Here is a 57,671-nt window from a genome sequence, read left to right as displayed (position 1 = left end):
TCGTGTTGCTATAGAGGCTCACGGCTGCGGTAGTCAAAAACAGATGGCGGCCATCCCGGAGTGCCCCATAAATGTCGCCTCGCGTCGGAAGCGTAAACCAGTTCACATGCTGAATCAGGGCAACAATCATTCCGATCACGCCCGCGAGCAGCAGGCCGCACGACAACAGGAACGCAGCCAACAACGAGTCATCATGGTTGCGAACAAACAGCAGAATCATCGCCGCGGAACTAAGCTTTGCGAGCCCCGAGATAATCGAGATCGAACGCATCCGCTCAACCCCTTGAAATAGCCAGGTCGGAAAAACCGCGCTGCCGATTACTCCAAGATACGTAACGATATAGATCCCCATATTGGCGCGCATCCGAGGGATGAAAGCGATCATGCCTCCCATCACGAACGCTCCGAAAAAAAGCAGAACGAGTTTGACGGTTGTCAAGGTCCAGAAAATCCGCGACACCTCATCTTTATCGTCACGACTCTGCGCTACAGCTCGGGTACCGGAATAATTAAACCCATAGTCGGTGGCTATCACGAAATACTGTCCGATCGCCTGCGCAAAGGCAATCAAACCATACTGTTCAACTCCCAGGACGCGAACGAGGAACGGCAACATCGCTGCCGGGATCACATAGTTCAACCCCATCATCGCGTAGAGCCAGATAGCGTTCGACTTCAGAACCGATTTATCAGCTGCAGTTGACAGGGGCAGCCTTCCTTTGTGAGTTAGGGAATGTAGATCGATACCAAGACCGACGCGTCGGCCTCGTCGGCGAGATAACTATTGCTGTATTGATGTCGAGTTCCTGAGAGAAGACTGTATCGCTACCCCGTATCTGCGCCAAAGAACCCAAAGGCAACTGCCGAACAAACCAACACTGAATCCCGCCACCATAATAAGAGTCCGCGGTGGTGATGCTCTGTGGTCCGGATAAGACGCCGTATCAAGAACCTGGAGAAGCGGCGAGTCCCGAAGTTCGTCCATATGCGCCACTTCATCTTGCTTCGCAATCATTTCAAATAACGCCTCGTGGTACTTGACCTCGCGCTCTCGCCGAACGTACTCCAATTGAATTTGAGGAACCTTCGATGTTGGAATATCTCCCGGCTCAAGCTTTCCATTACCGTTTTGGAGACGCGCCAATTGTCCTTGCAGGTCCGCAATCACCCCTCGTAGGCGAATCACTTCCGGGTTTTGCTCCGTTGAAGACTGGCGCAAGTCGGAAAGCTCAATTTGCCTTGACGCAATCTGCGCTTTGGTCTTCGCAATGGTCTCAATCTCCAATGCAGCCTGACCACTGGGAGCGATCAGGCCAGATTGCTCTTTCACCTCTTTAAGACTCACCTCAGCTTCCTCGAGATCATTCTTCTCTTTCGCCAGCTGCTGATCGAAGAAGAGGCGCCGCTGCGAGGATTCTGTCAGAGCCAGACGACCGTTTGTCTCTCGCAAGGCGTCGAGATATGCGTTCGCGAGATCTCTCGCGCGCTCTGGACTTTTATCGGTAACAGTCAGCGTAATGATGGTGTCTTTCATCCCAACCAGCACCGCCGTATGGCTACCGAGACGTTTCACGGCATCGCTATCGCGTTTGACTCCATAAACCTCGCGCAGATTGAACTGTCGTACCAGTTCGTCCGCAATCGATCGGCTCTTGAGGATACCGGCATAAAGATCCCCTGAACTCTTTACCGCCCCCAACAAGCCTGCCGGAGCCAGTGCGGACAACTGTCCCGCCAACGCGGAAGAGGCACTGCTCCCATTTGATGGTGGTATGAACTGGGCGATGGATGCATATTGAACGGGGAGTGCAAACGCCGTGACAACCGAGATGAGTAACAGACTCAAAGTACTACGTGCAACCGTCCATCGGGCACGATTCAACGTCGCAAACACATCGGCAAGATTTATTTCAGCATCATGCTGGACTTGCGATTGAGATCGGTCGTCTAGAGGATGCTTATCTTCTGCCGCACGCGCGGCAGACCAGCCTTGCTCATTCATCGATTACCTTCCTGCTGTTTCGTACAGCATCACAACTTTTACTGCGTTGATGGGTCCTACGCAGACATGCAGAACCTCCTCATACATCGCGTCCGAACGTCATCCCTCAAACAGAGAACTGGAATGACCGGAGAGTGAAAAGAGGGCGTTCGGCTGAAAATTCATTCGAGCAGTCTTGCAATTGCACTGCCAATGAACGCGAAAGTTAACCCCGCAGCGAAGATCCAAGCCGGTGTGGAGGGGAATTTGGCAGTAGAAATAGGTCAAGAATCTCAACTCAGTTGACGTCGACGCTCACAATCCGATTGTACTGGCTTCCCAACAGGACTGGAACAAATCTCGACGACATCTCGTCCGCAGAATTGCTATCGCAGAAACGATTGCGATATTCTCTATTCACCCTCATGCAGAATCGCCAACTCGGATTTTTCAGCGGCGTTTTGCTTGGCCCGGCAGCCCTCCACACAGAGAGTTCGCATTTGACGTTTCCATTTACCCCTCTCGACCGCAAAAGAATCCTTGACATAACGAGTTTGCGATACGTCAAGAGAACCGTCAAGACAGACGACAAATCCCAGTTCGCTTCATGCCGATCGGCCCTACTCGAATCTTCAGACGCTTTTGGGCGCTACCGAACGCACGGAAACGATATCCCCATCCATCGTTGGTTTTGCCTCACTACACACAGCAATTAGTTGGACATTGGAAGACAAGTATGATGACGTTTATGAAACGACGCGCAGCGGCGAGCCTTGCTTTCTGCGGCTTTCTCGCATTTTCTCACCCGTCCGGCGCGTTAGCATCGAGCTTCTACCAGACTGGCCAAGGCTCCCTTCAGCAACAGGCCCCTGCCCAGACACAAAGTTCAGATCCGTCGCAAGACAATGGACGCTCATCTCTTGACGACACATCCGGGCCAACCCTCCGTGCTGCACCCGTGCTCAACCCGACCCAGGATCCTGCTGGCACCACCCAACTCCTGCAGGATCAGCTCGCCGACCGGGATAAAAGTCCCCAAGGTCGAACGGCACAGGGGCCCCCCGTCCAGCTCAGCGACTTTCAACGTCTAGTCGCCGCATCTGTCGGTAAAGTTCTTCCAATCTACGGCGCAAACCTTTTCCTCAATGTTCCATCGACATTTGCTCCCGTAAACCGAATTCCGGTGACCCCCGACTACGTAATCGGTCCTGGGGATGAACTCTTAATTCATGCATGGGGCCAGGTCTCACTGGACGGACACTTCACGGTTGACCGTTCCGGTTCTGTCTATATCCCAAGGGTAGGCACAGTACACGTCGCCGGAATTCCATTTGACAAGATCACCGATTTCCTCCGCTCCCAGATGAGCCGCCTCTTCCAGAACTTCGATCTGAACATCAATATGGGCCAGCTTCGCTCGATCCAGATCTTTGTCGTGGGCGAAGCGAAGCGTCCCGGAAGCTATACCGTCAGTTCCCTGAGCACACTCGTAAACGCAATCTTCTCCAGCGGTGGCCCAACCTCCACCGGTAGTATGCGCAACATCCAGGTGAGGAGAGGCAAGGAAACGATCGCAACCTTCGATTTTTATGACCTCTTGCTCAAGGGCGACAAATCGAAAGATATCGCACTTGCTTCGGGTGACGTCGTCTATATCCCCCCAGTCGGTCCTATGGTTGCTTTAGCGGGAAGCTTCGATAAACCGGCCTTATACGAACTCAAAAACGAGTCGACGATCAAGGATGCTATCGCTCTAAGCGGAGGTCTCGCGACGCTAGCGCGACGCCGTCAAATCCGGATCGAACGCGTCCGCCAGCTTGAAGATACTCGTTCAATCGAAGATGTCACTCTGGACGACGCGGGACTCTCCACCCCACTGCTTGACGGAGATATCCTTGAGGTCTCTCCCATCATCGATCGCTTCAAGGACGCAGTCACCCTCCGCGGTAACGTCGCAAATCCGAGAAGGTTTGCGTGGCATCCAGGCATGCACATTCGGGACCTGATCCCCGACAAAGAAGCGCTCTTGACCCGAGAATACTGGCAGCAAAAGAATCAACTCGGATTACCGATCCTCGACCCAAATGAAGACATCCGCCGCTATGCCCCCGACGCTCCCATAGCGCAGGTTAATGGAACGGGGATTGCGCCTTCTCCGACCAACTCAGCGCTTGCTCTGCCAAACGCCTTGGACAGCGATACCAATGTCCACGGTGTGCCTTCCAACGGCATTCCCAACCGCAGAGCGACTGAGGATGCAAGGACATCCGGCCTCACCCGAAGTGCCTCGGTCTCCCTCCACAACAATGCTTCCCCCGAGCCATCCACAAGTTCCCCGTCGGGTTCGGCCCCCACCGCCGCCTCGGTGAGTTCCGCTGTAACCGGTGTAGCGGGGCGATTTCCCGTCAAGAACTCGGTGCTCCTAAGCGCACCCGAAATCGATTGGGCCTACGCTGTCATCGAGCGAACAGACAAGAACGATCTTCGTTCCCACCTTCTTCCGTTCAATCTTGGACGAGCCATTCTCGACGGCGATCCATCACAAAACTTGGAACTCCAACAAGGTGACGTCGTGACAATCTTTTCCAAAGCGGACATTCGTGTACCCCAGGATCAGCAGACGAAACTGGTTCGCCTTGAGGGCGAATTTATGGCATCAGGGATCTACACCGCAGGCCCGGATGAGAATCTACGCCAGCTTGTCGCGAGGGCCGGCGGCATTACGACGAAAGCCTACCTCTATGGCTCAGAGTTTATGCGCGAGTCTGCACGGGTGATCCAGCAGCAACGTCTAAATGAGTATGCCGACGATCTAGAGAGACGAGTCAAACTCGCCGAAGCAAACAGCGCTTCCAACGCGCTCAACCCTCAGGATCAGATCGCCGATATTGCTGCCCTGCAAAAGGCCCGCTCTATTGCAGCAGGCCTACGGGAAGTCAAAGCAAGTGGACGGGTCGTTCTTTCGATTCGTCCCGATAGCAATAGCCTGGATGACATCCCGGAATTACCTCTTGAAGACGGAGATACCTTTGTACTTCCTCAGAGGCCACTCAGCATCGGTGTATACGGCTCCGTGTATACACCCACTCAGTTCCTTTACGACACGCACCGCAGAGCACGTGATTACATCCATCTTGCCGGCGGAAGCACACGGACAGCTGATACAGCAAGAAGTTACATTATCAGAGCCGATGGGTCCGTGGTCAGCCGACAATTCTCCACCGCTCTCTTCACTGGCAACTTTGAATCGACGCACCTCTTCCCGGGAGACACTGTGGTCGTTCCCGAGCAGGTGAACAAACGTCCCCTTCTCCGCAATCTCGTGGATGTTGCAACGATCGTAGGACAGTTCGGTTTGGGAATTGCGGCAATCAACGTATTGAAGTAGAGTTCACAATCTCGAGTCTCTTTGCAATCGAGACTCGCGGTTGTCTCACCTCATGTCCGACGAAGCCGCATCTCGTCTAAGTGCTTAGTCCCGGCGGTTGCTGGGTTGGGTTGAGATTAACTTTGTCTGGGTTCCGTGCTCGGAGCTTACCACGGTTCGCCCCTGTCGGTTCTTCGGAAAGTAGCGGATCGTAGTCTGGAGAACGTAGACGCAGTCGTTCAACGGCAGCAACGTGTGCTTGCGAAACGCAACGATGGTGGCCTCCTGCAACCGTCAGAACAGTCGACATGGGAACGGTAGGGCAAGTTCGGCAATCGGCAGGCCTCCGCTTCTTCCATTTGGCGACCGTCTTCGGGTTGATACCATGCCGTCTAGCCAGGCCCCTCGTGCTCTGTTGACGATGGTGTAGCGCTCCGGTGTAGGCCCTTTCCTATAGGGCCTCTTTCTCACGCTCAGAAAACGATGCAATATCGGATGCCGCACTAAACGCCTAGCGATTCAGATGCAGCTTCGGATTCCACGTGATCTGGAGCCATCCGCTCTCATTGTGGTGAGCAACCGATTCGAGTGTTGGAATGAAATGACGCTCATATTGCGCAAAGACCTGTGCCGACCATTCGGAGTTGATGGCATGAGACGCATTCAGAAATACATCGGTCGTAGTTCCACCCCCCGCGAGAAAGTTTTCGCTCACGACTCTCTGCCTGTAGCCCACCTCAACACGTGACCTGGCAGAAAACCAATATCCGGTTCGCCCCTCGTAGGCGCGCCCATCCCGGCCAACGGCATTGCCAAGCAGAAAGCCTTTGTTCGTGTTCCCGTCGCGATACTGGTTGTTGATGAAAAACCTACCACCGTGACCCTCATCCTGGCTGAGTTCCTCTGAGCTTGCCACCTCAAAACGAAAGTCCATATGGGGAAGATACGGCAGACGTGCCAAATAGATGCCTGGGGCCCAAGCCACACGCCGTGGTGCGTCGAGGGGATTTGGCTCATCGTCAGCGTAGGCATCGGCATAGACCGTAACGACATTCCGAAGCCCAGGGACACGATAACGAAAGTCAAAGCCGCTCTTTCGGTCACCTGGGTCGAGACGATCTCCATAACCGAAATTGGTCCCAGTCGAATCGAAGCTGAATAGATTCCGTTTTAGGCTGCGGAGCGTCATCGGGTGGCCAACACCCCACAAAATCGACCACGAACTGAAGCTCATCTCAACACTGCTGCCGAAGGTCAGATCGATCTTCGCACCGTTGAAGTATGGACGCGCCGGATATTTGTGACCGGACAGTTTCCCAAAGACAAAGTCGTAGCGATACGTTCCAAGCAAGGGGAAAAAGGGGAAAGGGCGTGGGCGACTCGCCGTCAAACGCAGATTATAGGTTGGTTCTGCATTGCTCGAAAAAGACCACGGTCCCATGGTATTCAAACCCCAGAAAATCGCCTGCTTCCCAAAGGAAAGCGTATTGCCCTTGAACGCCATACCCGCATACATTTCAAGGGGGCGCTGACGCAGGTAGGCAGCCATTGCGGGAGTCGGAAGATACGGCGTAGGGACCACAGGAGTTCCGAAGGGGAGGTTGTCCAGATCATTGAGGAACTGTCCCTGTGCCAGAGTCAACGCGGGTGTACCAGGTGTCTGCTGCGCCTCCTGACGGATATAGGCAAAGTATCGCCCCGTAACGGCGCGCACGGAATAACCCGCAATCACGCTTCCTCCCTGACGCAGGGGGCGTCCGAAATCATTCCACCAAGTCTGACCAAAATGAAAACCATCCGTCAACGCTGGACCGGCAATGACACCGTAGCGTGTGTAGGCTGATTCCAGAACGATTCCGTTGCGGTCTTCCGGTTCGGCCAACTCTTTCTGCAGGTCCGACAAAATTCGAAGCCCCTCCTCATTGACGGAGTCGCTCAGGCCGAAGGATCCTACAGCTTCTTCAACCTCTCTGACCTGTCGCAGGCACTCTTGCCGCGTCCAGGGTCTGATGGAAGCATTTTGCGATGGAATAAGCCCCAAAGCGCCAAGACGTTCCAAAGCCGGATAGATCCAACTATCCATCGGAACATTGGGCGATCCGATGCGGTCCCTCGCTGACACATCCCAGGTAGAGTCATCGGGAGAAACCTTTCCGAGTGAACTCCACGTAGGCTTTGTGGCTTGGACCTCGCTGGAAGGAGCAGGTACAACCGTCACCCCGGAAATCGGACTCAGGAAGTCTGTTTCGTGGCCTTTGAAGTTCACACTCATCGTCGAAAACGGCAGGCTGCGGTTCGGCAGCGGCAAGAACTCCCAATCCGCCTTTGATATAGTTTGCCCCTGAAGCGCTGTGCTCTTCGTCGACAACAGAATGCAAAGAGCAAACACCGAAAAAGAAAGCGGGCGAGAGATGACCGATTTCATTCCGAAAAAGCCTTTCTCGGGAGGATTAGGGAAGCGCCTTCTTGTCGGGGCGATGATTTTCCACACTCCGTATTGCGATTGATTTAGGGAAACGGTCCGAATTACGACCGGATCCATATTCCCCCGCTTTCCGCAAAACTCGACTCGCAGCGGATCAATCAACTGCTCTTGCATCTAGGGCCTGGGCACATGCGGGGTACGGCTATGCACCTCAATCTCCATCTGTTTCGCAAGCTCATCCAGTCGGCGATCCTGCCAGTAATGAGGATGCGCAGAGATCATGTCCACCAGCCCCATAGGCAGATCTGCTTCATGAAGCCCAAGCCGGTAGGCGACGTATTTGCTTACGGTACGAAAGAGCGCGAGCGGGATGAAGGCGTATCCATGCTTTCGCAGAAAACTAAGCTCTGACTTGACGAAACGCACCCCCTCGCCCTGTGGAGTACCAAATTGCTCGATAAACCACTTTTCCTGCCCATGATGAACGCCGATATCGAAGTACCGAGAAAACTCCTTGCGTATCGAAAGTCCATGAGAGTGAATAACCTTCGCATCCGCTTGGTAGACGATCTTCCAGTCCGCCAACAGCATCCGTGCCGCGACCGTGCAATCTTCCGAGAGGATGACATTCGGAAATCCACCCACAGCATCGAGCGCTTTGCGTCGATACGCAGCAAAGCTATTTGAAAAGAAGGCCGCCTTCATTCCCATCTCGGCCCGACTCCCCGAAGTGCGCACCTGGGAGACTTCGGTGTAATTAAACAGGCGCGAGTGGCGCTCGATCGGATCGGCAGATTCCCGCGGAAGCTGACGCCCATACACGCCGCCCACATCGGGATCGGCGAACGCGTCCAGCAGCTTTTGAATCGAATCCGCATCGGACGGAAGCGCGTCTTGCGTGAGATAAACAAGAAAGTCTGCCCACGAAGCCATCTTCGCTGCCATCTGGCGAGTCGCCCCGTGACGGAAGCTCTCTGTCGGGATCACCTTCAGTTGAAAACCCGCAGACCGCACAAGAGCAGCAGTACCGTCCGTGGACGATGAATCGATGATAAGAACTTGATCGCTCTCTACCCCTTGCTTCGTCAAGGCCGAGTGAAGGCTATCCCAGTATCGAGCCGCGTTGTAGGTGGGGATGATGATGCAGGTATTGCTTGGGAAGGAGGCGATGAAGGAGGTTTTTTTGTCGGTCATTGTCCCTACAGAGGTCACCATCGCTATTCCCGTCATTTGATTCAAGGTTGGAACCGAGATATTGGATCGAGATAGCTGCTTAAAAATTCATTTAAAACTCTGTGCGTTTTACGTCACAACATGGAAATCATAGAGAAGTAAACAGTTGCGTGGAAAACTTTCTTTATTAGGTCTCTATGACGAGTGTACCCCATTTAGCTCCATTCTTTCCTACGCGTCCGCGAGCGGCCCCCCTTCATATCCGTCCGGTAGAGACCTAAAAAAACAGAGATTCGACCGCATCTACCGGTTGGACGTTGCTCCTTCAGTTTCGTCTAGGAAACCAGAATACGCCTCTTCCTGAAATTCCACATGACCACAGATGCACAGCTTTTGGTGCGATTCCGGCACTTTGGTAATGCCTCGCTAATCTGTATTCCAACCCAATGGGTCAACATACAAATTCCCCCCTGAGGGAATTAGCCAATATATATTGATGCAATCAAAACTGAGAAGCCATGACTCGTTCGTTTCCACGAGATCTTAGAGGAGCACAAATGCGCCGAGCGCCCGAGCTGCTGCTTGAATGCTTTCAAGCCCGAGACAGCATACAAAGGTCCTAGATCTTCCAATCAAGTTCCATCGTTCTCGTAGTGAGCAGAGCTATTGGGACTTCAAGCACTTAGTCGCGATCCGGCTGGTCCTACCACGGATCGGCACCAGCCACCTTCCGCATCGCATCCACCAAGCCTGAAGACCTTCATCCCCAGAATGAGTAATCCTCCAAACCTCCCATGTTTCCTAGTCGATAGTCGCATGCAACCGTTGAGGTTGTTATCCCGAAGAAATTTATCGTTCAAAGGGCAGGGGTTGAAATAGCTCCCGCCAATCTAGACCCTACCGCCCGAATGCGAACCTCCTGTCCTGTCCCCATTCCCACAGCAAGCGCCACCGCCTAACCCCGGTATCAGATTGAACGTTCTCTCCATCGGCAACACTTCAAACAGAGAATCCGACGTAACCGTCAACGCCCGAAGGCCCTACCTCTTTAAGGCGCGTAGTTACCGCCGGCAAAATAGACCGCACCGGAGAAACCCCGGTCCCAGAAGCGGTAGCCCGAATCTCCGCCTCAGCCCCGGTCAAATGGTAGATAATCAGATACTCGCCCTTACCCCCTTGATGCTTCACACTCAGCAGCTCGCCGCGAGCATCGAACGACACCGCAGCAGCCGAATCGGAACGCATCAACAAAGGTCGAAGTTTCGTTGATGCTCAGATACACCCGGCCACACTCAATCTGCGGAGCCGGATTATCAGCGGCCCTTCCCGAAAGACCTGCTGATTTGAGATTTAGATCATCGTGTACTCCGTCACCGCAGCGCGCCACTCCCCACCGCCAGATACGTCCCGATCTCCGGAAAGCTCTTACCCCACACGCCTCATCCCGGGGCAGCCTAACAACCTAGCACAACCCGATCTGGTACCGAGGCGGCTAACTTTGTAGCTTAAATCACATTAGCAATCACAAAAAAAATGATCTTCATGCGCCAACCGAAGTCGAAGGAGCCCGATGCGCTCGACATCGCCGTCGAACTTTTTATCCCCAGCTCCCCCTGCGCACCCTACTCCCCAAACACCATCCTCACCCGCTCCAGATCCTCCTCCGTATCCAGATCCATCTCCCCAGCCGCCAGCTCCAGAGCCGCAGCCCCCCGCAAAAGCTCCCTCGCCCCCACATCCCCGGTCACCCGCAGCAACTCCTCAAAATCTTCCGCCGGAAAATAACCCGGAACCCCATTCCTTCCCCCGTACCGCGAAGCCATCCTCCCCCCAGCCGCCATCAGCCCCAGCAAATGCCCTGCCGTTACCGCCGGCATATCGCACGTCATCACCACCGCCCCATCCAAATCCCTCACCGCCGCAATCCCCATCCGCAGCGACGACCCCATCCCCTCGCCCCAGAGCTCATTCTCCAGCACCACCGCTCCCTCCAGCGCACACGCCTCTTCCACCCGCGCCGCCGAAGCCCCCAGCACCACTACCACCGGATCGCACCCTGCCTCCCGAGCCACCCTCACCGTCCGGTCCAGCAACGTCTCCCCGCCAATCCGCACAAGCTGCTTCGGCTCCCCCAGCCGCGACGAGCTTCCCCCCGCCAGAATCACCGCAGCCTTCATACCGCGCACTGCGAAGACAAATACCGGCTCGCACCACCAAGCTCAATCTGTGCCGCCACATCCCCCGGCGTCAGCCTCCGCGACGCCGGAAGCTTCCCCTGGCACGAAGCCTGCACCTCCGCCACAATCGCCAGCGCAATCGCCTCCGGACCATCCCCGCCCAGGTCCAGCCCGATCGGCGCATGAATCCGCCCACACGTCTCCTCCACCGTCACCCCCACCATCGCCGAAGCCTCCGCCACGAGCAGCGCCGTCCTATGCCTGGCCCCCAGAATCCCCACATACCGCAACCTCGGCACCCGCAACAACGCCGCCAGCGCTGCCCGGTCTTGCTCGTAGCTATGCGTCATCACCACCACCGCATCCCGCTCCTCGAACGGGATCGAAGCCAGATCCTCCACAGCCCGCACCCGCGAGGCCCCCGGAAAACGCTCCGCCCGAGCTAGTTGCGCACGCCCATCCAGCACCTCAACATTCCATCCGAGCAGCGCCCCCATCGCCGCCACCGGCCTCGCGTCGTCCCCTGCCCCAATCAACACCAGCCGCTGCGGAGCCCCAAACCGCTCCTCATACACCCCAGTCATCTCATCATCCGAAATCCCAGCCGACCGAAACAAAACCTCACCCGTCGCATTCACCACAAGCCGCCGCAACCCCAGCCCACCCTCCGGCAACCATGTCTTGACCGTAGCCTCCTTCCCTGCGAGGGCCCCTTCCATTGCCACCAGCAAAGCCTCCGCCTCAGCCGTCTCTACCGGCTCAAACAGCAGATCGACCGTCCCCCCGCACCCCAGACCAAACGGAATCTCCGCTGTATCGTCGAACAGCGTCGAGTACCGCTCGACCGCAGCCCCATGCCGGACAATCCAACTCGCCTTCCGCGTTACCTCAGTCTCCAGACACCCACCACTGATCGTTCCCGCATACTGCCCCCCGGCACCAAGCAGCAAACGTGCCCCTGGTCGCCGATAGCTGGACCCCTCCGCCCGCACCAGCGTAACCAGCACCCGGCCCACCCCGGTCCGCCACAACTCGACAATGCGTCTACGCTCCGGCATATGTCACCACATTACAACCTCACAACAAGCTCTTGTCATGCTGACGCTCAGCAAAGTCGCAATAGAGCGACCTTCCGTAAAAACCGATTACCGCACAAAAAAATACCACTTAACCGGAAACACACGTTGACCGCCCATTGACCATATTTTCCATGCAGAATCCCATGTTTTTACCGTCCAAAATGCTCTGGTGAAACATTGGGCCTTTTCCGTCATCAACCCATAACTCCTTTAGAACGCCACGATACGGACAAAAGCGAAAGTGCACCGAAAACGGTGCACTTTCAGACCACTTTTCTCACTGGAGGTCCGACCAATCAGGCCAACTTCTCTGAGAAAGTATGGATCCCGCACTCCAATTTATTCCCACCCCAGCGCCCGCTGCGAGGGTCCGCCCCAGCCGCCGGAATCGCAGTGCAGGGCTCGCATCCGATGCTCGTATACCCCCGGTCATAGAGCTCCAGCCGGGGAATCCCATGCTCCACCGCATAGGCATCCACCCTGGCCATCGTCCAGTCGGCCAGGATGCTGATCTTCTTCATCGTCTTGCCTGTCGGGGTCGTGTGTTCCTCGACCTTCTTCAGCCCGGCACGCGTCGGAGACTGCTCTCGCCGCAGACCCGTAAACCACCAGTCGAAGGGTTCCAGAGACCGCATCAGCGGCTCCACCTTACGGATCTTGCAGCACTCCGTAGGCTGCACGATGTGCAACTTGCCATACTGTCCTTCGAACTCAGGAACGGTGGTCGCTGGCAAAGCATTGATCAGATTGAGGTTCCACTCCTCCACCATCCGGTCCCGGTAAGCGATCAGCTCCGGAAAGTGATAGCCCGTCTCCAGAAAGATCACCGGAACCCCAGGCAGGGCAACCCGCAGCATATGCAGCACGACCATGTCCTCGGTCTGGAAGCTGGACGTCAAACAAACCGCACCGCCGTCCGCATCGGTGACAATCTGCGCGACAACCTGCTCAGCCGTAAGCCCTTCAAAATCAACTGCATCCACAACGCTCATGCTCATCTCCCTGCATTCCGAAGTCCCGGCCTTAAGCCCTTCACTCAGTGCGATTCACTGCCCGAAACGCCGGATTCGTTCAACCGAAACACCCGGCTCCCGGCGATCTCCACCGCCACTTCTTCAATCTCGGGGTTGAGGAACCGAGCCGTAATCGCAATCACACCAGCCAGTTGCAGCGCCCGCACAACCGCCGGCACAGCCTCGTCCGGAATCGCGTCGTCGTCAATCACAATCGCCCGCTCACCCGAAGAAACGAAACTCGCCTGCATCCTCTGCGCATCCTGCGGACGCCCCGGCAGAAGACAGAGCACCGGCCTTTCCTTATCCGTCGCAAGTGCCTCAATCGGAGCGGCTTCCCCCATCTCAACAGGGCCCAGGATCATCGCCGCGCCAACCGTGGCGTTTGAGATCGCATCGATCAGAATCAGCGCACCGGTGGCCCGGGAATCCGCATAGGCGTCGAAAAACAAAGGCAGGCTCGTCTCAAACTCCACCTCGGCCACCTCATTCATCACCAGCCGCTCTGCCGGCAGATGATCGAGCGTCCCAATATCCACCCTGAAATCAATGGCTTTCACGGTGGCACGCACCGTACGCGTCGTATGTTTGGCAATATACGTCTTGCCCACCACCAGCGCATCCTCGTGCATCCAGACGACCATCGCCTTGAAACGATTGGAGATAGATGGAAGCACTGCGGATTCTGCCGCCGAAACCAGCATCTCGCCGCGGCTCAGATCGATCTCGTCTTCCAGCTCCACCGTCACGCTCTGCGGGAACGCCGCCGCCTCCAGGTCGCCGTCGTATGTCACAATCCGCTTCACCGTGGACGTCTTTCGCGAAGGAAGAGCCATCACGGCCTCGCCCGGTCGCAGCACGCCCCGAGCCACCTGCCCGGCAAACCCACGGAAGTTCAAATCCGGCCGCAGCACAAGTTGCACCGGAAACCGCAGAGGTGCCGCATCTCCGGCTTCTATGCTCAATGTCGTGCTAAGTGGCACATTCTCAAGATATTCCAGTAGAGTAGGACCCGAGTACCAGCGCATATGCGTGCTCGGAGTCACCACGTTATCCCCTTCCAGGGCGCTCACTGGAATCACTTGAACAGAAGGAAGCCCAAGCTTTGCCGCCAACGCCCGGAACTCCGCCTCGATCGCCTGGAACGTCGCATGCGAGTAATCGACGATATCCATCTTGTTCACCGCCGCGACCACATGCGGAATCCCCAGCAAAGACGCGATGTAGGTGTGGCGGCGCGACTGGGGCAGCAGAGTCCCGAGCCTTAGAAACGCCCGCGCATCGATCAGGACAATCGCCACATCCGCCGTCGAGGCGCCCGTAGCCATGTTCCGCGTGTACTGCTCGTGCCCCGGCGTGTCGGCAATGATGAACTTCCGCTTTGCCGTCGAAAAGTACCGGTAGGCAACGTCGATCGTAATCCCCTGCTCCCGCTCCGCCTTCAGGCCGTCGGTAAGCAGCGAAAAATCCACATGTCCGCCCGAAGCCCGGTTCACACGCGAGCTCGCTACCGCCGCCAACTGGTCCTCATACACCGACTTCGTGTCGTGCAGCAGACGACCAATCAGAGTCGACTTCCCGTCGTCCACCGATCCGGCCGTTGTGAATCGGAGCATCTCCTGTCCCAGGTGGGCCTCGAGAAATGCCTCAAAAGGTGGGACTTCCGGCTGCGGAGTAATCGTATGCGATGCCATTTAGAAGTACCCCTCGCGCTTCTTCACTTCCATGCTTCCCTCTTCGTCGTGATCGATCGCCCGGTTCTCCCGCTCGGACCGGCGGAACGTCATCAGCTCCTCGATGATCTTCGGCAGCGTATCCGCCTCCGACCTCATTGCGCCCGTACAAGGCAGACATCCTAGAGAACGCATCCGAACCTTTTCCGTCCGGACCACCTCATTTGGAAACAGCTTCATCCCGTCGTGGACCACCGTCATCTGCCCGCCGCGTGTAATCACCGGCCTATCCTGCGCAAAATAAAGGGGAACGATGGGAATCTTCTCTGCATAGAGGTAGAGCCAGATATCCAGCTCCGTCCAGTTGCTCAGCGGAAACACCCGGATCGACTCCCCCTTGCGCAATCGGGAGTTGTAGAGCGACCACAGCTCCGGTCTCTGGTTCTTCGGATCCCACTGCCCGGCCGCATCGCGAAAGCTGTAAACCCTTTCCTTTGCACGAGATTTCTCCTCATCGCGACGAGCGCCGCCGAACGCAGCATCGTATCCGCCCTCTTCAAGCGCATCGAGCAGAGACCGCGTCTTCAGCAATCCGCAGCAGTTCTGCGTGCCCAGCGTGTAAGGATTCGCGCCGTTCGCGATTGCCTCTTCATTCCGGTGGACCACCAGGTCTGCCCCGATCTCCTTCGCGTAGGCATCGCGGAAAGCGATCATTTCAGGAAACTTGTAGCTCGTATCGATATGCAGCAGAGGAAACGGGATCTTTCCGGGGAAAAAGGCCTTCTGCGCGAGACGAAGCATCACGCTCGAGTCTTTGCCGATCGAATACAACATCACCGGCCGTGCGAACTCCGCCACAGCCTCCCGCATAATCGCAATCGATTCCGCCTCCAGCGCCTGAAGGTGATTGAGCCGGGCCGGCGAAACAACGACCGGCGCATCGAGAACTGCCGTACTGGTTTGGGGCAACCTGGCCTCCATCTGTTCCCCTGGAAAAAGGGGGTCTAGGAATAATCTGATGTTTTGGGGATTCAAAAGGAGCGCTGGAGAGGGTGTTCTCTAAGAGAGTCGACACACGCAACGCGGCGAGACGCAACAACAACAGATCGTGGCCGCCGCGCGCTTCATACCGATAAGTATAACGAATCCGCCCGCTCGCGAGCCCGGCATCTCACGCGCCCATTTTCTGGTAGACTAAACCAGACGGTCAGGTGAGCAGCACGCGCAACGCGCATGCAACGGTGATGTTACCCGGCAGAACTGAGAATTAGTCTTACCCCCGTCATCCTGTCACGTATGGTCGTTCGGGGCGTAGCGCAGTCTGGTAGCGCACCTGCTTCGGGAGCAGGGGGTCGGAGGTTCGAATCCTCTCGCCCCGACCATTTCAAATCAATAGGATTCAAGACTGGAAGAAACCGGAAACGGTTTGTTGCTCAAGAGCCGTCGACTCGATGGCTCGTAGATTGGTCCGACCACGGCGCTACCGGTGCTGTCCCACATCCGCTTCAATCCCCTACTACAAGAATCCTTTCAAGATGAGCTAGATAGCTCATCTTTCCCGCGCGAAATGAAGTGTCCATCGTTAGGGAGCCAGCATCACTGAATGTGGTAATTCCTCTTCGGTTGGGTTACTATCGGGCGCCTGACCATCCATTGTGTCTCGAGACACAAAGCCTCTCTTCCCGCCTAAACGCTTAGCCCGCTAGAAAGCGCGGAAGTCATTCTAGTAACAGCCGCGATTCACGATATCAGCGTTCCCAAGGATGCAACAGGCACCTGGCTCAGATGGAAGCCAGGTACCGCAGGCTTTTGAAGCCGCTCCCGATGCGATCGGTGGACTATCTCATCAAAGGACAAATTGAACCTCGTTCGTTCCTCCGAGCACTCCGCCATGCAGTAGGACGAGAGCTCATTGGGGAGCCCTCTCCGCCGAAGGGAGCGCGCCCTGATCACACTCGATAGTATTGGCGATGCCGTGATCTGTACCGACCTCAAGGGCAAGATCATCTTTCTCAACATGGTGGCAGAAAAGATGACGGGTTGGTCTTCCGAGGAAGCGATCCACCAAACGATGAGCAAGACTTTTATGGTGATCGAGGGGAATACTCATATCTCGAGGGCGGGGTAACTCATGTCTATGGGCCATACGCCCCGGAAGTCTATCCAGGGGCGACATCGCACGTTACACAGTACGAGATCGATCGGGGTAGGTGTCAGAATCGTCTTTGCGCATACAGGCTGCCAAGGAGCCCTGGGCATCGGAGCAGGACTCTTTGGTCGCGGAAGCGTTCCAGAGTTATCTGTGCTTCAGCCGAACGCTGGTGGCTCTGCCAGAGCAATATGCTGGATCCGCCGCAGGTCGTGGCAACAGTTCCACCTCGCTAGCTTCGACCCCTGATGTGTTATAAGGGCGCTATGCGTCTGCATGCGATGCCCATAGAAACCCTACAGCGAAAACGTAAGGGAATCCGCCGTGAACTTCAGACCCAGACAGACCTGCATGAAATCCGCATCGCAGTCCTTGGGGGCTCTACCACCAATGAACTCGTCGATTTCCTTGAGTTGCTTTTGCTCGACTCCGGCTTCAACCCCACGTTCTATCAGTCCGAGTACAACCGCTACTACGAAGACGCGGTTCTGGAACCGGAGCTCGTCGTCACGTTCCGCCCGGACATCATCTATATTCATACGACCGCAGTCAACATTCGTTCATTTCCGCCTCTTTCCTGCACCGAGGTGGAGCTTCGCGACTACGTGTACACGCAAGTGAATCACTTCCGCAGCATCTGGCAATCGCTACAGCAACATGTGGACGCGCAGATTATCCAAAACAACTTCGAGGCACCCGCTACAGCGAGCCTCGGAAACCTGGATGCCGTTCTGCCGGCCGGACACACCCGCTATACGAATGAGGTGAACCTCGAACTCGCCCGGGTTATCGGAAAAGAGCCGCGCGTTATTCTGCAGGACATTCAGTCGATTGCAGCACGTCTCGGACTTGTCCAATGGAGCGAGCTGGACAGGTGGTGGAGCTACAAGCTTGCCACCACGGTAGAAGGCAGCTTTGCCATTGCTGCTTCGCTGGCTTCGATCATCCGGGCTATCTATGGCAAGTCGCGCAAGTGTTTGGTGCTTGATCTAGACAACACGTTGTGGGGAGGCGTTATCGGTGATGACGGTCCAGACAAGATCCAGATCGGCCGCGAGACGCCAGTCGCCGAGGCTTATACAGGGTTTCAGGAGTACTGCCTTTCGCTGCGCAATCGCGGCATCCTTCTTGCCGTCTGCTCGAAGAACAACGAGGAGATTGCCAAGCAAGGCTTCGATCATCCCGACAGCATTTTGAAGCTTGAGCACTTCGCAGCCTTCCGAGCCAACTGGGAGCCGAAGCACGAGAACATTCTCTCAATCGCCAAAGAGCTGAATCTGGGTGTGGATAGCTTTGTCTTCGTGGACGACAATCCTGCCGAGCGTGCGATCGTCGAGGGCAACATCGCCGGAATCGCCGTACCCGATGTTGGCTCCGATGTCTCGAAGTACGCGGGCATTCTCGATGCGGCACGCTACTTTGAAACGACCTCCCTGGCCAAGGACGACCTGCAGCGTGCCAAGCAGTACGAAGAGAATGCACAGCGCGCAAAGACCGAGACCAAATTTGCCAACTACGGGGAGTATCTCGATTCGCTGGAGATGACGGCCGAGATTGAGCTCTTCCAGCCGGTTTATATGGAGCGAATCGTCCAACTGACCAACAAGACAAACCAGTTCAACCTGACCACCCGCCGCTATACGCTTGCGGAGATGGAAGCCGCGATCAGCGATGGACAGATCGGTATTTACGGGAAGCTAACAGATCGGTTCGGCGACAATGGTCTCGTCTCCGTGGTACTGGGCCGGGTCGAAGGCCCCTGTATGCACATCGATCTTTGGTTGATGAGTTGCCGCGTGCTCAAACGAGAGATGGAGATCGCAATGCTTGACGTCCTGGCGGAACAAGCCAGGCAAGCGGGCGTGGAAACCATTCACGCGCAATATCTCCCCACAGCAAAAAATGCCATGGTGGCCGACCATTATGAGAAGCTTGGTTTCACACTTCTCTCTCGTGATGACACGACAGGTGTGTCCACATGGTCTCTCGATATTAGGCAGTACGAAGCACGAACCAGTCACATCAAACTTCCGGAGTTAAGCCTCAAAAATGGATAACCTTTTACAGCAAGTGCAGGAGATCTTCCGCGACGTCTTCGATCAGCCAAATCTAGTCATCACCCGCGAATCCAATGCCTCTACCGTTGAAGATTGGGATTCGCTTGCACACATCAATCTCGTGAATGCCATCCAGAAAGAGTTCAAGATTAAGTTCGCACTTGGAGAGTTGCAGGAACTCAAGAATGTCGGCGACATGATCGACCTGATGCATGTCAAGCTCGCCGCAAAAAAGTAATCCGGCAAAGAAGACAGAGGTCGCTGTCACCCCATGAACAATTGCAGATGGTTTGATCGCGCAGTCTCTGCCGGGAGTAAATGCTGAATGCTCTTCAATTCCTTCCCGTACATCTTCCTGTTCCTTCCGATTGTCGTCGTGCTTACGCTACTCGCGCGCAGGGTCGGTGGGCCCAAGGCGGCTCAGGCCGTCGTGCTCGTTGCCTCGCTCTTTTTCTACACGTGGTGGAAGCCGATCCACCTGCCGTATCTCCTCGGCTCCATCGCAGCTAATTGGCTGATCGCCAAGCATATCGATACCTCTACCGATGAAGACCGGAAACGCTGGCTGCAGTTTGGACTGGTCGCCAATGTTCTTTTCCTCAGCATCTTCAAATACGTCAACTTCTTCCTGAAGAGCTTTCATCAACTTATTCCCCAGCGTTTCCTGCTTCCGGACCTTGACTTCCCGCTGGGCGTCAGCTTCTTCACGATCTCGCAGATCATGTACCTGGTGGACTGCTATGAGACGATCCTTCCGGCCAGCAGTCTCTTCGATCACGCCACCTTCGTATCGTTCTTCCCGTATGTGATCTCAGGTCCGATTGCCAAGGCGAAGCGGATTTTGCATCAGGCACCAAACTTCGGCGGCAGCGGCACCCTGGGCACCGATCTGATGGCACGCGGCATCTATCTTTTTTCGCTGGGCCTCTTCAAGAAGGTCGTCTTCGCCGATGCCTTTGCGCGCGTCTCCGACTACGGGGTCGCGTCAGTCAGCAATCCCTCGACACTGGAGTCGTGGGTCTTCTCCATCGCATACTCCATGCAGGTTTATTTCGATTTCAGCGGATACTCCGACATGGCGATCGGCTCGGCGCTGATGCTTGGGATCGAGATACCCCAGAACTTCAATGCCCCGTTCAAGGCGTTGACGCTCATCAAGTACTGGCAACGCTGGCACATCTCGCTGACCAACTTCATTACCACGTACCTCTATACGCCGATCTTGCAGTCTTTCCCGAAGGCGACCCTATCGGCTGCCGCCGTTGCCACCATTCTTGCGATGAGTATTGCCGGTCTTTGGCACGGCCCAGCATGGACCTACGTCTGGTGGGGTGTGTATCACGGGATTGGCCTAGCGATCAATCAGTATTGGAACAAGAAGAAGATCCTCAAGCTGCCGGCGGCCGTTTCGTGGGTGCTGACCTTCAGCTTCGTCAACGGGTCCTTCGTGCTCTTCCATGCACGCACTGTTTCTGAGGCAGTACGCGGCCTCATCGGCCTCTTCCCTCGTCACAATCTGCTGGGAACCACAAACTTGAAGATGATGACACAACACGCCATCATTATGCATATCCTGGGACCTCCGCTCCTTGTTGGCTTCGTCATCGCCTTCCTCGGCAAGTCTTCCGAAGAGAGAGCACGCGAGTTCAAACCGACCGTCTTTCATTCAGCCACGGCGGTTGTTCTTCTACTCGCGGCCTGGATCTTTCTGAACTCGTCCATCGCAACTCCGTTCGTCTACTTTCAGTTCTAAAGGGAATTCCCATGACTAGTCGCCGCTGGCTCACCCTTACAGCGCTGACCATCGCTGGTATCGTCAGCATCCATCTTCTTGTCGCGTACGAACTCGATGTCTATGGCATCCTGCGCAATCCTGCAGGACGCGAGCTTGCAACCTCGATCATTTATGCGCCAATGACAGACGACCGCGTCTTCAAATACATGGCTAATCGGCGTTACGTATCAGCAAACTTCGACAGCCTTATCATCGGCTCGTCGAGCTCCGAGAACTGGTATCCCGAGTTCATTCATGGCTACCACTTTTATGATGAAGCGGTCATTGGTGGAAAGGCTTCAGAAGAGAAGATCATCACGGATCAACTTCCTCCGGACGCGCACCTCCGCATCGCCATCTGCGCCCTGTCGCCCTACATTGTTGCTGGGCATGAACTTCGCCATGGGCTTGGCGATGTCTCCCGCCGCGAGGCCTACGGTTCCATCAATCTCCTCTCCGAAGAGATTGCCAAAGTGATGACGATCCTTCATCTTCGCCCGAAGATGTACTTTGCGGACGGATCGCATCGATTTCCAGAGAAAAAGCACCTTGATCGAGAAGATCTTGGCCCTTCTTACTACGACATCGATCCCAAAGCCATGGCCGACTACCGCGCTCTTGTGCTGAACCTACAGGCTCATGGAGCGAAGATCATTTACGTCGCGCCGCCGGTGTATCAGCCTCTCTTCGGTGATCTTAGCCCAATCCACCATTCTCTAGAACTGATGTTGGCTGAACTACCGCCAGGCCCAATCATCGATTTCAACAGCGAGCCTGAGTTCGCGGACTTCATCAGAGATCCGAACAACTTTACGGACGATGTTCACGTCAACGACTTCGGCGCTGAAAGAGTCAGCCGCACTCTGGACCAGAGACTGCACATTCTCACAGCTTCCGCTAACGGCGGGTTGCTGCACTAAGCAGGCATCCAACTATGGTCAATTGAGCGCTCGGAAGGATGGGCCTCGTCGCGCATGTGCAGCTTTCCTTCATGTGCGATCCACCGTTATTCCCCTTATTAAGCGAAGCGTCTAAATCAGTGTCCCGAGGTGGACAGGTTGGATCCACTACACCTGACCACTTCCCCCGCTTTAGTTTCCTCCCGTCCCACCTCTTCTATGGACAATCCAAAGGAGTGGTGATAGCTTCTTTGCAGTATCCAAAGGAGCGGGATGGCAGCCGACAAGTCTGAAGTTTTACAGGGAACATTGGATCTGATGATCCTGAAGACGCTGCAGGCCCTGGGCGCTCTGCATGGATTTGGGATTGCACGGCGGATCGAGCAGTTGAGCGAAGACGTGCTGACCCTGAATGAGGGCACGGTCTACACTTCCCTGTTGCGCTTGCAGCAGAAGGGCTGGATCGTGAGCGAGTGGGGCACCTCCGACAACAACAGGCGCGCGCGCTTTTACAGCATTACGAAGCGCGGGATAAAGCAGCTCGCCGTAGAGACCGAGAACTGGGAGCGCATCGCAGCGGTGATTGGGCGGGTGCTTGCGCTTGAAGCGAAGGGGTGAGGACATGACGGATTCCTTGCGAACCTTCTGGTCCAAGGCGACTTCTCTGCTTGGTCAGGGACGCGCCGCGAACCTTTTCGATGAAGAGGTACAGCTTCAACCAATGACACAGGCTGCGCAGTTTACGAATTCGATCTCACAGCACGTGATGTTTGCACGGTTGGCAGGCTGCTTCGGTGTGTTGGCCGTAGCGCTGATCGGTACAGGCCTGTACGGCACGCTGGCGTACAGGGTAAACAGGCGAAGCGCGGAGATCGCTTTGCGGATGGCACTTGGGGCCCAGAGGTCTGAGGTTGTGTGGATGGTGTTGCGCGGGAGTCTTATCTTGACGGGTTACGGCGTGATCATTGGGATTCCCCTAGCGATGGCCGCATGCAGAGGGTTGGAAAGCTCGCTGTATGGGATGAAGCCACTTGATCTCGCTAGCTATATTTTTTCCGTACTCGGAGTAACCGCGGTCGCGATCTTATCAAGCGCAGTGCCGACCGTAAGAGCCGCGACGACGGATCCCTCAAGTGCGTTGCGAGCAGACTGATGCGTCACGATCGACACTGTCTTACCGGGCGACTACTGCGTAACGATCTGTGTCGTGAAGAGTGTCGCATGGTCGGTGACAAGACGCGAGCAGGTGAACAAGATTCGCAAGACGCACCGGATGTTGCCGTATGCGGGTGCGACGTACCCGCATACGGCAACCCCCTCTACTTTGTGGGACCAGGAGTCAATCCGGTTGCATCCAGGCTTGCTCCGGCTGGGATCAGGATCGTGTCAACACTTCTGCTGCCTGACGAACCGGTGTAGATCGAGATGCGGGATGAATCGATGCCCTTGTCCGTCACGAGGTACTCTCTGGTGTGCATCGCTCGCACTGCAGCCGCATCGGCTGAAGTGTCGTGATCGCTGTGTCCAACCAACGCGAGCTTCGCGTCAGCGTTGCGCTGTAGGTTGAGGGCAACATCGTCCAGACACGCCTTCGCCTCGTTGTTGACCCGCGTGGGACGTTTTTGATCCCGCACGAAGTCGACCGAGCACAACCTGCGCGTTGCGATCACGGTCACTGGCGGCGGCGTCTGAATGGTCACCGACGTTGTGGCCGTGGCGCTCTGCCCCTTGTCGTCCATCACGTTACAAGTGATCGTGATGCTTCCGGGATTTGCTCCCGCGGTAACGAGCGTTGCGTTCGCCCCCGTTCCGTGGATGGCGCCCGTAGATGCGGAGTAGCTATATGTGAGGGGACGGTTCTGGGGGCTTTGCGCGGTCGCGATGATTCTGGCCGTATCGCCTGAGTTCAACGAAGATGGGTCAGCCGAGCAACTGATCGTAGGTGGCTGGTATGCCAACACGGTGTAGGGGGCGGAACAGTCCGCAAAGCCACCCTGTCTCGATGTCTGGCTGACATGACCTTGCACGGTATAACTTCCTGCGGAGGTGCTACTGGTATCGATCGTCGCAGTATCGTCGTGGCCTGTCATCTTGCCGCCGTCGGTGCTCCATGTGTAGACGGCGGGGTGCTTCGAGCTCAGGTTGACGGCGACACCGGTTACAACGATGGGCTCGCCAGGGTACACGGATGTGGGGCTGACCGAGCAGCTATAGGTCAAGGGCGGAGGCGTGGGGCTGCCACCCAGACGGAAGACGATACCCGAGGAGATGCGGATATCGTTCTGCGAGGCACTGGCCTGCGTGGTGGGGTTGGGGAAACGTGTCATCAAATATTCAGCCTGCACCGCGCGGAAAGCGACGTGGCGCGTCAGCCCAATGTCGAGGCCAGCGCCCGCGGTCATGGCGAAGGCTGTCTGCGCAGGCAGAGGGACGCAGCCCGTACCGGTGCATCCATCAAGCGTAACGGGACTGGCGTGGATACCGCCGAATAGAACCTGCGCAAAGGGCGTGATGCGTTCATGCTTGCGGTACGACAGGCGCGGACCGAAGAGATAGGTGTAGGCGTTCCCCCCCGACGCCGCAACATGCGGCACCGGAACTCCTGGCCCGGTGAGGTTGAGTTGGCTATCCGCGAATCCACCCACGTCGGCAACCAGGCCAAAGTAGCGGTTCAGGTTGAAGGCTGCGGAGGCGCTTCCTCCGTTCATCCAGACCAGTCTATTGCCCGTGGCGTAGGTTGGAATAGCACGCAGATACGAGTAACCGAGGAACAGCTCGACCTTAGGAGGTCCAGCTTTCTGTTTATTGTCATGCTGTGTGTTTGACTGCGGTTGATCCAACGCCGTCGAGGAGCTCGCAATCGCGGTAGCTGCATGCTCAGCGGCGCAGAGTGACGTTGCGCCGAGGACAAGAGCAACCGATAAGGTACCGCCAAGGTATAAAGCTAGTCTCATTTCAAATCTCCTGGAGTGCGCACGCAATCTGTGGTCATTGCCCGTCGAACCTAGGGGGGCATGCAGCAGTGGACTGGCGTCCGAACAGAGGCAGCCTGGACGGCTGCCTCTGCCTTTGCTTACGGAGCAGGAACATTGATGACCGTGTTCACAACCGTAACCGGTCCGAACAACGCCATTGCTCTGCCGTTGAGGGTCGTGATGGCGACAACGCCTGCCGTCGAAACGGAGACACCTGCCTGAGAGATGATGGTTCCCACCATCGTTCCTCCGCCGAGGATGCCGTTGATCGTTGCTGCCGTGCCCACCTGCCAGAAGACGTTCTTGGCTTGCGCGCCGTTGACCAGGAGTACGTTGCGATTGGAGGACGGCGTTCCGACTGTCAGCGAGGTGCTCATCTGGAAGATCCAGAACGCATTCGGATCGCCATGAGCGTCGAGCGTGAGATCACCCTGCGTCATACTGAAGCTGGCCGCCGCCGACTTATAGATGCCTGGGCTGAGCGTACGATTGCCTAGCTCCCCTGCTTGTCCACCACCACATCCCGGGCAGTTTGAGACGTCGAGCCCTCCAGGCATTCCTGCAAGCGTGTTATACGCGTTCAGTGCATCGAGAGCCGCCTGCGCCGAGATGGCCGAAGTTACCGCTGTGCCTTCGTTGGGGCAGAAGACCGTCGGCGGCGGCGGTGCAGTATCGATCGCTCCGTTGACCAGACCGATGTTGAGCGGAGTCTCCGTGTAGACGCATCCGGGCGTATTGTCATGGAAGCCCGTGACCGTCGTCGAAACGCCGGTCGTACCGAGATTTCCGTTGATTACGGTAAAGATGCCCTGGTTGGTGATGCCCGCTCCGCCATAGGCTCCGAAGAGTGACGACGTACCGAGATTCACAGGCGGAACGATAATGGCTGCACCTGTGGTGAACATCCATGGGTTCGCAACTCCACCAGCGTTGACCAGCGCATTCCCCGCAAGGTCCTTCGCTCCGCTGGTAACTGTCGCGATGTATGTTGTGCCGGATGCGAGATTCGCAGTAGGCGTAAGGGTTGCGATGAAGGTAACGGGGTCGTACGACACGGTTGCCGCGACTGCAACGCCACCCGATGAAACAAGGGTATAGGTCGCCGTCGTGAGCGTGAGAGGATCCATCGCCTCGCTGAACGTCGCGCTCACTGCCATGTTGATGGGCACTCCCGTTGCGTTGTTGATCGGGTTGGTCAGAGTAACGAAGGGTGGAGTTGTGTTGGGTAGCGCACTCGTCGTGAAGGTGAAGACATAGTTTGCCGCGAGTGCATTGCCGGCGAGATCCTTGACACCGGTCGTCACGGTCGCAGTGTAAAGCGTATTGGGTAGGAGATTCACCGTGGGCGTGAAGGTGGCTGTGACACCCACTGCGGCGTACGTGACAGCACCGGGAACCAGCACTCCGCCAGGGCTGGCGAGCGTAAAGGTCGTGGCGTTGATGGTGGTGGCATTGATCGCCTTGCTGAAGGTTGCGGTGACTGCCTGGTTGTAGGGCACAGCCGTCGCGTTGTTCAGTGGGTTGGTAGCGATGACGGTTGGAGGAGTGGTATCGGGCGCCGCTCCGGTCGTGAACGTCCACACGTAGTTGGCAGCAAGGGCAGTGCCTGAGAGATCCTTGACGCCCGTGGTAATCGTCGCGGTGTAGAGCGTGGTCGCGACCAAGGGTGCGGCGGGGGTGAAGGTTGCTACTGAACCAGCGGCCACGTAGGTGACGACGCCAGCCACCGGAACTCCGCCCGCACTCAGCGTGAAGGTGGCGGCAGTCACTGTCGAGGGATCGACAGCTTCGCTGAAAGTTGCACTGATCGCCTGGTTGAGAGGCACACCGGTCGCTGCATTCAGCGGCACCGTCGAGATAACTGCGGGTGGCGTGGGCGCTGGCACGGTGCGGAACATCCACACATAATTCGCTCCGAGTGCAGTGCCGGTCGTATCTTTCGCTCCCGTGGTGATGGTTGCGGTGAGTAGCGTGCCAGCGGGAAGATTCGCATTCGGGGTAAAAGTTGCCGTCAGACCTGCGTAGGTGACGTTGCCTGCGATCGCCCCACTGACGGCCGTCACGGTGAAGGTAGCGTTGGTCAAAGTGGCAGGGCTCATCGCCTTACTGAATGTCACACTGATGGCCTGTGTGATCGGGACTCCCGTGGCACCGGCAACTGGGATGGTAGAGATCACGGTGGGCGGAACTGCGACGGTCGTGAACGACCACACATAGTTGTTGGTGAGTGGATTGCCGGAGGCGTCCTGCGCGCCCGTCGTGATCGTCGCGGTATACGCCGTATTGGAGAGAAGATTGACAGCAGGAGTGAAGGTTGCGACCGTGCCGCTGTAAGCAACCGTACCTGCAACCGGAACGCCACCGGCCGTCAAAGTAAACGTGGCCGCGTTGATGCTCGTTGCCTTCATGGTCTTGCTGAAGGTCGCACTCAACGTCTGCGCGATAGGAACATTCGTTGCACCATTGGCAGGGATCGTGGAGATCACGACCGGAGGCACAATCACCGTGGTAAAGCTCCAAACGTAGTTAGCTGCGAGTCCATAGCCATTGGTGTCCTGCGCGCCGCTTGTGATGGTTGCAACGAACACTGTGCCGGATGCAAGCGCCACGGTGGGCGTGAAGGTAGCGGTTGAGCCGGCGTAGGAGACAGTACCAGGAACGGCTACCCCGCTCGCGGTCACCGTGAAGGTGGAGGCGGAGATCGTGGAGGGATTCATCACTTTGCTGAAGGTCGCGCTCACAACCTGCGCGAGTGGAACGGACGTCGCTCCATTGACGGGCGCGGTCGAGGTCACAACGGGCAGAAAAGCCGTCGTGAAAGTCCATGTGTAGTTAGTTGCGAGCGAATTCGACGGCGAAGCGGTATCGGCAATGGCTGTAGTGAGAGTTCCGGTATAGAGCGTGCCGGGTGCCAGACTTGCAGAAGGGGTAAAGGTCGCGACGTTTCCTGTCGCGGAGTATGAAACTGTTCCTGCGACGGCACTGCCTCCTGCAGTCACAGTAAAGCTCGTCGCGTTTACCGTGGAGGCGGTGAGCGCTTTGCTGAAGACAGCAGTAATGGCTTGATTGAGAAGTACGCCCGTGGCTCCGTTGGCAGGATTTGTGGAAATAACCACTGGTCGAGTCGTGTCGGGTATGACTACCGTTTCCTGTCCGCAGCCAAGCATAAACACCATTAGCAATGAAGCGAGGAAACATGCGATACCCACCCTGCACTTACTCATTTTGCCCCCGTATGAATCTCTAACATGTAGCGTCTTTAGCTGATAACGAAGAGAATTGCTGTGCGAAACAGCACACTTGTCCCTCCGAATCTACGAAGCGCTGACAAGTCACGTCTGAGCTATATAGCTCACTTTTGCTCAAATATTCCCCCAAAGAATGCGCCCTGTTGTATGCTGGCATATCTATTCACGGCATGAAAGAACGACAAAAAGTAATCTTTGCCAGTGCAACATCAGACAACCAAGACCGCGTCTTAGCTGGCGTCACAAATGGACAGATCCTCTCCATCGAAGTCGAATCGCTGTCAAAGAGAGTAAGACGAAGAGGCAATAAATCGCCAGGGCCCGAAGGACCTTTCGATCTTGAAAGGTTTTATGTCACCGTCCCCTAGGTGCAATTCGTCGCAACGAGCTGACAGTAACCTTCTTCGCGGCAGAATGGGCGTAACGCAGCGGAACGAGTGATTGGCTCGCAAACGTTCTCGGCGCTAGCGCGTACGGTGCTGGTGACTGCGAAAGAGGAAGACATCGACATGCGCGTATTCAAGCGGGCCAAGTCGAACATCTCGGAGGATGAAGGCGGCTTGCACTACACAATCGAGCCACTGAACATTCCAACCGGGAAGGGTGAGATGCAAACAGCCCGCGTTGTGTGGGGAGATTCGATCCGTGGCAATGCACATGCGATCTTGTCGAGCATCGAAGGCGACGCCGAAGGTAGAAAGCCACTCAATCGCGTAGAGGAAGCAGCCCAATCCCTGCGTGCGGAGCTGGCCAACGGGCCGGTGCATGCGGGTGTGTGGATAGACCGTGCCAAGCGCGACTGCGGATTGAATGACCGCAGCTTGCAACTCGCTTGCGGGCGGCTGGGAATCGAAGCAATAAAGCCGGGATTCCAGGGCGCATGGGTGTGGAGCTACCTAAACTCCCCATTTTCTAGGGTAGTGCTTTGTAGCTTTCGAAAATCAAGGAAAGGTTCGAACGCTTCGGCAAAAAGATCAAAGCGTAGCTTGTCACGTGCCGTTTTCCACTCTTGGTAAGCGACGACGCCAACCGCCAAAGCGATGACCGGACTTACCAACGGCGTGCGATACGTCGTGAAAATTTGCTGGGATTCACAGAAGAGCAAAACATCATGCCGTTTCCTCAAGCCTCCAAAGACTCCATTAAATATATGTTGCCCTTGGATATATGGGAGTCTATGGACGGAATTGGAGATGTCAAGGTGACCAAAGACAACATGGCAACCAAAGGCAACGTGTAATAGGGGATTAGAGGAGATGTTGTCTTTGCGGAAGTCCATTCAAACCGGGCGTGTGCCGCACGTAAAAAGAGCTTGATTTCCCGCTCGACTCTGACAATACCAGCCGAAACAAACGTGGCATCCGCTCGATTCAGTCATCGGCAGCGCATTCCCAGCAAATCCCGAAAAGCCTTGCCTCTCTATTTAGTTAGGTGCGGTGCGATTAGTGCGGTTTAGGTGCGGTGCGATAAATGCACGGCGCTGATAGCCGCTTGATGGGTAGCACGTCAGCAAATCTGTGAGCGCTTGCGCCATTTATCCAAGCCGATCCGACGCGAGCTGTAACAGCATGACAATGCCCGTTAATTCACTCGTGACAGACAATCTCTACGTCACGCCTGTGTCACGTCATGCGTGATTGCTAAGTATTTGATTTGATTGGTTTTTTTGGTGGGCACAGCAGGATTCGAACCTACGACTTCCACCGTGTGAATCAGCCCATAGACGAATTTTCAACAACCTAGCCCGTGCTTTCCTTGCTTTAGACCCCACCAAACAATGCGTTACAACCGCTAATGGCCCCAAAGTGGACCCACGGTTGGACCCACGTTTATTTTCACGCTGACGACTGCAACCGCAGTACGACCTGCACAGCGTGCCCTCGCGTCGATCCTCGCAGCCACTTTCCCTTGCTCGCGACTAACACTGTGCGTCTCAGGCCATCTGCCCGGAGTCGCTGCTGTTTTGCTTTGGCATCCGAAGAACTTTAGGCTGGCTGGCAACTGCGCCTGGAACCAGGTCTTCCGTACGCCCTTTCCTCCAGTCAGCACGCCCCTTACCGTAAGCGACATGAAACCACTCCGGCTCTGTACAAACCCTGCCAGTCGCTCCTCTAAGGACGAACACGCAGTTCGCATCTATCCAGGGTTGATCCTCTCCGAATGTACTCAGTATCGCGGCAGGGTCGTAATCAATCGTCGCCCATCCACCAGGGACAAGAACTAGCGGAGTCAACTGGCTAGAGATTTGGCGTCTTCCATTCGCCGTTGTGACGATCATCTCGTCGATGTAAAAGGTGTTGTTGCCGAGGTTGAAGCACGCGAAGCACATATCTTGAACCGACTCTTCTTTAACGGCGATTTCTATTACGGCTGTGGGCTTTGCATCTTCGGCGCGTTGCTTTCTTTCAGCGTCCCATTGGCGTTTCTGCCTGCGGCCTTCGATCCATCCAGCAACGACAAGGAACGCCGTCACTAGGACGAGTCCCCATGTCGCGACAGCCAGCGAACGCTCCGAGCTGAACCACTCAGAAATAGAAAATGTGGGAGGAGGCTGATGTGTTTGGGCTGTGGCCGTAGCTGTGGAATTGCCAGCGATAGAGGTAGAGACAATAGCGGTCGAAGTTGTTGCTTTTTGAGCCTGCACTGAATAGTGGGGCACGAATAGGCCCAGCCAAAAGAAACCGAAGAGGAAGGCCGCAAAGCCCATAAATCCTAAAGCGTTGCTCACGGCGTACTTCCAAGCACGGTACGAGTCATGATTCTTCGAATGGCAATACTCTTCGTAGCAATACGTCATCCAGAGAAGAAAGCAGAGGAGAAGAAAACTCGATGCCCCAAAAAGCCCGATAGTCAACGGCGCACCTTGCCTCACTCTATCTGCAAATCCGTTAGCGGGGCTGCTCTGATTCACGAGCAGATTGATTAGAAAGGCGACCGCGCCAGCGGAGAGCGTGACACATAATTTAGCCATGCCTGCGTATCGTTTCCAATGCGGGGTGAAGTCCCCAGCGTCTGTGGCGAACCCCCGGTTGTGTTTTGGATCGAAGTAGTGAAACCAATCACCCTTTTTCCAGGCAGTAAAGATCACCCAACCAGCAGCGGCAATGCCGAAAGGCACAACGACCCAAAGTACATTCCATAGTGATGAACCGAAATTTGCCATAGACACGATCTTTCTCTAAGAACTCAATAGTCGCGGTATTTCATGGCACAGCACAACGCGGCATGATCGACAATCCGGCGATCAATTGTACGCCGTCGAACCGAGGCTTCGTTCAGGATTTATGTCTCCAACATCATGCCGGTTGGCACTCCCAGATAGGTGCTTCGCGCATGATCCAGCAAGGCCGCAAGCCATGTCAGGACGCCGGGTGTATACATCTTGTCTACATCATTTTGCAAGCCGTCTCTCCTGTCATCGCTGTTTCTCATGAAGCTGACCGGGAGGGAGTGGGCATAGGTGGAAAGAAAATCATAGATGACCCATGAATCCGCGTCGGGAGAGAACTTGTTGCCCATCTCACGGAGGCTCAAGAACGCCGCCTTGTACCCCTTCAACAGTTCTTTCTGACGCTTGGCCTCAAGACCAGCGAAAAAAGGGTTATTGCGAAGGAGACCACGCAGTATCTCAGCCTCTCCGGTGAACCCCGCAACGTCCAGGGGCTTATCCATTGCCGTAAAGAGCCGGATTCTGTCGCAACGGTCGTGGAGATTCAAGAGATACATCTTTGCCATCCATTCGTCCGGTCCCGATGTCTCGCAAAAGTATTCGAAAAACATGATTGACTCAAACAGACTCCTCGATAGCAACGCGATTGTTGCAAAGTCCCAGATGTCTTTCTCGTTTTCGAGCTTGGGGCAGATACGCGCGAGGCTGACGCTGATGAAGCAAAGTCGCGCGAATAGCAGACGGGCTGATGGCGCTACCCCCTGGAAAGGCATTTCACGAACCTTCGCGTGCAGTCGAATGGCCTGAAGTACGATCTTACGAAACGTCTCCAGGCCTTTGCTGTATTCGCTGTCAAGTTCCTCATTCGTCATCAACAAGCCGCCGTATTCGATACGCCAAGACCTTGAGCCTTGAGTGCCCGGAGTGCCTCCAGGGCCTCAACCTTATCCCCGTGACTCATCCCGCTGAAAACGATGTCGAACTCATCGTCCGGCAATGTATCCGCATCGCCGAATAGCTCTTGTTCATGCTTGATCGCGGTTTCGTAGCACCCCATCCATATGTCGTCGAATACCTCTTGCCTCATCGTTCGTCCTCCCTTGAGTTAGTTCCGGTGGACGAATAGTAACCCAGCAAAAATTGCTCGGAATAGAAATCTGCAAACCATTGATAAAAAGTCATTTGCGGCACGCCTGGGAGGTCTAGAAATTTGGCAAAGACCAATCGTGGCGTAATGGACAACAGGAGCACACGATCAGGTATGCTATTGCCCATACATGGCAATCGACGAAACAGTGATGCAGCTCAGAACCAAATTGACGACCCTGAGAGATCAAGGTCTCGAATTCCTTACCCATGCTGAGCGTGCTCTAAAGGACGCCTCCATTGCGCCCCCAGAGGTTAGCTTTTTGAGTTGGCAACAATCTCAGATGCCGGACCCTGATTATTGGGCGCTTCTTTCTGAGGGCTACAAACAGAGAGGCTTGCAACTTCGGGGCGAAGCTCGGCAGGTCATGGCCGATATAGCCTCGGTTGCACAGCGGGCCGTGCTCGTTGATAGAGCAGACCTTATAGCACTCGGTCAAAGTTCCAAACGAGCAGCGGCGTCTATGAGGCTCCGTAAATTCAATTCCTGGGGCGTGTACATCCACCACGATGAAGGTAGCTACATCGGGTCAGACCCGCCGGGGCAGTCGGAAACCGATGTCCCAGTAGATGTGTGCCGTAGCGAATTCATCGAAGCCGTGGACGGCACGTTCGAGTTATTGCAAGTGCTCGGTGCCCGCAATGAGACCGCGACGGCTGGTACCGCTACATCAACGAACCTCAAGACGTACCGGCCCGGCACAGCTTTTATCATGATGCGCATCAACCCTCAGCTTCCAGAATTGAAGGACGTCCGTGACACAGTAGTCGATGTGTTCAAGACCTTCGGCATAACCGCTGTTCGGGCCGATGACCTCGAACACTCTGACGGGATAACAGAGCGCATCATCCAGCAGATACAGGATTCTGAACATCTGTTTGCAGACCTGACTCATGAGCGGCCTAGTGTCTACTACGAAATAGGTTATGCGCACGCCATCGGGAAGGCACCGATGCTCTATCGAAAAAAAGACACCTATGTTCACTTCGATCTTGCTTACCGCAACTGCCCTGAGTACGAGAACCTTTCCCAATTGAGAGAGTTGTTGACTAAACGACTCTCGGCGGCAACAGGCAGAAACCCGTCGAAATAAACGCGTCAATAGAAAAAGCAAGCGCATCGAATACGCCGTTGACTGGAATCGACCTGGAGCGTGCTCCCCCCCCATTGTCCAAGCCATAAATAAGCGTAGGTCGAAGGCGCTCGTATGCCTGGGAAGTTCTAGTCATACACCTTTGCAGCCGCAGTACCATCTGGGGCGTTAGAGCCGTAGATGGTACTGCGCAGCTCTGTATCCCGCTTGAAGCAGATAACTGAGAATCAATGTCACCAAGCAAGCTGTCCCAAAACCCAACGACGCTGCTTCGGCGGTCGCGATCTTCAGTTTGTGGTTCCACTCGGCTTTGATGGTGTCGTCAGAGGTTGCGCCGGGAAAGGTGATTGTCTTTCCATTAGGCATCTGTACCGTTTTGAGCAGGTTAGCCTTCGGTCGGACGCTGCCAAGATATCAAATATGTCTTTGAGTGGTGCCGCTATCTTTCCCTGACCGATCCATCTCGGGTCTGGTGGGTCGGTCATCGGAGAGACCGCCTGCTCCAATGTGTCGCCATTCGGTGGTGGTGTCAGTAGCTCCCAGTATTGAATATCGTCACCAGACGGGTGAACAGGCGGGGCTGCCTCGTTTCCGATAGCCCAGCAGCAGAAAAACGCGGGAGTCAAAGCCAAGAAAAGCACTACGACCACCAACCGATGCCACCATCGCTTCTCAAGCTCAAGACGCCTGAACGTCTTCCGCCAAGGAAATAGAACACCGATGATCTTGCGCATAGTCTCTCCAGAAGGTGTGATGTGAAATCCAGCCTATGCCGTCTGGAGCAGGCTTACAACGTAGAATCGCGATATGAAGCACGCCGAAGAGAATGTCTTTGAATACTGGGGATATGAGGTCAAAAAATCCGTTGACCCAAATGCGCAAGATTCTTACGTTCTCGACTATGACGACCGACGGATTGAAGGTCTGTCCGGGTACGACCTGACCGTGTATCTGCTATGCGAAGGCTTGCCTGCGACGGTTCTGAGTCAATGCGAGTTCTATCAAACGTATATCTTCGCCCGGTGCCAGAAGTAGTTAGCCGAAGGTGGCCGGAACGTTGGGCTAGGCCCAAACCCACCATCGCCAATCCCACCCACAACGAATCGCTGAATGTTTCGTAATACTCACAACGACGCCTATCCCCTGAATTTTCCATGACTTCCCCCCGTGCAGACACGAAAAAGCCCCAGCCGGAGCCGGGGCAGATGTGGGGGGAGGTGGGGAAGTAGATCAGGACGCCGCGTAGTTGTAGACGCTAGCGCGACTGATGCCGAACGCTTGGGCGATGGTGGCCTTATCCTCACCGGCAGCCACACGGTTCCGTAACTCCTTCACTTGGGCGGGTTTCAGTATCGCGGCGCGGCCCAAGTGCTTGCCACGTGCCTTCGCCGCTGTGATTCCCTCACGCTGGCGCTGTCGAATCATGTCGCGCTCGAACTCAGCAGCACTCCCCATCACGCCGAGCATCATCTTCGCGATGGGAGTGTCGTCGCCGGTGAACGTCTGGGCCTCCTTCACGAACTCTACAGTCACGCCACGCCCGGTCAGTTCTTTGACGAGCGCCAGCAGATCGGCGAGGGAACGGGCAAGGCGGTCCATTGAGTGGACAACCAGCACATCACCCTTGCGGACATGCCTGAGTGCAGCCTGGAGCTGGGGCCGGTTAGTGCTTGCGCCGGACGCTTTATCCTCGAACCGCTCGTCTAAGTCAACGCCATCTAGCTGCCGTGCCGTGTTCTGGTCCGCGCTGCTCACTCTGATATAGCCAACCCTCTGCCCGCCTTTTGCTGCTGTCATCGTCCTGCCTCCGTACAATAAACTCTAGACCTTTATAGATTGCGTGTCAATAACTGAATAGGACCTTTTTGACAAACGAAAATCAAGCACTTACAGGCACCACGGCATCGTGTCACAAAGTGTACTTTTCTGACGGTCGAAACTCCTCAGAGAACGGTCCATGGGTGTAGGATTCACCCACTATGGCAAACCCTAACTGTCCGCGATGCGAAGGCACATCTTTCAGCTATTCAACGAGCACCCAGGCGGGCGTTGCTCGTCTGCTGATCTACTGCACAAGCTGTGGTGCGGTTGTCGGCGTAGTCACCAAATAGAAGTACGAAATTCTTAGCTGCTGTTGCACGAGCACCTGTGTTTGCTGGGGTAGCTGCTCGTTGGTCCGACGCCTTCCGCGAGGATGGGAAGGTGCGGCTGCCGTGCGCCCCCAACGTCCCTGGGGGCTAGGAGTCCCTGAAGCATGCTTCCCGAGGCCGCCCGGCAGGGAGTCTCCGGCCCCGACGGTCACTTGGCTGAAGCTGACGCGGCCAGCGAATCAAACCTCCCCCACCCCCCGTTCAAAAAGGGGCCATGATTCCCATCCCTCGGTCCGTCCGACACTGGGGCTAGGAGTCCCAACCTCCCGCTACCAGCCCGCTACGGTGTAAGTAAGCGGCCCGCTAACGGCCATTTTTCGTCGTCGCTCATAGATAGTAGAGGACCAACCGATGAGCAGATTGCCGCGCCGTTTCGATGCACCTATGAAGGTGCTCCGCGAACTGGCGAACTCAAGAAGTGAACGCGTAAGACTCCAAGCAGCGATGAGGATGACTGACATTCTCCTAGCCCATCTGGATGCAGAACAGCGGGTGACAATCGCCGTGGAGCGGGCAGCAGCACGGAAAGCTGAGGCAGAAGCCAGCGTGATTCCGCCAATGGCCCCAGCACCGAGTGCTGAGGAACGCGCAAGAGCCTTCCTCGCGTCGGTGAGACCCACCGCAATGAAAGGAACAATACCGAGTGCATAATCCCGAGTTAGATCAACTTCACAGCGTCGTTGAAAACGACGAAGTGCCGATGCAGAAGCGCCGGGACGCCGCCGACCACCTAATCGAAATGGCCGTCGAGGGTGTGCCGGAACCAAGGAACGATGACCAGGAAGTCTTGGCGAGGATGACTCCGTGGTCAGATGGTCCGGTGAAGTCCCTTGTGCTTGGGATCAGCTTCGCGAAGGCCGCATTGGGCGAGAACCTAGCCGACGCGATATCGGAAGTTCAAAAAGTTCACCGCCTCCGCTCTGTCCTCGCGGTCGTAGTCGATGAGTCCGCGCATCGCCTGGAACGGCTGGCGGCTTGCCAGTGGGTCCTAGCGAATTACGGACACATCTCGAAGTGGAGGGCGAATAACTACGGCGCACAGAACTTGCTTGCAGAGGTGTCGTTTCCGACCGCGACGAAATGGACCTACGACGGCAAGCTGCCAGTAGAGCGCCCGCCGCTCGAACTCAAAGACGTGTGGGCACTATAGTTGCTCGACGTGATTGGTACGGCGTCGAGAAGCTGGGAAGTGTTCACCAGGAAGTCTTGCAAGTAGTAGATAATGCTTGACTTATTCAGGAAATCGTGATACGATGTAGTTGTAGCCATGGGATAGGTTGAGCCTGACAAGGTTCCCCGACCCGCCGCCTTCGGGCGGTTTTTGAAGCAAGCTCCATCAGAGCACCCAATCAAAAGAGTATGAGTTGCTGGTGAATGTTTACCAGTAGTTTAGGAGCTTGAGTTGCACCATTTTTAGTGCACAATCTAGGTCTACAAAAGCCTCGTCTTTATTGGGGTTTGCGAACTATCTGACATTGATGCTCGTTTTCTTGCGAAACGCTGACATTGATATTCATGCGAATCTCCAATGGTGACGCGCGTCCGGTGAACTTTCTGACATTGAAAGTTCTATTTCGGTATAAGGGCACACTGCACCGGAAACGGAGATACACAGCTAGAGGCAGATGGTGTATGCCCCTGTGTCCTGACGGTCGTCTCCATTGTGGATGGTAGGCATCTCCCTTGGGTGAATGCTCATGGGTGGCATTGCAATAAGGAAGAAAGAATGATGCACGCATGAAACTCTTTGAACTAGGCATCCCCTACTTGAAGTTGAGCACGGATATCTTGCACTTGCATTCCCGTGCTTCGGTGCTGGAGTTGCTGCGTCTGTATGGCGGCGCATTCGCGCTGAATAGCCTGCAACGCGGAACACCGTACACCCACCGCAGGCGGCGCGAGACACTAGCGGAGTTGGCCCAGAGGGAGCTTGTATCCCTGGATGACAAAGGCACTCCCGAAGCTACCGCCATCCCCGCGAACAAGCTTGCGGAGATTCCGACACACTTACCGTGGGATGAATTGTCGTTGGCCGAGCTGAGAGTCTGCATTGCGTTGTATGCCTCGGCTAAGCACCAGCGAGCACCGTATTTCTCGTGGGAGGGTCGTCGAGATAAGCTGGCGAAAGTGGCGCGAGTCAGCCGTCAAGCAGTGGGGGCAGCCCTCGCAGAACTCGCGAATAAAGGCATCCTCAAAACGAAGTCGCTGAGGGAAGCAGGTTCCCGATGGACTCACGGAACATTGATCCAACTGCTCGACGTAGCGTCAGGTGCATCCCTCAACGATCTCGGCTGGTTCTTCCGCAACCGGGTCAACGAACTGGATGTGCTGACTCGATATCGTCTCGCGCTGAAGCCTCAGCTCGATTATGTCCACGGATTCACCGCAGACAGCGGAATGCGGCTCACTTGCCCGTTATGTCTAAACCCCGACCGAACCTTCAGAGTAACCGCGACCGACACAGCCGATGCCTGGAAATGTTTCGCGTGTTCCCGCTCAGGTGACTCAGCAAAGCTATGTGCTCTCCGGAGCTTTCAGCTTTGGAAGGAGCCGGAGTTCGATCTCACCGCGATTCGGGCTTACATGGGCGCAGGCACTCAGCACGGACTACAGGAGATCACCAATGCTTGTATCGGATAGAGCTACAAAGTTTCAAGCTCTTTGGAAAGCGGTTTCAGATGTCCCGCCGCCGGAGCTGGCACAGTTCATCAGATGGTGTCTCAGATTCGATGACGAGCTTCTTGAGAAAGCGATCATGAAGGCCGCCGCGAAGTTCCACCGTACAGGTACAGATTCGGACCGAGCGTATCGGTATGTAACAAAACTGCTGTTCAACCTGCTTGACGAAGAGATGAGAGCACCTGCTCTCAGAAAGGGAAACATGAACCACGAACAACCCCTCTCCGAGGGGGTGACCTCGCATCTGGAAGCCACCTATGCATCCACACCAAACCACTATCGCGACATAGCCGAAGGGGGTCTCCGCTCAGGGAACGTTACGACCGAGACGACCATCAGCGATGTAAACGCGATCCTCGCTGAGCATAACGCTACGCGGCAGTAGACCAGAATGGGACGGAATGACGGACGAAATCAAGAAAAAGAAGAAATACGACAAAGACCTCAAGCGGGCGCGAGAAAGGTTCCATGCGGAGAAGGTACAAGCCGCGCTGAAGGAAGCGATTCTTGGAGTATCTGGAACAACAGTGTTCGATGTGCAGCGCATCGTTGGACAGCTCTTCGAGCGCCTTCAGGACCATCGCTATCCGAAAGGTGTTGCATACGCCAGGCTGTTCCAAGCTGAGGCTGTTGCCTGGGCATCGCGGCAAGCTCAACTCGTCGTAAAACTGCGTCAGATACTGAGTGGACGTGAACGCGATGTTCTTGACACCATGCTGTTCCTTCGGCTGCCGGAGTTCGCAGGCTGCGTGAATGATGCCGACGCACTCCAGGTGTGGACGCAGGTTATTGCCCGCCGAGAAACTGAGGGCATCGAAGCATTGGCAACTTGGATCAAGGTTCATGCCGCAGCAGTCAGGTCCGGTATCCGGCGCGTACTGGTGGACTGTCGTGACCTGGAAGGCTGCATTGACGATGTGGAAGACCAGTTGTTCTCAGAGATGTGGATGTATGTAGCGGACCATGCGGCAAAGTTTGCAGATACGGAAGGCCTTAGAGCCGAACTCCATTGGAGGGCGTACTGGCGGGCACGCGCCTGGAAGACGGAACGAATCCGGCTTCTAAAGAAGGGCGACGCCCCAAAACCCGCATCAACTGACGGAATCGAAGAAACCGAATCTGAGCTTGCATATTTGCGAGAGCAGGGAAAATGCTCACCACGTCCCATCGTCCTTGGTCCCGGCGATGAGCACGCAAACGACGCGTACAAAGAGGGGCTTGGGGATGAAGGCAAGGTGAGAATGTGGTCAGGGGCCATCGACCTTGAGCAATATCACAATCCGATTGTCATCCGCGACCTGCCCTGGACCTACGCTGATCTTGAACGCGAGTTACGCCGTGCCGGTCCCTTTCGTGCGGACGAGGTTTACGACGCGGAGACCTGTGAACAAACGCTCTTGGCAGCCTAGAAAAATCGTCGCCGCTCTATGTATGTGTGAGGCATCAATCGGGGCACAGAGCGGGAATCACCCGCCGCCCTGATTACGGCCTTCTTATCGGTATCCGACGACCAACGACAGAGCTTCAAAAGGCCGAACGTACACGGTACGTTTCCGTCGTCGTGCCGGGGCAGTTCCATATCATCCACGCTCGCAATGCCACGAATCGACCACATCAGACGGTCGCAGCATCGCGCCCGTTGTGTTCCCTGGGCTGTAGCAGCAAAAATCCAATCAGGAGAGAAGTGGAAGCATTACAACCCAATGACCCGGCGCGTCCTGCGTCCATGTCAAAACGTGACCTGCTTGAGCGTTATGAAAACGCGTGCATGGCAGTCATTTGCGAGTACGTCCGCATAAGAAGCCTCTCGCCGATCATCGCGAGTCAAATCGACCCCGAACCAACCAACCAACCCCAGAAGCTCACCTTCGACCTCGTAGGCTACGCCGTGGACATTGAGAAGGCGACCGAGAAAGCTCTTGAGGGTAGACCGGACCTGCAACGAAATTGGTTTCAACTGGCGTTTGGCGAACCGGTTGTCGCTGCTCCGAAGAAAGAGCTTTTTCTTCGCTGCGGTCGCTTATACATCGCCCGAAATTTAGCACCCTCCCGCTACTGGCTGCGTGATCGCTATGCCCACCGGAGGAAACCATGAGCCTTTACCGCACGCGGAATCAGGGTGTCTGCGCCATCATGCGTTACGTGTATGGACCAGCCGTTCACATCGCGACGTTCATCGAGCAGCCGAAGGGAGCGACCTTCCTCATTGACGATGTGGAAGGAAGATGTGCTGAGATTGCGAGAGCTTACCACCGCGACGACAACGGCCCAGGCTTTCCAATCGAAGACCCGAAGACCCTTCTGGACGAGTTCATTGCGACTCGGCACACGCTTACGGCTGCAATCCAGGACGGGAAACATTGGAGAACTGACTTATGTCCACGACACGCGTAATGCCCGGCCTCATCAATCTTGAGGGTCGCACCGTAGGAACGCTGAAGGTTGGCGACATGGTTGCCCGACATCCACGGCCTCGCTACGAGGTGACGTGTGCGTGCGGCAGTTCGACGACGGAAAGCCACGACCGCCTTATGTCCGGCGCGGCCAAGTGCATGTCGTCCACCCACAACAAACTGACAGAGCAACGTCAACGCCTCAACGAATCCGAGAGCATCGCCGCCCAGCGTCGAGCTGATCTTGAGGCTGCCCAACTTCAGGCGTCAGCCGCACGCATGGATGCTGAAACCGATGGTTGGGAGCGTCCCACAAAGTACGCCCCTACACCATCACCCCGCCCGATGACCGCCCGTGAAGTCATCGCGGCCCGCGAGCGTCGTGAAGCTGAGGAAGCTGCCCAGAGAGAGGCCGAACGTCCACGACGCGAAGCAGAACGCAAAGCCGCTCAAGAGCAGGCCGAGCGAGAAGCAGAGCTACACGAACGTGGCGAGAAACAGAAGGCGTACTGGGCTGACTGGATTCAAGCGGATGCAGACCCTAAGCTCGTGGTCAGCTACGCCATGCGTGCGGCCTCCATGCCGACGAAGGACGCCGAGGCGTTCACGGCAAAGGCAGCCGCGCAGTTCGCGAGTGAGCCTGAATACGCGGCCTATCGAACCTTAGAAAATGCCGATGTCATTCTGGGGTATCTCCGCAGGAACGGCGTGCTCATTGCCGACGTTGAAACGATCCGTGCGGCATTCGTACGCCTTCGTGACCTTGGGTTGTTGAAGCAAAAAACAGCCCTTCAGCCGCCAGCAGAGCGGCCCGAGCCTGTGAACCTCGCCGTCCCACCAGAACGGGCAAACGCCACTACGCCATCAGGCCCGAAGGTCTATCGAGGCCGCGATCAACTCACCGGCGAGATGCGCGACTTCTCAAATTGGGAGGTTGACCGCATGTCTTCCGAAGATTACCGACGGACCTTCTCAATTGCTCCGACGGTCGCTGAGTTATTCACCGCGATGTCCGATACACGATAACCCAATTCGGCGCGGTCTTCCTTCTTCTTCCGCGCCGCTTTGCGGTCCCGCCATGCCGACTGCTCCGGCCTTCTCCTCTACCGGCGGGACCGCATCAAAATTCGATTCTGCCCTTCGTCTGCCGACGAAAGGGGACCGCTGGGCAGAGGCCCGCGAAGCCATCCAAGGCGGTCCCCACTCCTTCAGGAAACTATGACATTCGATACACCCGACGACCAGCAGCCGGTCTCCAGCGTCCCCGACACAGGCGACGATAATACGCAGCCTCAGCAGACTACCCAAGACCAGTCTGTCGCAACTGTTGCGGTGCAGCAGCCTACCCAGCCTCAGCCCGCAAACGAACAGGACAATGCAGCGGTGGTCAGCAATGCCGCCGCTGTGCCTGCGGCCCAAGCGCATCCTGCAATACAAAAGGCGAGCGTTCTTCGCTCTGTTGCCGAAACCCTAGCTGGCGGTCCTCGCTTTACAACGAGCATCGACGCTACAACCGGCGCAACCACGCGCACGAAAGTCCCCCTTTCCAGCCGCGACATCGGCCTCGCGATTGCGATGGAGGCTGTCACGGGTGCTCTCGGCGGTCTCGCCGTCACCGGCCCCGGAGCTACGGGTCGTGCCGCCGCCGCTGGTTATCAGCAGGTATCGCAGGCGCAACAGCAAGCGCAGCAGAAGCAGGAACAACAGGCCCAGCAAGATTTTCAAAACCAGTCCCAGCAGCTCGCCAGACGCGCGTCCATCTACGAAGCCAATTCTCGCGGGATTTTGAATACCAGCGAGGCCGAGGCAAGGGGTGCGGACGCGCTCGATAAGCTCACCGACATTAACAGGGCTTCGGGCGTTCTGGACGTTAGCCCAGACCTCCTAGACAACGGTGGTACGCCGATGACCCAAGCGGAGTTGCTTGATTCATTGAAGACCGGGAAGCTATCGCCGACCGATCAGCTTGGTCCCGTTGCCGGTCGCGTTGAGATCACGAACCCCGACGGCTCGAAACGGTGGGAGGCAACTCATCTCATCATCAAGGACCCCGGCGCTCCGGTCGCACTCACTCAGGACGATTGGAACCGCTACGCAGACGGCGGCGTCCCTGGCTTTCCAAAGGGAACCAAAGTCGGTGGAGGTCTCACGATCCCGCTGCGGATGAAGGTGAACGCGAATGAGCAGCTTGCCTCGCACTATTTGGCAGCTCAGCGTCTTCACGATCTAAGTAACGTGCTCGATGGTACCCAGTACGCATCGAAGGTTCCTCAGTCCATCGACTTCTCGAAGCCCGGTGTGAATACCGCGATGCAGCGCTTTCAGACGTACGTCTCGCATGACGCGGCCAATCTCCAAGACCCCTTCGCTGCACTTCAGGCGATGGGCCAAGCGAAGCGTGATCCGAAGACCGGTCAGATACAGCCGAACCCTGACGCCAAATACGTTGACGCCGTTGCGTCCGTGTTCGGTGGGTGGTCAGTTCTAGAGGCGGCACACGATCAGCTCGCGGCCAACCAGAAGAGTGCCGAGCAGTTCAGCATCATCGACTCCGAGGCGAAGGCCCAGGCCGTCTTAGCCGCGCCCCAGAAATTCTCAAAGGATCAGCTCAGCGCGGCATCCAACTTCGTCCGTATCTCGCAAAGTGAAAGCATAACCAAAGCGACTGCGGAAGCCCGCGCCCATGCCATTGCGACCGGCGCTGACCGAGAGGCAATGATGAAGACCGGCGTCAACCCGATCAGCGGGGAGAAGCTGACGTTACAGAACGCACCTGACTCCATGCTGGTAGACCCGCGTGGGAACGTCGTTCCGCAGAATCAGCAAGCGCTCTACAAACCTACTGCCCAGGAGCGACAGACCGCAGACACGGCCCGTCAGGTGCTCGCGATCAGCTCTGATCTTCAGGCACAGATTGCGAGAAATCCCGGACTCATCGGCCCTCTGTCAGGGAACTCTGCGAAGGCATTCGCACCGTTCGGCATCGGCACCGAGGCGGCCCAGAAGATGCTCGACAATGTGAGCCTTTTACAGTCGGCAGTGACCAAAATGCACACAGGCCGATTCTCAAGCGAGATTCTCAAGAAGTCCGGCAGCCTGATCTTCCCTGGCATGAATAATGACCAATTCGCGGGCGCGATGGATAGCCTGAAGGATGTTGCAGGCCGTTACGCCAATGAAGATCAGCTTACGACCGTGGCGAGCTTCAGACAGCAACAGCAGAACGCGTCGAGTCTCCAGTCTCAGCCTCAGCAAGGAAGCGGGCAACCTGATCGTGTTGTGCCTGTAGGCGCAACGCCTGGACGTGATCCGAAGACCGGCGTTATCCTCGGCTACCGCACGGCAGATGGGAAAGTGGTGAAGTTCTAATGCTCGACACAAATCAACCTGACATGGACCAGCAAGCCGGACAAGGAATGGTCTTCGACTCGTCTCCTGTATCGTCTCCAACCCCGGTATCGTCTGCACCAGCCAAGCCTTCGCCATCACCTAGCGCGGCACCCGACGGCGGCATGGTCTTTGACTCTGCTCCCGTCTCTCAGCCCGAGCAGCATGGTCTTATAAACCGCGCCTATGAAACGTCCGGCCTCAAGGGCATCGTAGACCTCGGAACGCAGTCCGCGAAGTACGCCGTGCAGCGCCCCGTCGACTTGTACCACCAGATGATCGAGACCGCGAAGGCCGGTGACTGGAAGGCAGCTACCAGTCTGGCGACCGACATCATCACCGGTCAGGCCTTCACCGCTGACCATCCTATAGTCCAAGCTGCGAAGGCGATCATCATGCAACCCGTTCACGAGGTCGCTGCCGCATACAAAGCGGATCGTGCAGCCGGGGGTAGCGTGAAAGGACTTGCAAAATCCTACAACGACCTCAAGGACCGCGTGCAGGCCGACGCTGCCAAGGGCAGCGCATCCGGTGTCGTTGGCGATCTTGCCGGGACGCTTGACTCCCATGCTGCCGGGGTCATTCCCCTCATGGGTCCCGCTATTCGTCAGATTGGATCGAACCTGGATGAAGACCTGCACGCGCAGAACTACCGGGCCGTCGCCGGTGACATCCTGGGGCCGCTCCTGACGTTCGGGGTAGGTAAGGCTATCAGTTCGCTTGGCGAAGCCGCTGAGGGCGCTGTAGACACCGCCAAGCCGTCCTCCGCAAAGATCGCGGGAGAGGATGTGCCGGTCGCGTCCAACAATCCGCAACTGCCCACCCAGTCCGTATCATCCCGCTTGGCGTCATCCGTCGCGACTGAGCAGGGCGCGAAGGGTTTCGTGAATGATGTCGTAGCGCCAGCGGCCCGAAAGGCCGCGCAATCGAACTTCGTGCAGTCTGCCTTGGATGCCGTGAAGGAACTTCGGAAAGTCCGTGGGGAGAACCCGCCCCCGGCGACCGCAGGAATACCCTCTTCGCTGACCTCTGTCGATGACATCGCGAGTCTGCTCAAGAAAGAGGCATCCCACACCTATAGCATCCTGGACGACGCAGCCGAGCCAGAGGTATCCGCCTGGGACAAGAAGTACGGGGATGCGGAAAAACAGCCCACCCTTTACGGAGCGGATGATAAGCCGCTCCCGACTCCAGATGTCCCACCACGGCCTAAGCTCTTCACCGAGTTGCAGGACCAGATCACCGACGCGAAGAGCACCCTCAAGAGCCGCGTATCGAGCCAGACGGATAAGGCTACTGCAAAGGCGAACCTGCCGGAGTACCAGCGCGAGATGGATGCCTTCCTCAATAAGCACGCCGATGTCGTGAAGCCTGGAGAACTGGATGCAGCGAACCGCACCTACTCCCAGGGAATTCGTTATCAGTGGCTCGCGAATCGGATACGCCCGATGTTGCAGGGTGCCGGAGACGGCAGTAGCTTCGGCGCGGAAACGGCTTCTATCAACCGTACGGCTCTGAATAAGCTCCCCGCGTACTTCGACAACAAGTTTGGTGCCGGAGCGTTCGCGAAGCTGCTCGGATCTGATGGCCTGAAAAATTACAACGACGTGTTGGGCGCTCTTGCCACCCCAGAGACCGGTAGCGGGCTGGCCGAATGGGTGGGCAAGTTGCCTTTCCATACAGGCGAACTTGCGAAGGCTCCGGTATCTGCCATCGCGGATAAGCTGCTGTTCAATCCGAAGGCAGGGCATACGGCGCTGACGTTGTGGAAACAAGCGGGGAAGAATGTTCAGGCTGCTCCGCTGTCTCCGGCGCTCGAAGAGCCGGAGGAGTAGGGCTTATGCAGATTGTTGTAATTCGCTTTCCCGTATCGAGTACGCTCTGTACCTGCGAAACGACCAAGTGAAGTCATGCCCCGTCTTAGGCTCACCGCCTGGACGGGGGCCTTTTCTCTTTCTACTCAGGAGATACAGACGGTGCGAATGCAAAGACCGTGAACGCCTTGTAGAAACACAGGTTGTAAATCCAGCCTCCTAGAATCTGAGCCATGGCGTACTGAAACACATCAGGCGAATCAGTTGGCTTTACGTTGTACTGAACCTGCCCAAACATCGAGAGGAATCCAGACCAACCCGCCGCCTGAGCTTCCGTCGTGTCGCCCTGGAATGACAGGTTGGGGAGAATGACTTCCCAGTTAGGAATGCGTTCGTTCGTATCGCGGAAGTGCAGAGCCGTGACGCAAGCATTCATTACGGCCTCGATGCGGTCCGTCTGCATGGTGAATGCACCGACAGTCTGACCGTGCAGCGTGACGGGACGTATATCCGCGAAAGTCATATTCAGCAGCTTGGGCGAACGATCAAACGAGCGCAGTGCTTTATCGGCAAAGTGCTGCTGACCTACATCGTTCGTGCCGAACATGGTGGTGATGACGTTTCGCGCATACTCGACATCTTTGGAGTTCGCATTGTTATGCGCCTCACATGAAGGCACAGTGATAAGGTTCAGCCGCTGCCCTTCAGGGAAGAACGAATATGGAGGCGTGTGTTCCTTGGTGGTTGCGGGCTGGTCGCAGGCGTAGCACGTTGCGTTGTTCATATGGGACGACCTCAAGCATTGGAACTAAGATCAATAGCTCAGTTTACTACTTCCGTCGGGGGCAGTCTGCTCCTGACCTCGTTGCTCTCCAGCGATGATGCAAGCCAAGAAGGATGGACTGCACACCGTAAAGCAATCGAGCGGCAAGCCTGTAAGGCCCAGGCGCAATAGGTTGAAACGTGGACAATCCCACAATCGAAGCACCCCTGACAGCCGAGGAATTATCAGGCATCCTTCCCCTCCACCCAGAGACCATCCGAAAATGGGCACGCGAAGGCAAAATCCCCTGTGTACGCCTCAGCGCCCGCCGCGTTGTCTTCCTGCCGTCCAAGATTAGGACTTGGCTGGAATCGCGCAATGGATACACTGATAACGCAGGTCGTACTGCCCCAACCGAACAGGAGAAGGCAGCATGACAAACGCTCTCACATCACTTCCAACCCTCAAGCTCTCCAGAGAGCGATACCAACGCGGCTATTTGACAACCGAATCTAGAAGCAGCGGGCCGGATGTCTGGACGTACCGGTGGCGCGAGCCATCCGGTAATGGGCAGAGCGTCAGGCGTAAGCGCATCATCGGCACCGTGCAGGAGTACAAGACGGAGACGGCGGCGCGTAAGGCTGTTGACGCGCTTCGTTTGGACATCAACGCCGAAGCCGTCAGCACAATTCCAATGACCATCCGCGAAGTTGTTGGGCATTACGTAGAGAAGGAGCTTTGCGACGGACGCGGCAAAACGCCCAGGACACGGGAAACGTACCGTCAGCATCTTGACGACTACATTTTGCCGAGATGGGGAGCCGAGCGCATTGGAGACGTGAAGGCGTTCCGTGTAGAGGCTTGGCTTGAGGGTCTGGACAAAGCAGATGGCACCAAGTCCAAAACGAAGGCTGTCTTCAGTGTCGTCTATCAACACGCATTGCGATACGGGTGGGCTACACGCAATCCGATCCGAGAGGTGAGGCAAAGCGCGAAGCGTCGCGAGACCCCGGATATCCTGACGCCGGAGGAAGTGGGCAGATTGCTCAGCCTGCTCCCTGACTACGCCCGAACAATGGTCGTCGTGGCAGCCGTCACCGGTTTGCGGCGCGGCGAGCTTGTCGGTCTAAGGTGGGAGGATGTTGACTTTGAGAACGGCAAGATTCAAATTCGCCGCTCCTTGGTCGATCAAATAGCAGGGGAGCCGAAGACGGAAACGTCTAAGCGACCCATTCCGCTGGAGCCTGCTCTCGTCCATGCGTTACAGTCCTGGCGTGAGAAAACCCCGTACATCAAACCTGGAGATTGGGTTTTCGCATCGCCGTACGACCTGGGCGCGAAACCCTACTGGCCATCCACGGTGCTGCAAAAAGTGATTCAGCCCGCCGCGCGCGAAGCTGGAATACTAAAGCGTATCGGATGGCATACGTTCAGGAGAACAACCGCAACGTGGTTGCTGGCCAACGGGGAAACCGTCAAGACGGCTCAGGAACTCATGCGTCACGCATCTCCGGCGATGACCTTGGGTGTCTATGCCCAGGCAATCGACAACGACAAACGGGTAGCGCAAGGCCGCATCAGTTCGCTGTTGGGACTGCATTCCGCAAAGGCAGAATTGGCCATTTCAGCTTAGTGGCCCCTTCTGGACCTTCGCTTGGCCCCGAATCGGCTGTTTCTCACCGCTAAGTTGTTGATTTGATGGTGGGCACAGCAGGATTCGAACCTACGACTTCCACCGTGTGAAGGTGGCACTCTACCGCTGAGTTATGCGCCCTATGCTGGACTGGGTCGTCGTCGCAGGAAATCTTTTCGGAGATCCGCCCGACTGTTGTGATCATACCACTTCAAAAGAAGCCGTCCAAAAATCGTGCGTGCAAAACTCTCGATTCCCCTTCCGCGGCATCCTAAGTAGTATCGATCAAGCACGATGCCATCCGCCTCTCACATTCCGCAGTCCGAGAAACCCGACCCGACGATACCGGCCCCCGGTGGCGACGCGTCGCTGAGCGCAGATTCATTCCCGGATTCCAGGAACGGTGGCGAAAATCAAGGGGAAAAGTTATCTCCCGCGCAACCTGACGGCGAAGACCGGGTTACGACAGATATGGGCACGCTTGCGATCCATCCCGGAATGCTTGAAGACGCTCCCGAAGTCGCTGCGCATCACGCGCCGACTGACTTCGCCGCCATGGAAGACTCTGCCATCATGCTCGAGCTCAGTGCGGGCAATATGCAGGCCTTCGACTACCTGCTGCGCAAGTACCGGAAGCCAATCGTGAGCTTCATGTACCGGATGACGCACAATCAGGCGGTTGCCGAGGAGTTGGCGCAGGAGGTCTTCCTGCGGGTCTACCGTTCGCGTGAGACGTACCGCGCGGAGGCTCGTTTCAGCACGTGGCTTTACCGGATTGCGACGAACCTTGGGGTGAACCACGCCCGGGATACGCGCCACGAGCGCTCCGCCTCGACGGTTTACCTCGACGAGCCCGATCCGGAGACCGGTTCGACGCCGGATGTGGCTGATTCCACGCCCACAGTCGAAGCGGACCTGCTGAAGAGCGAGCGGATGCATGCGATTCGCGATTTTGTCATGGGGCTTCCCGAACGCCAAAAGATGGCGGTCCTGATGCATAAGTATGAAGGCATGGACTACCGCCAGATCGGCGACGTGCTGAAGTTGTCGGAGTCTGCCACCAAATCACTTCTCTTCCGCGCGTACCAGACGCTGCGGGAAAAGCTGAAGGGCTTTGTTTAATGAGTTTTGACGAGATACGGACGCGCATTGCGAGCGTCGAACGAGAAAGGAAGCGAAGATGAACTGCAAAACGTTCCAGAACGAACTCCCCGAGCTTCTGCTGAACCCGGCTGCCCCGTCGAACGCGGCCGCGATGGCCCATATGATCACATGCCCTCCCTGCGAAGAGGAGTACACCTCCCTGGCATCCACGATCTCCGCCATGGATTCCTGGACGGCGCCCGAGGTAAGTCCCTATTTTGACCAGAAGATGGCGGTTCTGCTCCGCGAGGAGCAGGCAGAGCCCAAGCTTGGCTTCTTTGCCCGTCTGCGGGACCACCTTCTCTTCAACACCGGTCGTCAGTTTCGTCCCGCGGTGGCGGGTGCGCTGGCTCTGGTGCTAATCCTTGGTGGCGGCAGCTACTCCAGCATGATGAAGATGAACCAGGTGTCCACGCCGCAGGTTTCGGCGACGGTGGAAGATCTTCAGATTCTGGACAAAAATGCCACGACGATCCAGCAGATGGACCAGTTCCTGCAGGATGACGACTCGAGCGATGACAAGGCACCGAGCTAGCCGATAGTTTTTTGCCGTTTCCCCATGCTTTTGTCCTACATATGGGAGGTATACCGTTTACACTGGGCCGGGCGAAAACATATCAGACAGTTTTGAAACCAACTACGTCCCAGTCGCATCTGCCTCTATCCCTGCACCCTATGCAAACCTCTCTCCCAACTCGTCGTTCGTGGCATCGCGAAGCCGGCAGGGGAGTCTCTGCGTTGGCGGTGAAGGGTGCCGCTGTTTGCTTCTTGTTTGGAATAAGTGGTTTAGCGCAGCACGCCCCGATCTTCCGCGCGCCGAAGCAGAATGCTCCGGCACCCCGTCCATCGAATAACTACCAAACCCCTTCGAATCAGGCGCCGCGAAATCAGAATCTGAATAATGGTACGGGCGCGCGCAACAATCCTCACCTGAACGAATGGATGAACCGCCACCGCGATCTTCCTCTGGAGCAGCAGCAGAGGGCGCTCGAATCCGAACCCGGGTTCCGTGAACTCCCTGCACAGACTCAGCAGAGGATGCGCGACCAACTGAGCCAGTTGAACAGCATGAAGCCGGATGAGCGGAGCCGCTTCCTCGAACGCAACGAAGCCATGGAGCGCTTGAGCGTCCCGCAACGCCAGCAGGTTCGCTCGGTCGCGGTCCAGCTCGCGAGTCTTCCTGAGGATCGCCGCAAGGCGGTGCGGAAGGCGTACCGGGATCTGCACACGATGCCGGATGCTCAGAGGCAGCAGTATATGAATTCCGCCGCGTACCGGAGTCAGTTCAACGACCAGGAGCGGGGAACGATCAACAGCCTGATTGCAGTCGAGCCCTTGTTATCGCGGTTCCAAAGCGATCCGCAGCAGCCCTAGAGGGTTAGCGATGCAAAGCTCTTGGCCGGGCCGCTGCTTCGGTTCCGGTTTGACCTGCGGGGCTGGAATCGCCTAACCTTGTCTTTATGAAGATGTACCCAGTTCGCTGTTGTTGCGGCCTCGTCCTGACGGCCCACGCAGACGCGCGTCTTCTCTAGTCTTACCCTTCTCCTCCAGGCGCATCCCCGCCCTTATCTTTTTCCATAGAATCGAGTACGTTCCATGAAGCTGCTTCCTGCTCTTCTTTTGTTTTCTCTGACTTCCCTTGCCCAGACACCTGCCAAGGTCACCGGCGACTGGACCGGTTCGGCGACATCGCATGGCCAACAGGTTCCGATCCATCTGCGGATTACCGGTACGGCAAAGTCCCTGAACGCCGCTCTGATCAATGGTCCGGAGAGCTCGCCGGCGACTGGTGTTTCGGTCGCTGGAAACCATCTGCTGGTCAAGTTCAACTACTACGACAAGACGCTGGATGCGACGATCGCGGATGGCACGCTGACCGGAAGCTATGGGACGAAGACGGTCCGTTATCCGTTGACGATGAGCAAGGCGCCCGTGCAGGTGGTGAAGGGCAGCGTGGCCCCGAAGATCGACGGCGACTGGGAGGTCGCGGTGAAGAGCGCCAAGGGAGAGTCCGCCTGGCAGCTTCGCGTCGCCCAGACAGGGCAAAATGTGAAGGCCGTGATCCAAAGGATCGATGGGGATACGGGTTCGCTCTACGGGACCTGGGACCAGCCGGCGCCCGGCATGGCGGCGCCCTCGCATACCTACCGGGTTTCGCACTTCACCGCAGCGGGACCGGCACTTTACACACTGACGCCGAAGGAGGATGGCACGCTGATCCTGACGAATCTGCTGCGTGCGGACCTGAATCCTCCGGACCAGCAGAACCTTGTGGCGCGGCGGCCGGAGGCGGCGCGTGCGGCCAAGCTGGCCCCGCCGACTGATCCCACGCAGCAGACGACGATGAAAGATCCGACGAAGCGCTTTGTTTTCAGCGCTCCTGACCTGGCGGGGAAGGTCGTTTCCAACACGGACCGGCAGTTCGACGGCAAGGTGGTGATTGTGACGGTGGGCGGATCGTGGTGCCCGAACTGCCACGACGAGGCTCCGTTTCTGGAGAGCCTGTACAAGCAGTTTCACGCGAAGGGTTTGGAGATCGTAAACCTCTCCTTTGAAGAGGACGAAGACCAGTTGAAGGATCCGGTTCGGCTGAGGGCTTTTATTGCCCGCTATCACCTTGATTACACTGTGCTTCTGGCAGGGACGACGGATCAGTTGAACGAGAAGATTCCGGACGCGGAACATCTGAATTCGTGGCCTACGAGCTTTATCCTGGGGCGCGATGGGCGGGTGAAGCAGGTACACGCGGGGTTTGCGGGACCGGCAAATCCGGAGGCGCATGAGGAGTTGGTGAAGGAGATGACGGCTCTGATTGGAGAGTTGCTGGCAGAGCCGGTGCCGACGCAGAATGCTTCTGTTCCGCGGTAAACCCAGGGCGATTGGACGGACCACCCGGGAGATAGACCCTGCAAATTGGTCTGTTTTCCGGGTTCTTCGTGGGTGTCTGTATCTATGGTGATTCAATGAGGTTACGAGCGGTGCAAGTGATTTTTCCCATGTTTCACCAGAACCTTTGCGATGCTGTTTGGGCTGGTAAAACGTGGTAAAAAGCATGGAAAACGCGGCCATTTTCCGGTCCGAGAAAGTGGTCTGTTTTCGTTTCGATTATCGCGCAACCTGGGAGACGCACCGGGCTCCGGCAAGCGCTGAAGCTCCACTCCTCTCCCGACAGCGAAGGACTTCCATGGCAAAGGAAAAGGCCCACACCCCGGATCGAGGTGTGGGCCTTTTGCCGAACAGATTTTGCTTCAGGTGAGGTCATTGGTGTCGAAGGTGGGGAGCTTGCGGCCGAGGGCGGAGACGCTGCGGGGCTCGTCGACGAGGCCTTTGACGACCGCGTTGAGCTCGTCTTCGGTCTCGGCGGTGGCGGCCATGCGGGCGAGGCCTTCGGGAGCTGCGACGCTTTCGAGCAGGACCGTGCAGTGAGCGACGGCTACGTGGTCCTGGTTGAGACCTTCGGGGGTCTTGGCCTTGATGCCGACTTCGCCGGGTTTGACGCCGAGGAGTTCGGCGACGCGCTCGCGGAGTTCACCGGAGATGGGAACGATTTTGGGTTTGGCGAGGACGAGAACCGTATCGATGTTGACGATCTTGTAGCCGGCTACGGCGATCTCCTCCAGGGCTGTTGCGAGGAAGATGCTGGAATCGGCGTTCTTCCAGCGCTGGTCGGAGGGCGGGAAGAAGCTGCCGATGTCGCCGGCGGAGACGGCTCCGAGGAGGGCGTCGGTGATGGCGTGGAGGAGGACGTCGCCGTCGGAGTGTCCGGCGAGACCTTCGGGATGGTCGATCTTGAGGCCGCCGATGACGAGCGGAACGCCGGGCTTGAAGGCGTGGGAGTCGAAGCCATAACCGATACGAAGGCTCATTTGGCACCTGCTGCTAGGTAGAACTCGGCGAGTTCGAGGTCGCCGGGCTGGGTGACCTTGAAGTTGCGGGGGGATCCGGGGACGACGGCGACCTGGACGCCGGCGCGTTCGAGAAGCGAGGCTTCGTCGGTGCCGGCGAACTCGTCGGCTTCGGCTTCGGCGAAGGCACGCTTCATGGCTCCGCAGGTGGCTCCCTGGGGGGTCTGGGCCTGGACGACGCGCTCGCGTGGGATGGTGGAGGTGATGATGGCTCCGTCGGCGGTGCGCTCAACCTGCTTGATGGTGTCGACGGCGGCGACACCGACGATGGCGGCTCCGTGCTTGAGGACGGCGTCGATGGTGCGCTCGATGGTGGCGGGATCGATGAGGGGCCGGACGGCGTCGTGAACGAGGACGATGTCGTCGTCGGCACAATCCAGGGCGTGGAGGGCGCGCGAGACGGAGTCCTGTCGATGGTCTCCGCCTTCGACGACGACGACCTTGCCGGTGAGGCCGAATTCGGCAACCTGGGCGGCTACGCGCTCCATCTCCTGCTGGCGGACCGCGACGTAGATCTTCTCGATGCGGGGCACGGCGGCGAAGGCGCGAAGGGAGTGGACGAGGATGGGGGTTCCGGCGATGGTGAGGAACTGCTTGGGCGCGAGAGGCGCAGGCGAACCCGCCGCCATGCGCGTGCCGATACCCGCTGCTGGAAGAATACAAAAGACTCGCATCAGGGTCGAAGTATACCAAGATGTGAGCCCGCGGCGTGGACAGGTAACCTTCTTTGGCCAGGGAGAGTCTAGTCGTGGCATGGAGCATCGGATGAAATGAGGACAGTTGGATGGCGGGGTATGAGAACGATCTGTCGCAGTTGGTGTATGAGCTGAATGCGGTGCAGCCGAAGGCGAAGAAGGAGCGGAGTGGCTCGCTGACGGCGCTGCTGAAGCTTGCGGCCGAGCGGCGCGCCACGGACATTCTGCTGGTGGCGGGATCGCCAGTGACGTTGCGGATCGATGGGTCGCTCACGGTGGCCTCCGACAAGGCGCTTGCCACGGAGGAACTGCGGGGGATGCTTCTCCCTCTGCTCTCGGCGGCTCAGGCGCAAGAGTTGGAGCGGGACAGGTCGGTGGACTTCTGCTTTGTGCAGGGGACGACTGGGAGGTTTCGCTCGAATCTGCACTATCAGCGGGGAACCCTGGCGGCGAGCATTCGTCTGCTTTCGATGCAGGTGCCGACGCTGGAATCGCTGCATCTGCCCCCGGTGCTGGCGCGCCTGATGGAGCGCAAGCAGGGGCTCATTCTGGTGACGGGACCTACAGGCAGCGGCAAGACTTCGACGATGGCAGCGATGGTCGACCGGGTGAACACGCGGCGGCGGGACCACATCCTTACGATCGAAGACCCGATCGAGTACCAGCATGGAAACAAGAATTCCATTGTGGAGCAGATTGAGGTGGGGCGGGATACGCCCAGCTTCGGACAGGCGGTGCGGGCGGTGCTGCGACAGAATCCGGATCTGATCCTGATTGGCGAGATGAGGGACACGGAGACGATGGCGGCGGCTTTGACGGCAGCGGAGACAGGCCATCTGGTCTTGTCGTCGCTGCATACCAACGATGCGGCGCAGACCATGTCGCGCTTGCTGGACAGCTTCTCCGGCAACAGTCAGTCGCAGATCCGGCAGCAGCTTTCCCTGGCGCTGCTGGCGGTGGTAGCGCAGCAACTGGTTCCGGCGGCGGGCAAGACGGGGGTGTATCCGGCGGTGGAGGTGATGGTCGCGACGCACGCGATCCGGAATCTGATCCGGACGGGGCAGGATCACCAGATTCGCTCGCAGCTCTCGACGGGGAGCCGCGAGGGGATGGTGACGATGGACCAGTCTCTTGCGGAGATGGTGCTGGCGGGGCGGATCTCACGGGAGATGGCGATGGCGCATTGCCATCATCCGGAGGAGCTTCGATCGCATTTGAGCGGTGGGGTCTAAGAGCGCGATGCGTGGGCAGCGGCCCCGTGCAGCAGGACCGGGTTCTAAGATGAGGTCATGTTGGTTTTCGATCGTACGTATCTGGTTCCGGGGACGAGGGTTTGTGTGGCGGTTTCGGGCGGGGCGGACTCCGTGGCTCTGTTGACGGGGCTGCATGCGGCCAATTCCCTGCCCCGGAATGCGCTTGGCATCGGGCTGGCGGCGGTGCATGTGAATCATGGGCTGAGGGCCGAGGCCGCGGAGGATGCGGCGTTTGTTCAGGCGCTGTGTGAGCGGCTTGGGGTTCCTCTGGAGGTGTCCCCGGTGGATACGCCGGGACATGTGGCGCGGACGGGGGAGACCGTCGAAGAAGGGGCCCGGACGCTGCGGTATGGGGTGTTTTCCGCGTATTTGAGCGACGGCAAGGCGGATGTGATTTGCACCGCGCACACGCTGGACGACCAAGCCGAGACGGTGCTGATGAAACTGCTGCGTGGAGCGTGGACCGAGGGGCTGAGCGGAGTGCATCCGGTGGTGTCGCTGGCGAAGGGGAAGATCGTGCGGCCCCTGCTGGGGACAACGCGGGCGATGGTCGAGGCGTGGCTGGGGAAGACGGGGCAGGATTGGCGCGAGGATGCGAGCAACGTGGACCCGGCGTATACGCGGAACCGGCTGCGGCATCATGTGCTTCCGATGCTGCGGGAGGAGAATCCTTCGCTGGACCGGACGCTGGCGAATCTGGCGGAGCTGGCTCGCGAGGAAGAGGCGAAGTGGACCGCGGACCTGGGACGTTTGTTGCCGCAGGTCTTGTTGCCAGGGAAGCCGGTGCGCGGGGGCGGGCGGGCCGTGGGGACGGCTCCGGGTGAGGCCGGGGTGGCGATCGAGGTGGAGCGGTTGAAGACGATGGATGGGGCGACGCGGCGCAGGGTTTTAAGGGCGGCCGCGCGGCAGGCCGGAGCTCGGCTCTCGTTCGATGAGACGGACCGGCTGCTGGCGTTGTGTGGATTTCGGGTGGATGCGACGGTGGCGTCGAAGCCGGGGACGGTGCTGGCGCTTTCACAGGGTTTGCGCGCGGAGCGGAGCGTGCGGGAGCTGCGGTTTTCGGGGAGTGGGGGCAGGACTGCCCCAAAAGTAACTTGAAGCGTGCATCGTGCGGTCAACAAATCGCATCGTAAAGCCCTGAATCCCCAGTCTTGAGAGTAGAATCTAATCACTTAGCGGGAGCCTTCGCTCCCAACGGCACGGTGTTTCCGGCCGGTGGGACCTTCGAACGGATTGCTCGTCTAAGAAGCTGGGTCCATGGTGCCGGGAAGGGCCTGGGCTGAACTCCCGGCAACGCACCACGCACACGCATGGCCGGGTCGTTTCGACCGGATTAAACTGAGGAAATACCCTTGAATTCGACCGTAAAACAAATTTTGATTTGGGTCTGCATGGTTGCCTGCCTGTTCCTCGCCTGGCGCTTCGTCGCTACGAGCACGGGGATCGGCAAGGAAAACCAGATGAGCCTTTCCGACGTGCTGACAAAGACGGAAGAGGGCAACGTCGCCGATGTGACGGTGAATGGCGCGGACATGACCGGGCATCTGAAGGGCTCGAAGGATCAGTTCCACACGACGATTCCGGCCAACTATCCCGAGATGTACAAGACGCTGCGGGATCACGGCGTGAACATCACCGTGAAGGATCCGAATGCGAACGCGTGGCTGAGCGTTCTGTTCCAGTTCGCTCCGATTGCGTTGCTGCTGGCTCTGTTCTTCTTCATGATGCGGCAGATGCAGTCTGGCGGGAACAAGGCGCTGAGCTTCGGCAAGAGCCGCGCGCGCCTTCTCTCGATGCAGCAGAAGAAGATCACCTTCAAGGACGTCGCGGGTGTCGACGAGGCGAAGGAAGAGCTGAAGGAGATCATCGAATTCCTGCGCGAGGCGCAGAAGTTCCAGCGTCTCGGCGGACGCATTCCGAAGGGTGTGCTGCTGGTTGGGCCTCCGGGAACGGGTAAGACCCTGCTGGCGCGTGCTGTGGCCGGTGAGGCGAACGTTCCGTTCTTCTCGATCTCCGGTTCGGACTTCGTGGAGATGTTCGTCGGCGTGGGCGCAAGCCGCGTTCGCGATCTATTTGAGCAGGGCAAGAAGAATGCTCCGTGCATCATCTTCATCGACGAGATCGACGCAGTCGGCCGTCACCGTGGCGCCGGTCTTGGCGGCGGGCACGATGAGCGTGAGCAGACGCTGAACCAGTTGCTCGTCGAGATGGATGGTTTCGAGTCCAACGACGGCGTCATCCTGATTGCTGCCACCAACCGTCCCGATGTGCTCGATCCGGCTCTGCTTCGTCCGGGCCGCTTCGATCGCCGCGTTGTGGTGGATCGTCCCGACATTCGCGGACGCGAAGAGGTTCTGCGGGTTCATGCCAAGAAGGTTCCGATGGCGGAAGACGTGAACCTGAATGTGCTGGCTCGTGGGACACCGGGCTTCTCGGGCGCGGACCTGGCGAACATGG

The 57,671-nt window shown here is 57.1% G+C and carries 47 protein-coding genes, 2 tRNA genes and 1 pseudogene (2 of these 50 only partly in view); 30 read left to right on the top strand and 20 right to left on the bottom strand.

Features of this window, described 5'->3' with window-relative positions:
- Both BM400_RS09260 and BM400_RS09255 read right to left on the bottom strand, forming a co-directional pair.
- A protein-coding gene (locus BM400_RS09260) for a flippase (protein ID WP_281245513.1) crosses the window boundary here: on the bottom strand, positions 1-664 show its 5' portion. It extends 593 nt beyond the left edge of the window; only the first 664 of its 1,257 coding nucleotides appear in the window; its start codon is at positions 662-664; its stop codon lies off the left edge, out of view.
- A 117-nt stretch (positions 665-781) separates the two neighbouring features.
- A complete protein-coding gene (locus BM400_RS09255; RefSeq protein WP_089838704.1) occupies positions 782-2,002 on the bottom strand; it encodes a GumC family protein in 1,221 nt (406 codons plus the stop codon).
- Between the two features lie 727 nt (positions 2,003-2,729).
- Between BM400_RS09255 and BM400_RS09250 the strand changes: the two genes are divergently transcribed.
- Complete coding sequence (locus BM400_RS09250) at positions 2,730-5,369, top strand: polysaccharide biosynthesis/export family protein (RefSeq protein ID WP_175528937.1); 2,640 nt, start codon at positions 2,730-2,732, stop codon at positions 5,367-5,369.
- A gap of 186 nt (positions 5,370-5,555) precedes the next feature.
- Here BM400_RS09250 and BM400_RS22500 read toward each other — a convergent pair.
- The 8 genes and pseudogenes from BM400_RS22500 to cysD all read right to left on the bottom strand — a co-directional run.
- Positions 5,556-5,781, bottom strand: a pseudogene (locus BM400_RS22500) (IS481 family transposase); the annotation flags it as partial.
- Positions 5,782-5,859: 78 nt separating this feature from the next.
- Complete coding sequence (locus BM400_RS09240; RefSeq protein WP_245781781.1) at positions 5,860-7,947, bottom strand: capsule assembly Wzi family protein; 2,088 nt, start codon at positions 7,945-7,947, stop codon at positions 5,860-5,862.
- Entirely contained in the window at positions 7,948-8,988 is a 1,041-nt protein-coding gene (locus BM400_RS09235) for a glycosyltransferase family 2 protein (RefSeq protein ID WP_245781780.1), read from the bottom strand.
- A gap of 1,580 nt (positions 8,989-10,568) precedes the next feature.
- Entirely contained in the window at positions 10,569-11,123 is a 555-nt protein-coding gene (locus tag BM400_RS09225) for a nucleotidyltransferase family protein (protein WP_089838692.1), read from the bottom strand.
- Complete coding sequence (locus BM400_RS09220) at positions 11,120-12,181, bottom strand: XdhC family protein (RefSeq protein ID WP_089838690.1); 1,062 nt, start codon at positions 12,179-12,181, stop codon at positions 11,120-11,122. The genes BM400_RS09225 and BM400_RS09220 overlap by 4 nt, the downstream gene beginning before the upstream one ends.
- Before the next feature lie 317 nt (positions 12,182-12,498).
- Entirely contained in the window at positions 12,499-13,194 is a 696-nt protein-coding gene (locus BM400_RS09215) for a phosphoadenylyl-sulfate reductase (RefSeq protein WP_089841672.1), read from the bottom strand.
- A gap of 44 nt (positions 13,195-13,238) precedes the next feature.
- Complete coding sequence (gene cysN / locus BM400_RS09210) at positions 13,239-14,909, bottom strand: sulfate adenylyltransferase subunit CysN (RefSeq protein WP_089838687.1); 1,671 nt, start codon at positions 14,907-14,909, stop codon at positions 13,239-13,241.
- The gene (gene cysD, locus BM400_RS09205; protein WP_245781778.1) at positions 14,910-15,857 is read right to left on the bottom strand and encodes a sulfate adenylyltransferase subunit CysD; all 948 of its coding nucleotides are present in this window, start codon (positions 15,855-15,857) and stop codon (positions 14,910-14,912) included. It abuts the gene before it with no gap.
- Positions 15,858-16,193: 336 nt separating this feature from the next.
- On the opposite strand from cysD, the gene BM400_RS09200 reads away from it, so the two are divergent.
- The 8 genes from BM400_RS09200 (at position 16,194) to BM400_RS09165 (ending at position 22,920) form a co-directional block, all read left to right on the top strand.
- Positions 16,194-16,270: transfer RNA gene (locus BM400_RS09200), tRNA-Pro, on the top strand.
- A 530-nt stretch (positions 16,271-16,800) separates the two neighbouring features.
- The gene (locus BM400_RS09195; RefSeq protein ID WP_089838683.1) at positions 16,801-17,016 is read left to right on the top strand and encodes a PAS domain-containing protein; all 216 of its coding nucleotides are present in this window, start codon (positions 16,801-16,803) and stop codon (positions 17,014-17,016) included.
- Positions 17,017-17,303: 287 nt separating this feature from the next.
- Positions 17,304-19,094 carry an HAD-IIIC family phosphatase gene (locus tag BM400_RS09190; RefSeq protein ID WP_245781777.1) on the top strand — a complete coding sequence of 597 codons (1,791 nt, stop codon included), beginning with the start codon at positions 17,304-17,306 and terminating at the stop codon, positions 19,092-19,094.
- Positions 19,087-19,332, top strand: a complete 246-nt coding sequence (locus BM400_RS09185; protein WP_089838679.1) for an acyl carrier protein — start codon at positions 19,087-19,089, stop codon at positions 19,330-19,332. The genes BM400_RS09190 and BM400_RS09185 overlap by 8 nt, the downstream gene beginning before the upstream one ends.
- An 87-nt stretch (positions 19,333-19,419) precedes the next feature.
- Positions 19,420-20,847, top strand: a complete 1,428-nt coding sequence (locus BM400_RS09180) for an MBOAT family O-acyltransferase (protein WP_089838677.1) — start codon at positions 19,420-19,422, stop codon at positions 20,845-20,847.
- An 11-nt stretch (positions 20,848-20,858) separates the two neighbouring features.
- Entirely contained in the window at positions 20,859-21,788 is a 930-nt protein-coding gene (locus BM400_RS09175; protein ID WP_089838675.1) for a hypothetical protein, read from the top strand.
- A 252-nt stretch (positions 21,789-22,040) separates the two neighbouring features.
- Positions 22,041-22,385 (top strand): PadR family transcriptional regulator, encoded by a 345-nt coding sequence (locus BM400_RS09170; protein WP_089838673.1) that lies wholly within the window; start codon positions 22,041-22,043, stop codon positions 22,383-22,385.
- A gap of 4 nt (positions 22,386-22,389) precedes the next feature.
- Positions 22,390-22,920: an FtsX-like permease family protein gene (locus BM400_RS09165; protein ID WP_089838671.1), complete on the top strand. Its 531-nt coding sequence runs from the start codon at positions 22,390-22,392 to the stop codon at positions 22,918-22,920.
- Between the two features lie 166 nt (positions 22,921-23,086).
- Here BM400_RS09165 and BM400_RS09160 read toward each other — a convergent pair whose 3' ends face one another.
- Together BM400_RS09160 and BM400_RS09155 are read right to left on the bottom strand one after the other, a co-directional pair.
- Complete coding sequence (locus BM400_RS09160; RefSeq protein WP_141223859.1) at positions 23,087-24,721, bottom strand: hypothetical protein; 1,635 nt, start codon at positions 24,719-24,721, stop codon at positions 23,087-23,089.
- Between the two features lie 119 nt (positions 24,722-24,840).
- Positions 24,841-27,909 carry an Ig-like domain-containing protein gene (locus BM400_RS09155; RefSeq protein WP_425432403.1) on the bottom strand — a complete coding sequence of 1,023 codons (3,069 nt, stop codon included), beginning with the start codon at positions 27,907-27,909 and terminating at the stop codon, positions 24,841-24,843.
- Between the two features lie 590 nt (positions 27,910-28,499).
- On the opposite strand from BM400_RS09155, the gene BM400_RS09150 reads away from it, so the two are divergent.
- Positions 28,500-29,006 carry a hypothetical protein gene (locus BM400_RS09150; RefSeq protein WP_141223858.1) on the top strand — a complete coding sequence of 169 codons (507 nt, stop codon included), beginning with the start codon at positions 28,500-28,502 and terminating at the stop codon, positions 29,004-29,006.
- Positions 29,007-29,923: 917 nt separating this feature from the next.
- On the opposite strand, the gene BM400_RS09145 is transcribed toward BM400_RS09150, so the two are convergent.
- The 3 genes from BM400_RS09145 to BM400_RS09135 form a co-directional block, all read right to left on the bottom strand.
- Positions 29,924-31,153 carry a hypothetical protein gene (locus tag BM400_RS09145; RefSeq protein WP_089838663.1) on the bottom strand — a complete coding sequence of 410 codons (1,230 nt, stop codon included), beginning with the start codon at positions 31,151-31,153 and terminating at the stop codon, positions 29,924-29,926.
- Positions 31,154-31,272: 119 nt separating this feature from the next.
- Entirely contained in the window at positions 31,273-32,031 is a 759-nt protein-coding gene (locus BM400_RS09140; RefSeq protein ID WP_089838662.1) for a DUF5677 domain-containing protein, read from the bottom strand.
- Positions 32,031-32,246, bottom strand: a complete 216-nt coding sequence (locus tag BM400_RS09135) for a hypothetical protein (RefSeq protein WP_089838661.1) — start codon at positions 32,244-32,246, stop codon at positions 32,031-32,033. Before BM400_RS09135 ends, BM400_RS09140 begins: the two co-directional genes overlap by 1 nt.
- Positions 32,247-32,436: 190 nt before the next feature.
- Between BM400_RS09135 and BM400_RS09130 the strand changes: the two genes are divergently transcribed.
- On the top strand, positions 32,437-33,399 hold the full coding sequence (locus BM400_RS09130) for a hypothetical protein (protein WP_089838658.1): 963 nt from the start codon (positions 32,437-32,439) through the stop codon (positions 33,397-33,399).
- An 807-nt stretch (positions 33,400-34,206) separates the two neighbouring features.
- A complete protein-coding gene (locus tag BM400_RS09120; protein WP_089838654.1) occupies positions 34,207-34,434 on the top strand; it encodes a hypothetical protein in 228 nt (75 codons plus the stop codon).
- A 195-nt stretch (positions 34,435-34,629) separates the two neighbouring features.
- On the opposite strand, the gene BM400_RS09115 is transcribed toward BM400_RS09120, so the two are convergent.
- Positions 34,630-35,196 (bottom strand): recombinase family protein, encoded by a 567-nt coding sequence (locus tag BM400_RS09115; protein ID WP_089838652.1) that lies wholly within the window; start codon positions 35,194-35,196, stop codon positions 34,630-34,632.
- 996 nt (positions 35,197-36,192) lie between these two features.
- On the opposite strand from BM400_RS09115, the gene BM400_RS09110 reads away from it, so the two are divergent.
- The 9 genes from BM400_RS09110 (at position 36,193) to BM400_RS09070 (ending at position 45,843) form a co-directional block, all read left to right on the top strand.
- Positions 36,193-36,699, top strand: a complete 507-nt coding sequence (locus tag BM400_RS09110) for a hypothetical protein (protein ID WP_089838650.1) — start codon at positions 36,193-36,195, stop codon at positions 36,697-36,699.
- Between the two features lie 587 nt (positions 36,700-37,286).
- Positions 37,287-38,189 (top strand): hypothetical protein, encoded by a 903-nt coding sequence (locus BM400_RS09105; RefSeq protein ID WP_089838648.1) that lies wholly within the window; start codon positions 37,287-37,289, stop codon positions 38,187-38,189.
- The gene (locus BM400_RS09100) at positions 38,173-38,613 is read left to right on the top strand and encodes a hypothetical protein (RefSeq protein ID WP_089838646.1); all 441 of its coding nucleotides are present in this window, start codon (positions 38,173-38,175) and stop codon (positions 38,611-38,613) included. The genes BM400_RS09105 and BM400_RS09100 overlap by 17 nt, the downstream gene beginning before the upstream one ends.
- A gap of 16 nt (positions 38,614-38,629) precedes the next feature.
- Positions 38,630-39,637, top strand: a complete 1,008-nt coding sequence (locus BM400_RS09095) for a hypothetical protein (protein ID WP_089838644.1) — start codon at positions 38,630-38,632, stop codon at positions 39,635-39,637.
- A 275-nt stretch (positions 39,638-39,912) separates the two neighbouring features.
- Positions 39,913-40,323: a hypothetical protein gene (locus BM400_RS09090; protein ID WP_141223857.1), complete on the top strand. Its 411-nt coding sequence runs from the start codon at positions 39,913-39,915 to the stop codon at positions 40,321-40,323.
- Positions 40,320-40,622, top strand: a complete 303-nt coding sequence (locus BM400_RS09085; protein ID WP_089838640.1) for a hypothetical protein — start codon at positions 40,320-40,322, stop codon at positions 40,620-40,622. Before BM400_RS09090 ends, BM400_RS09085 begins: the two co-directional genes overlap by 4 nt.
- Complete coding sequence (locus BM400_RS09080) at positions 40,604-41,647, top strand: hypothetical protein (RefSeq protein ID WP_141223856.1); 1,044 nt, start codon at positions 40,604-40,606, stop codon at positions 41,645-41,647. The genes BM400_RS09085 and BM400_RS09080 overlap by 19 nt, the downstream gene beginning before the upstream one ends.
- Before the next feature lie 192 nt (positions 41,648-41,839).
- Complete coding sequence (locus BM400_RS09075) at positions 41,840-43,990, top strand: hypothetical protein (protein ID WP_089838636.1); 2,151 nt, start codon at positions 41,840-41,842, stop codon at positions 43,988-43,990.
- A gap of 143 nt (positions 43,991-44,133) precedes the next feature.
- On the top strand, positions 44,134-45,843 hold the full coding sequence (locus BM400_RS09070; RefSeq protein ID WP_089838633.1) for a hypothetical protein: 1,710 nt from the start codon (positions 44,134-44,136) through the stop codon (positions 45,841-45,843).
- A 121-nt stretch (positions 45,844-45,964) separates the two neighbouring features.
- On the opposite strand, the gene BM400_RS09065 is transcribed toward BM400_RS09070, so the two are convergent.
- Complete coding sequence (locus BM400_RS09065; RefSeq protein ID WP_089838631.1) at positions 45,965-46,606, bottom strand: hypothetical protein; 642 nt, start codon at positions 46,604-46,606, stop codon at positions 45,965-45,967.
- Positions 46,607-46,785: 179 nt separating this feature from the next.
- On the opposite strand from BM400_RS09065, the gene BM400_RS22965 reads away from it, so the two are divergent.
- Complete coding sequence (locus tag BM400_RS22965; RefSeq protein ID WP_089838629.1) at positions 46,786-47,022, top strand: helix-turn-helix transcriptional regulator; 237 nt, start codon at positions 46,786-46,788, stop codon at positions 47,020-47,022.
- Positions 47,019-48,218, top strand: a complete 1,200-nt coding sequence (locus BM400_RS09055; protein WP_089838627.1) for a tyrosine-type recombinase/integrase — start codon at positions 47,019-47,021, stop codon at positions 48,216-48,218. Before BM400_RS22965 ends, BM400_RS09055 begins: the two co-directional genes overlap by 4 nt.
- A 66-nt stretch (positions 48,219-48,284) precedes the next feature.
- Here BM400_RS09055 and BM400_RS09050 read toward each other — a convergent pair.
- Positions 48,285-48,359: transfer RNA gene (locus BM400_RS09050), tRNA-Val, on the bottom strand.
- A gap of 357 nt (positions 48,360-48,716) precedes the next feature.
- Here BM400_RS09050 and BM400_RS09045 point away from each other — a divergent pair.
- From BM400_RS09045 to BM400_RS09030, 4 genes are all read left to right on the top strand, one after another.
- Positions 48,717-49,340: an RNA polymerase sigma factor gene (locus BM400_RS09045; RefSeq protein WP_245781775.1), complete on the top strand. Its 624-nt coding sequence runs from the start codon at positions 48,717-48,719 to the stop codon at positions 49,338-49,340.
- A 58-nt stretch (positions 49,341-49,398) separates the two neighbouring features.
- Complete coding sequence (locus BM400_RS09040; protein WP_089838623.1) at positions 49,399-49,896, top strand: hypothetical protein; 498 nt, start codon at positions 49,399-49,401, stop codon at positions 49,894-49,896.
- A gap of 407 nt (positions 49,897-50,303) precedes the next feature.
- On the top strand, positions 50,304-50,735 hold the full coding sequence (locus BM400_RS22020) for a DUF3106 domain-containing protein (protein WP_175528935.1): 432 nt from the start codon (positions 50,304-50,306) through the stop codon (positions 50,733-50,735).
- A gap of 222 nt (positions 50,736-50,957) precedes the next feature.
- Positions 50,958-52,229 (top strand): peroxiredoxin family protein, encoded by a 1,272-nt coding sequence (locus BM400_RS09030; RefSeq protein WP_089838619.1) that lies wholly within the window; start codon positions 50,958-50,960, stop codon positions 52,227-52,229.
- A 380-nt stretch (positions 52,230-52,609) separates the two neighbouring features.
- Here the strand turns inward: BM400_RS09030 and ispF are convergent, their stop codons facing one another.
- Both ispF and ispD read right to left on the bottom strand, forming a co-directional pair.
- Complete coding sequence (gene ispF, locus BM400_RS09025) at positions 52,610-53,227, bottom strand: 2-C-methyl-D-erythritol 2,4-cyclodiphosphate synthase (protein WP_089838617.1); 618 nt, start codon at positions 53,225-53,227, stop codon at positions 52,610-52,612.
- On the bottom strand, positions 53,224-53,940 hold the full coding sequence (gene ispD, locus BM400_RS09020) for a 2-C-methyl-D-erythritol 4-phosphate cytidylyltransferase (protein ID WP_089838615.1): 717 nt from the start codon (positions 53,938-53,940) through the stop codon (positions 53,224-53,226). Before ispD ends, ispF begins: the two co-directional genes overlap by 4 nt.
- A 110-nt stretch (positions 53,941-54,050) precedes the next feature.
- On the opposite strand from ispD, the gene BM400_RS09015 reads away from it, so the two are divergent.
- From BM400_RS09015 to ftsH, 3 genes are all read left to right on the top strand, one after another.
- A complete protein-coding gene (locus tag BM400_RS09015) occupies positions 54,051-55,193 on the top strand; it encodes a type IV pilus twitching motility protein PilT (RefSeq protein ID WP_089838613.1) in 1,143 nt (380 codons plus the stop codon).
- Between the two features lie 57 nt (positions 55,194-55,250).
- Positions 55,251-56,312: a tRNA lysidine(34) synthetase TilS gene (gene tilS / locus BM400_RS09010; protein ID WP_089838612.1), complete on the top strand. Its 1,062-nt coding sequence runs from the start codon at positions 55,251-55,253 to the stop codon at positions 56,310-56,312.
- 254 nt (positions 56,313-56,566) lie between these two features.
- Positions 56,567-57,671, top strand: the 5' portion of a protein-coding gene (gene ftsH, locus BM400_RS09005) for an ATP-dependent zinc metalloprotease FtsH (protein ID WP_089838610.1). The gene runs 812 nt beyond the window's last position; only the first 1,105 of its 1,917 coding nucleotides appear in the window; it begins with the start codon at positions 56,567-56,569; its stop codon lies beyond the right edge, outside the window.

The sequence above is a fragment of the Granulicella pectinivorans genome (assembly GCF_900114625.1).
In the GTDB taxonomy this organism is placed as follows: domain Bacteria; phylum Acidobacteriota; class Terriglobia; order Terriglobales; family Acidobacteriaceae; genus Edaphobacter; species Edaphobacter pectinivorans.
Note: the sequence above shows the minus strand (reverse complement) of the source record. Positions and strands in the feature narration are given on the sequence as shown.

Excerpts from the sequence above, each read along its gene's own strand:
- BM400_RS09255 (WP_089838704.1), bottom strand. The coding sequence starts at position 2,002 with ATGAATGAGCAAGGCTGGTCTGCCGCGCGTGCGGCAGAAGATAAGCAT.
- BM400_RS09250 (WP_175528937.1), top strand. The coding sequence starts at position 2,730 with ATGAAACGACGCGCAGCGGCGAGCCTTGCTTTCTGCGGCTTTCTCGCA.
- BM400_RS09240 (WP_245781781.1), bottom strand. The coding sequence starts at position 7,947 with ATGCAAGAGCAGTTGATTGATCCGCTGCGAGTCGAGTTTTGCGGAAAG.
- BM400_RS09235 (WP_245781780.1), bottom strand. The coding sequence starts at position 8,988 with ATGGTGACCTCTGTAGGGACAATGACCGACAAAAAAACCTCCTTCATC.
- BM400_RS09225 (WP_089838692.1), bottom strand. The coding sequence starts at position 11,123 with ATGAAGGCTGCGGTGATTCTGGCGGGGGGAAGCTCGTCGCGGCTGGGG.
- BM400_RS09220 (WP_089838690.1), bottom strand. The coding sequence starts at position 12,181 with ATGCCGGAGCGTAGACGCATTGTCGAGTTGTGGCGGACCGGGGTGGGC.
- BM400_RS09215 (WP_089841672.1), bottom strand. The coding sequence starts at position 13,194 with ATGAGCGTTGTGGATGCAGTTGATTTTGAAGGGCTTACGGCTGAGCAG.
- cysN (WP_089838687.1), bottom strand. The coding sequence starts at position 14,909 with ATGGCATCGCATACGATTACTCCGCAGCCGGAAGTCCCACCTTTTGAG.
- BM400_RS09190 (WP_245781777.1), top strand. The coding sequence starts at position 17,304 with ATGCGTCTGCATGCGATGCCCATAGAAACCCTACAGCGAAAACGTAAG.
- BM400_RS09185 (WP_089838679.1), top strand. The coding sequence starts at position 19,087 with ATGGATAACCTTTTACAGCAAGTGCAGGAGATCTTCCGCGACGTCTTC.
- BM400_RS09180 (WP_089838677.1), top strand. The coding sequence starts at position 19,420 with ATGCTCTTCAATTCCTTCCCGTACATCTTCCTGTTCCTTCCGATTGTC.
- BM400_RS09175 (WP_089838675.1), top strand. The coding sequence starts at position 20,859 with ATGACTAGTCGCCGCTGGCTCACCCTTACAGCGCTGACCATCGCTGGT.
- BM400_RS09170 (WP_089838673.1), top strand. The coding sequence starts at position 22,041 with ATGGCAGCCGACAAGTCTGAAGTTTTACAGGGAACATTGGATCTGATG.
- BM400_RS09165 (WP_089838671.1), top strand. The coding sequence starts at position 22,390 with ATGACGGATTCCTTGCGAACCTTCTGGTCCAAGGCGACTTCTCTGCTT.
- BM400_RS09160 (WP_141223859.1), bottom strand. The coding sequence starts at position 24,721 with ATGAGACTAGCTTTATACCTTGGCGGTACCTTATCGGTTGCTCTTGTC.
- BM400_RS09155 (WP_425432403.1), bottom strand. The coding sequence starts at position 27,909 with ATGCTTGGCTGCGGACAGGAAACGGTAGTCATACCCGACACGACTCGA.
- BM400_RS09150 (WP_141223858.1), top strand. The coding sequence starts at position 28,500 with ATGCGCGTATTCAAGCGGGCCAAGTCGAACATCTCGGAGGATGAAGGC.
- BM400_RS09145 (WP_089838663.1), bottom strand. The coding sequence starts at position 31,153 with ATGGCAAATTTCGGTTCATCACTATGGAATGTACTTTGGGTCGTTGTG.
- BM400_RS09140 (WP_089838662.1), bottom strand. The coding sequence starts at position 32,031 with ATGACGAATGAGGAACTTGACAGCGAATACAGCAAAGGCCTGGAGACG.
- BM400_RS09135 (WP_089838661.1), bottom strand. The coding sequence starts at position 32,246 with ATGAGGCAAGAGGTATTCGACGACATATGGATGGGGTGCTACGAAACC.
- BM400_RS09130 (WP_089838658.1), top strand. The coding sequence starts at position 32,437 with ATGGCAATCGACGAAACAGTGATGCAGCTCAGAACCAAATTGACGACC.
- BM400_RS09120 (WP_089838654.1), top strand. The coding sequence starts at position 34,207 with ATGAAGCACGCCGAAGAGAATGTCTTTGAATACTGGGGATATGAGGTC.
- BM400_RS09115 (WP_089838652.1), bottom strand. The coding sequence starts at position 35,196 with ATGACAGCAGCAAAAGGCGGGCAGAGGGTTGGCTATATCAGAGTGAGC.
- BM400_RS09105 (WP_089838648.1), top strand. The coding sequence starts at position 37,287 with ATGAAACTCTTTGAACTAGGCATCCCCTACTTGAAGTTGAGCACGGAT.
- BM400_RS09100 (WP_089838646.1), top strand. The coding sequence starts at position 38,173 with ATGCTTGTATCGGATAGAGCTACAAAGTTTCAAGCTCTTTGGAAAGCG.
- BM400_RS09095 (WP_089838644.1), top strand. The coding sequence starts at position 38,630 with ATGACGGACGAAATCAAGAAAAAGAAGAAATACGACAAAGACCTCAAG.
- BM400_RS09085 (WP_089838640.1), top strand. The coding sequence starts at position 40,320 with ATGAGCCTTTACCGCACGCGGAATCAGGGTGTCTGCGCCATCATGCGT.
- BM400_RS09080 (WP_141223856.1), top strand. The coding sequence starts at position 40,604 with ATGTCCACGACACGCGTAATGCCCGGCCTCATCAATCTTGAGGGTCGC.
- BM400_RS09075 (WP_089838636.1), top strand. The coding sequence starts at position 41,840 with ATGACATTCGATACACCCGACGACCAGCAGCCGGTCTCCAGCGTCCCC.
- BM400_RS09070 (WP_089838633.1), top strand. The coding sequence starts at position 44,134 with ATGGTCTTTGACTCTGCTCCCGTCTCTCAGCCCGAGCAGCATGGTCTT.
- BM400_RS09065 (WP_089838631.1), bottom strand. The coding sequence starts at position 46,606 with ATGAACAACGCAACGTGCTACGCCTGCGACCAGCCCGCAACCACCAAG.
- BM400_RS09055 (WP_089838627.1), top strand. The coding sequence starts at position 47,019 with ATGACAAACGCTCTCACATCACTTCCAACCCTCAAGCTCTCCAGAGAG.
- BM400_RS09045 (WP_245781775.1), top strand. The coding sequence starts at position 48,717 with ATGCTTGAAGACGCTCCCGAAGTCGCTGCGCATCACGCGCCGACTGAC.
- BM400_RS09040 (WP_089838623.1), top strand. The coding sequence starts at position 49,399 with ATGAACTGCAAAACGTTCCAGAACGAACTCCCCGAGCTTCTGCTGAAC.
- BM400_RS22020 (WP_175528935.1), top strand. The coding sequence starts at position 50,304 with ATGAACCGCCACCGCGATCTTCCTCTGGAGCAGCAGCAGAGGGCGCTC.
- BM400_RS09030 (WP_089838619.1), top strand. The coding sequence starts at position 50,958 with ATGAAGCTGCTTCCTGCTCTTCTTTTGTTTTCTCTGACTTCCCTTGCC.
- ispF (WP_089838617.1), bottom strand. The coding sequence starts at position 53,227 with ATGAGCCTTCGTATCGGTTATGGCTTCGACTCCCACGCCTTCAAGCCC.
- ispD (WP_089838615.1), bottom strand. The coding sequence starts at position 53,940 with ATGCGAGTCTTTTGTATTCTTCCAGCAGCGGGTATCGGCACGCGCATG.
- BM400_RS09015 (WP_089838613.1), top strand. The coding sequence starts at position 54,051 with ATGGCGGGGTATGAGAACGATCTGTCGCAGTTGGTGTATGAGCTGAAT.
- tilS (WP_089838612.1), top strand. The coding sequence starts at position 55,251 with ATGTTGGTTTTCGATCGTACGTATCTGGTTCCGGGGACGAGGGTTTGT.